The 57671-nt window shown below is 60.7% G+C and carries 50 protein-coding genes and 1 tRNA gene (2 of these 51 cut by a window edge); 33 read left to right on the plus strand and 18 right to left on the minus strand.

The features are described from left to right. The 5 genes from J2Y83_RS00955 to J2Y83_RS00975 form a co-directional block, all read left to right on the plus strand. Positions 1–1072, plus strand: the final stretch of a protein-coding gene (locus tag J2Y83_RS00955; RefSeq protein ID WP_253392707.1) for an HD domain-containing protein. 1502 nt of this gene lie to the left of the window's left edge; 1072 of the gene's 2574 nt are visible here — the last part of the coding sequence; its start codon lies off the left edge, out of view; it ends in the stop codon at positions 1070–1072. A gap of 541 nt (positions 1073–1613) precedes the next feature. Further along, the gene (locus J2Y83_RS00960) at positions 1614–2192 is read left to right on the plus strand and encodes a recombinase family protein (RefSeq protein ID WP_253392709.1); all 579 of its coding nucleotides are present in this window, start codon (positions 1614–1616) and stop codon (positions 2190–2192) included. Positions 2193–2675: 483 nt separating this feature from the next. Continuing rightward, entirely contained in the window at positions 2676–3050 is a 375-nt protein-coding gene (locus J2Y83_RS00965; protein ID WP_253392711.1) for a hypothetical protein, read from the plus strand. A gap of 546 nt (positions 3051–3596) precedes the next feature. Further along, a complete protein-coding gene (locus J2Y83_RS00970; RefSeq protein ID WP_223496707.1) occupies positions 3597–3842 on the plus strand; it encodes a hypothetical protein in 246 nt (81 codons plus the stop codon). Positions 3843–3919: 77 nt separating this feature from the next. Continuing rightward, positions 3920–4843 (plus strand): ParB/RepB/Spo0J family partition protein, encoded by a 924-nt coding sequence (locus J2Y83_RS00975; RefSeq protein WP_253392713.1) that lies wholly within the window; start codon positions 3920–3922, stop codon positions 4841–4843. 347 nt (positions 4844–5190) lie between these two features. On the opposite strand, the gene J2Y83_RS00980 is transcribed toward J2Y83_RS00975, so the two are convergent. From J2Y83_RS00980 to J2Y83_RS01005, 6 genes are all read right to left on the minus strand, one after another. Beyond that, positions 5191–5991: a site-specific integrase gene (locus J2Y83_RS00980; RefSeq protein ID WP_253392715.1), complete on the minus strand. Its 801-nt coding sequence runs from the start codon at positions 5989–5991 to the stop codon at positions 5191–5193. Between the two features lie 47 nt (positions 5992–6038). After that, positions 6039–6872, minus strand: a complete 834-nt coding sequence (locus J2Y83_RS00985; protein WP_253392717.1) for a DUF6538 domain-containing protein — start codon at positions 6870–6872, stop codon at positions 6039–6041. A gap of 104 nt (positions 6873–6976) precedes the next feature. Continuing rightward, a tRNA-Phe gene (locus tag J2Y83_RS00990) sits at positions 6977–7052 on the minus strand. A 103-nt stretch (positions 7053–7155) separates the two neighbouring features. Beyond that, positions 7156–7428 carry an oxidative damage protection protein gene (locus J2Y83_RS00995; RefSeq protein WP_253392720.1) on the minus strand — a complete coding sequence of 91 codons (273 nt, stop codon included), beginning with the start codon at positions 7426–7428 and terminating at the stop codon, positions 7156–7158. Further along, positions 7425–8492 (minus strand): A/G-specific adenine glycosylase, encoded by a 1068-nt coding sequence (gene mutY, locus J2Y83_RS01000; RefSeq protein ID WP_253392722.1) that lies wholly within the window; start codon positions 8490–8492, stop codon positions 7425–7427. Before mutY ends, J2Y83_RS00995 begins: the two co-directional genes overlap by 4 nt. Then, positions 8489–10708, minus strand: coding sequence for an AsmA family protein (locus tag J2Y83_RS01005; RefSeq protein WP_253392723.1), 2220 nt, complete (start codon positions 10706–10708; stop codon positions 8489–8491). Before J2Y83_RS01005 ends, mutY begins: the two co-directional genes overlap by 4 nt. A 323-nt stretch (positions 10709–11031) precedes the next feature. Here J2Y83_RS01005 and J2Y83_RS01010 point away from each other — a divergent pair, with 323 nt between their 5' ends. From J2Y83_RS01010 to J2Y83_RS01040, 7 genes are all read left to right on the plus strand, one after another. Next, positions 11032–12693, plus strand: coding sequence for an OFA family MFS transporter (locus J2Y83_RS01010; protein WP_253392725.1), 1662 nt, complete (start codon positions 11032–11034; stop codon positions 12691–12693). 169 nt (positions 12694–12862) lie between these two features. Further along, complete coding sequence (gene hisB / locus J2Y83_RS01015; RefSeq protein WP_017849940.1) at positions 12863–13456, plus strand: imidazoleglycerol-phosphate dehydratase HisB; 594 nt, start codon at positions 12863–12865, stop codon at positions 13454–13456. Then, positions 13456–14094 carry an imidazole glycerol phosphate synthase subunit HisH gene (gene hisH, locus J2Y83_RS01020; protein ID WP_253392727.1) on the plus strand — a complete coding sequence of 213 codons (639 nt, stop codon included), beginning with the start codon at positions 13456–13458 and terminating at the stop codon, positions 14092–14094. The genes hisB and hisH overlap by 1 nt, the downstream gene beginning before the upstream one ends. Next, on the plus strand, positions 14095–14352 hold the full coding sequence (locus J2Y83_RS01025) for a DUF2164 domain-containing protein (protein ID WP_253392729.1): 258 nt from the start codon (positions 14095–14097) through the stop codon (positions 14350–14352). It abuts the gene before it with no gap. A 39-nt stretch (positions 14353–14391) separates the two neighbouring features. Continuing rightward, positions 14392–15129 carry a 1-(5-phosphoribosyl)-5-[(5-phosphoribosylamino)methylideneamino]imidazole-4-carboxamide isomerase gene (gene hisA / locus J2Y83_RS01030; RefSeq protein WP_057008570.1) on the plus strand — a complete coding sequence of 246 codons (738 nt, stop codon included), beginning with the start codon at positions 14392–14394 and terminating at the stop codon, positions 15127–15129. 9 nt (positions 15130–15138) lie between these two features. Continuing rightward, positions 15139–15909, plus strand: coding sequence for an imidazole glycerol phosphate synthase subunit HisF (hisF, locus tag J2Y83_RS01035; protein ID WP_122730394.1), 771 nt, complete (start codon positions 15139–15141; stop codon positions 15907–15909). A gap of 66 nt (positions 15910–15975) precedes the next feature. After that, a complete protein-coding gene (locus tag J2Y83_RS01040) occupies positions 15976–16731 on the plus strand; it encodes a substrate-binding periplasmic protein (RefSeq protein WP_253392731.1) in 756 nt (251 codons plus the stop codon). 3 nt (positions 16732–16734) lie between these two features. Here J2Y83_RS01040 and J2Y83_RS01045 read toward each other — a convergent pair whose 3' ends face one another. The 5 genes from J2Y83_RS01045 to gpmI form a co-directional block, all read right to left on the minus strand. Next, positions 16735–18318, minus strand: a complete 1584-nt coding sequence (locus tag J2Y83_RS01045; RefSeq protein WP_253392732.1) for a serine protease — start codon at positions 18316–18318, stop codon at positions 16735–16737. A gap of 99 nt (positions 18319–18417) precedes the next feature. Beyond that, complete coding sequence (locus J2Y83_RS01050) at positions 18418–19203, minus strand: divergent polysaccharide deacetylase family protein (RefSeq protein WP_253392735.1); 786 nt, start codon at positions 19201–19203, stop codon at positions 18418–18420. Between the two features lies 1 nt (position 19204). After that, positions 19205–20521: a S41 family peptidase gene (locus J2Y83_RS01055; RefSeq protein ID WP_247397314.1), complete on the minus strand. Its 1317-nt coding sequence runs from the start codon at positions 20519–20521 to the stop codon at positions 19205–19207. Positions 20522–20551: 30 nt separating this feature from the next. Continuing rightward, on the minus strand, positions 20552–21847 hold the full coding sequence (locus J2Y83_RS01060; RefSeq protein ID WP_253392737.1) for a murein hydrolase activator EnvC family protein: 1296 nt from the start codon (positions 21845–21847) through the stop codon (positions 20552–20554). A gap of 257 nt (positions 21848–22104) precedes the next feature. Further along, the gene (gpmI, locus tag J2Y83_RS01065; RefSeq protein WP_253392739.1) at positions 22105–23631 is read right to left on the minus strand and encodes a 2,3-bisphosphoglycerate-independent phosphoglycerate mutase; all 1527 of its coding nucleotides are present in this window, start codon (positions 23629–23631) and stop codon (positions 22105–22107) included. A 151-nt stretch (positions 23632–23782) separates the two neighbouring features. On the opposite strand from gpmI, the gene J2Y83_RS01070 reads away from it, so the two are divergent. From J2Y83_RS01070 to secB, 3 genes are read left to right on the plus strand one after another with little or no spacing between them, the layout of a single operon-like run. Further along, a complete protein-coding gene (locus J2Y83_RS01070; protein ID WP_017849931.1) occupies positions 23783–24196 on the plus strand; it encodes a rhodanese-like domain-containing protein in 414 nt (137 codons plus the stop codon). A 1-nt stretch (position 24197) separates the two neighbouring features. After that, complete coding sequence (gene grxC, locus J2Y83_RS01075; RefSeq protein WP_253392741.1) at positions 24198–24452, plus strand: glutaredoxin 3; 255 nt, start codon at positions 24198–24200, stop codon at positions 24450–24452. 42 nt (positions 24453–24494) lie between these two features. Beyond that, a complete protein-coding gene (secB, locus tag J2Y83_RS01080) occupies positions 24495–24974 on the plus strand; it encodes a protein-export chaperone SecB (RefSeq protein WP_014716520.1) in 480 nt (159 codons plus the stop codon). Positions 24975–25094: 120 nt separating this feature from the next. On the opposite strand, the gene J2Y83_RS01085 is transcribed toward secB, so the two are convergent. Continuing rightward, positions 25095–25550 (minus strand): tRNA (cytidine(34)-2'-O)-methyltransferase, encoded by a 456-nt coding sequence (locus J2Y83_RS01085; protein ID WP_247397321.1) that lies wholly within the window; start codon positions 25548–25550, stop codon positions 25095–25097. On the opposite strand from J2Y83_RS01085, the gene J2Y83_RS01090 reads away from it, so the two are divergent. After that, entirely contained in the window at positions 25549–25989 is a 441-nt protein-coding gene (locus tag J2Y83_RS01090; RefSeq protein ID WP_253392743.1) for a hypothetical protein, read from the plus strand. The two genes, J2Y83_RS01085 and J2Y83_RS01090, sit on opposite strands and share 2 nt — an antisense overlap. 531 nt (positions 25990–26520) lie before the next feature. On the opposite strand, the gene ntrC is transcribed toward J2Y83_RS01090, so the two are convergent. The 4 genes from ntrC to glnA form a co-directional block, all read right to left on the minus strand. Then, positions 26521–27957 carry a nitrogen regulation protein NR(I) gene (gene ntrC / locus J2Y83_RS01095; protein WP_253392745.1) on the minus strand — a complete coding sequence of 479 codons (1437 nt, stop codon included), beginning with the start codon at positions 27955–27957 and terminating at the stop codon, positions 26521–26523. Next, the gene (gene glnL / locus J2Y83_RS01100) at positions 27954–29039 is read right to left on the minus strand and encodes a nitrogen regulation protein NR(II) (RefSeq protein WP_253392747.1); all 1086 of its coding nucleotides are present in this window, start codon (positions 29037–29039) and stop codon (positions 27954–27956) included. Before glnL ends, ntrC begins: the two co-directional genes overlap by 4 nt. Before the next feature lie 312 nt (positions 29040–29351). Next, positions 29352–29888, minus strand: a complete 537-nt coding sequence (locus J2Y83_RS01105) for a chorismate mutase (RefSeq protein ID WP_253392749.1) — start codon at positions 29886–29888, stop codon at positions 29352–29354. A 208-nt stretch (positions 29889–30096) separates the two neighbouring features. Beyond that, positions 30097–31503: a glutamate--ammonia ligase gene (glnA, locus tag J2Y83_RS01110; RefSeq protein WP_253392751.1), complete on the minus strand. Its 1407-nt coding sequence runs from the start codon at positions 31501–31503 to the stop codon at positions 30097–30099. 334 nt (positions 31504–31837) lie between these two features. Here glnA and thiI point away from each other — a divergent pair, with 334 nt between their 5' ends. Both thiI and typA read left to right on the plus strand, forming a co-directional pair. Further along, entirely contained in the window at positions 31838–33292 is a 1455-nt protein-coding gene (gene thiI, locus J2Y83_RS01115) for a tRNA uracil 4-sulfurtransferase ThiI (RefSeq protein WP_253392753.1), read from the plus strand. 139 nt (positions 33293–33431) lie between these two features. After that, positions 33432–35252, plus strand: a complete 1821-nt coding sequence (gene typA, locus J2Y83_RS01120) for a translational GTPase TypA (RefSeq protein WP_253392755.1) — start codon at positions 33432–33434, stop codon at positions 35250–35252. Between the two features lie 195 nt (positions 35253–35447). Here the strand turns inward: typA and J2Y83_RS01125 are convergent, their stop codons facing one another. Beyond that, entirely contained in the window at positions 35448–35882 is a 435-nt protein-coding gene (locus J2Y83_RS01125; protein WP_253392757.1) for a YkgJ family cysteine cluster protein, read from the minus strand. Positions 35883–36118: 236 nt separating this feature from the next. On the opposite strand from J2Y83_RS01125, the gene J2Y83_RS01130 reads away from it, so the two are divergent. From J2Y83_RS01130 to J2Y83_RS01155, 6 genes are all read left to right on the plus strand, one after another. Beyond that, positions 36119–38569, plus strand: coding sequence for a glycogen/starch/alpha-glucan phosphorylase (locus J2Y83_RS01130; RefSeq protein ID WP_253392759.1), 2451 nt, complete (start codon positions 36119–36121; stop codon positions 38567–38569). A gap of 158 nt (positions 38570–38727) precedes the next feature. Then, positions 38728–42267 carry a DUF2339 domain-containing protein gene (locus tag J2Y83_RS01135; RefSeq protein WP_253392762.1) on the plus strand — a complete coding sequence of 1180 codons (3540 nt, stop codon included), beginning with the start codon at positions 38728–38730 and terminating at the stop codon, positions 42265–42267. Continuing rightward, complete coding sequence (locus tag J2Y83_RS01140) at positions 42267–43619, plus strand: DUF3999 domain-containing protein (protein ID WP_253400325.1); 1353 nt, start codon at positions 42267–42269, stop codon at positions 43617–43619. Before J2Y83_RS01135 ends, J2Y83_RS01140 begins: the two co-directional genes overlap by 1 nt. Positions 43620–43728: 109 nt before the next feature. Beyond that, the gene (locus J2Y83_RS01145) at positions 43729–44739 is read left to right on the plus strand and encodes a class 1 fructose-bisphosphatase (protein ID WP_253392764.1); all 1011 of its coding nucleotides are present in this window, start codon (positions 43729–43731) and stop codon (positions 44737–44739) included. A gap of 183 nt (positions 44740–44922) precedes the next feature. Further along, a complete protein-coding gene (locus J2Y83_RS01150) occupies positions 44923–45177 on the plus strand; it encodes an outer membrane protein assembly factor BamE (RefSeq protein ID WP_247400529.1) in 255 nt (84 codons plus the stop codon). Positions 45178–45207: 30 nt separating this feature from the next. Further along, on the plus strand, positions 45208–45777 hold the full coding sequence (locus J2Y83_RS01155) for a lipocalin family protein (RefSeq protein ID WP_253392766.1): 570 nt from the start codon (positions 45208–45210) through the stop codon (positions 45775–45777). A 70-nt stretch (positions 45778–45847) separates the two neighbouring features. Here J2Y83_RS01155 and J2Y83_RS01160 read toward each other — a convergent pair whose 3' ends face one another. Continuing rightward, positions 45848–47212, minus strand: coding sequence for a formimidoylglutamate deiminase (locus tag J2Y83_RS01160; RefSeq protein ID WP_253392768.1), 1365 nt, complete (start codon positions 47210–47212; stop codon positions 45848–45850). A gap of 78 nt (positions 47213–47290) precedes the next feature. Here J2Y83_RS01160 and hutC point away from each other — a divergent pair, with 78 nt between their 5' ends. The 9 genes from hutC to hutH all read left to right on the plus strand — a co-directional run. Further along, positions 47291–48070 (plus strand): histidine utilization repressor, encoded by a 780-nt coding sequence (gene hutC / locus J2Y83_RS01165; protein ID WP_247400535.1) that lies wholly within the window; start codon positions 47291–47293, stop codon positions 48068–48070. Next, a complete protein-coding gene (locus J2Y83_RS01170; RefSeq protein WP_253392770.1) occupies positions 48067–48627 on the plus strand; it encodes a HutD/Ves family protein in 561 nt (186 codons plus the stop codon). The genes hutC and J2Y83_RS01170 overlap by 4 nt, the downstream gene beginning before the upstream one ends. A gap of 406 nt (positions 48628–49033) precedes the next feature. After that, positions 49034–50719 (plus strand): urocanate hydratase, encoded by a 1686-nt coding sequence (gene hutU / locus J2Y83_RS01175; protein WP_253392771.1) that lies wholly within the window; start codon positions 49034–49036, stop codon positions 50717–50719. 149 nt (positions 50720–50868) lie between these two features. Continuing rightward, the gene (locus tag J2Y83_RS01180; RefSeq protein WP_253392774.1) at positions 50869–52341 is read left to right on the plus strand and encodes a purine-cytosine permease family protein; all 1473 of its coding nucleotides are present in this window, start codon (positions 50869–50871) and stop codon (positions 52339–52341) included. Positions 52342–52409: 68 nt separating this feature from the next. After that, entirely contained in the window at positions 52410–53375 is a 966-nt protein-coding gene (locus tag J2Y83_RS01185) for an ABC transporter substrate-binding protein (protein WP_253392776.1), read from the plus strand. A 71-nt stretch (positions 53376–53446) separates the two neighbouring features. Further along, the gene (locus J2Y83_RS01190; protein ID WP_253392778.1) at positions 53447–54298 is read left to right on the plus strand and encodes an ABC transporter permease; all 852 of its coding nucleotides are present in this window, start codon (positions 53447–53449) and stop codon (positions 54296–54298) included. Further along, positions 54295–55119: a quaternary amine ABC transporter ATP-binding protein gene (locus tag J2Y83_RS01195; protein WP_253392783.1), complete on the plus strand. Its 825-nt coding sequence runs from the start codon at positions 54295–54297 to the stop codon at positions 55117–55119. Before J2Y83_RS01190 ends, J2Y83_RS01195 begins: the two co-directional genes overlap by 4 nt. Before the next feature lie 135 nt (positions 55120–55254). Next, positions 55255–56778, plus strand: coding sequence for an HAL/PAL/TAL family ammonia-lyase (locus tag J2Y83_RS01200; RefSeq protein ID WP_253392785.1), 1524 nt, complete (start codon positions 55255–55257; stop codon positions 56776–56778). A gap of 19 nt (positions 56779–56797) precedes the next feature. Next, on the plus strand, positions 56798–57671 hold the 5' portion of the coding sequence (hutH, locus tag J2Y83_RS01205) for a histidine ammonia-lyase (RefSeq protein ID WP_253392790.1). The gene runs 665 nt beyond the window's last position; 874 of the gene's 1539 nt are visible here — the first part of the coding sequence; the start codon lies at positions 56798–56800; the stop codon falls past the right edge of the window.

The following is a 57671-nucleotide window of genomic DNA, read 5'->3' on the forward strand; positions in this document are numbered from 1 at the left end:
TACTGCAAAAAGCGGCACCACCGTAAAGATAAAACTAAAAACAACCATAGTTGAAAAGCTCAATTCAATACAGCGCAGAGTAAGCTCATACGCACCAATGCTAAAGACCCCTATAAAAACAATCACCAAAGACTTAGAACATTTATTGGAGCCCGGATGGCTTTTTAAACTTGATCCAGAAAGCTTTAAAAAAACGATATTGCAAATCACAGCCGATCTTGGCCGACACAACTCCGAAGCTTATTACCCACACCGGAGACATACAAGTTCTCAACTAAACGACATATGGGAAAGTTCCCCACCAGAATATGTAAGTGAGAAAGCTAGATTAGTAGCTGGGGCGGAAGGTATCTGTGTTATTTGCTTAAAAGGGCTTTCACTACAGGTAGCCTACACACCTGGCTTTATAGGAATAGTTGAGCTCGACGACGTAACACCTGACGTTAGTCGCCGCCAAGCCTTAGACATAGATCTATCGGGTATTTTAAAAGCTGCACAAAACACAATCATGGATCAGCTTATTAAAAGCTTAGAAAAATACACATCCAATCGACTAATCCTAAACAACTTATCACTTATCTCTAGTTCCATAAAAACTTACGGAGATCAAATACTCCTTAACTCAAAAATAAACTGGCTAAGCAGAATAATTCTTCCGGGCGATATATCGCTTTGTAGCACGCAAATGCTATTTGAGACATTGAAGGCCAACGACACCGTTTTCATTGCGTTCGATGCCAACCCGTGGGAAGCAATGAAATTATGGACAAGTAAGACTCAGAGCGTTGATGGAGAGGCAGCCTTCACACTATCTAACATTGGGGATGGACCAGGTTATAGGCGAGAAATAGAATACATGAGAGGTACTCTTTCAGAGTGCTGGAAAAATTTCTCAGAAAATACAATTTTTTATTTTCTGATAAAATGCATTTCATTCGCGTGGAACGTTAAACCTTCCGACCTTGCTAAGCAACATGACTGGAGACACGAAGGATCCACCGTATACGGAAGACTTACAAAAAACAAAGCTGAAAAGCCATTATACATTGACGAGCCCAGACAGCCCCACTAAAGCATCATAGAGCCACAGTGAAAACGTATAAGACTCCGCAGCTATTTTTTCAGAACTAAAATCTCAACGCACTTTAATAAACATACAGGATTGCCCTTCCCCCCTTGGGGGGGAGGTATTTACGAGCAAACATTAGCTCGTCGCTAGCTGTAGCCCCCTCATACACATCAGATATTTATAAATCCCTTAGTCGATTAACCGCCAGGCGGTGTTGACTCGCTAGAGTCATGACACCACTGCAAACGGACTAAAGATATGAAAATCACATACAGCTGCGGTGCGTCATCATTTTCATTCAATGAGAGCTGAAAGAATACGTCGAGAAAAGCTTCATCTGTAAAGCAGCATCTATGGCGAGTTAGGTGCAAATGACGATTCATCAGCCCAATCCTAGCTCATTAAGCACACCTTATGAGCTAAGCCGGGAGGCGTTTGCCGATGATGAAGAGTCGGGGTCTCCCCGCTAGCTCAAATGTGTTGATTTTATGCGAGCTATGTCGTAAATTTCTGAGCTAACGTTCTGAGCCAGGTAAATCCGCCCATGTCCGCCACCATTGCATATGCCCGCGTCAGCTCCGATGGTCAGTCCGTCGAGGCTCAGCGCCACTCTATCAACCAGCGCTACAGCATCTCCGATGACGGCTGGTTTACCGACGAAGCTACCAGCGGCACGACGAAGGCTTTGCACCGGAAAGGCTTCTCAGCGCTGTTCAGCTACGCAAGGAAAGGCGACATCGTTGTGGTCTCCGCCATTGACCGGCTGGGGCGGAACACAATCGACGTTTTGGAGACGGTCGAAGCACTGAAGTCTAAGGGAGTCACGGTTATATCCATGCGGGAGGGCTTTGACCTATCCAGCCCTACGGGGAAGTTAATGCTGACCCTCCTGGCCGGCGTCGCGGAACTGGAGCGGGAGAACATCCGTGCCCGACAAATGGCCGGCATTGAGAAGGCCAAGGCAGACGGTCGAAAGCTGGGCGCTCCTAAGCAACACGACGACGCAGCTATTGCCAGGTGGAGAAAGGAAACCAACTCAAGCATCGCAGCTACTGCTGAGCACTGGAAAGTTTCGACAGCCACTGTTAAGCGGGCATGTAAGACATTCCTGAATGTCGCTTGAATAGAGTTAGATGTCTGTTCAGAGCTTTATCGAGCCTGGCCACCTATCACGAACAGCGAGGATAACGCCCCCATAGGGTGAATCATTAGGAGCTCTAGGGATGTTGTCTTGCTGGGCATCTTTGACGCCGTATTCCGGAAGGAACACGAATAGCGTCTTCAGACCAGTGACAAGGCTATGTACTGAGTGGGCCCTAGCAAATAGGCGGCTTAATGTCCGGATCCGGACATTAAAGAGCGTAGATGAGCCCCGCAGCTACAGGGCTACAGGTCATAGAATGAACATTAACACACTTCCGAACCAGACTGTTTCGGAGTCTTCAATGCTGATAAAAATGGCTCTCCAAGAACCTTGAATGGGCGCCCAAATTTCCATGGGAACACGCCCAGTCAAATCCAATGGCGCAACGCTCAAGGACGTCAGGCAAGCTGTCAGCCGACCGTGAAAATCTAGAGTGTTAAGGCCGAAACTGGAGGTCTAGATATGCATCCATTTCAACTAGTAATTGATGAGCTCAAAGCCGCTGGAGTTAAAATCAGCGGAGGTGAGAGTGCTTATAGGCTTCTTCACAAGCTTTGTATCCAAAAGGCTTTTCAAATGAATGGTTCTGCGCTCAGAACGGCAAAGAACGGTGGCCTGCCAAGGAAAAAGGTCATCACCCAGGCCAAATACCTGCTCAATGAATATCTCAAAACGGGCCTTATAGTTCTTCCTGCGCACATGAAGGCCCGTGGTTCTGAACACAAGTACAAGCACGATGGTGACGCGAGCGCTAACCGTAATCTCTGGCGCACCGGTTGGAAGGCGCCTGCCCCGCAGGACAACATGCATCACGGGCTCAATACCGTCAAAGGCTAGGCAAGCTGCCAGGAGCTGCCGGTCCGGCCCGTTTTGGATTATTACGGTCGGCAGCTTTTTCGGACGGTAGTTTCTGCCCTTCCTAGTATTGATGGTGTGCGTCATTTCACTAAACTTTGGCGCAATCCTCCTTCCAGTGATCCATTCCCCGGGCTGAGCGCCGCTGGCACGGCGTCTGCATTTGCTATCGCTGGATATCATCGCTGTGCTGCACCAATCCATTTTTTTCAAGCAGGCGCATAAACAAGGGCGAATGCGCTCACTTCAATCGCAGAATTTCCACCTTCCGACAACACCCGTCTCACTCCTCTGAAATCCTTAGCCCCGCTGGGTTTCAGCAATAAAGACGGCAATTAGTGCCAGTCCTTGAACAAGGCGCCCGTCGCCCCCCCTTCAAACGAGTTCAGGGGAATTGGGGCCCTTCCTTGTGTAACCATACCGGCTTCCCGTCCGGCGACACCTCAATCCCACCTCCTGTAACCCATCAACCCTGCCTGGAAAACCACGGCGGGGCGCTGGCGTTTGCTATCACTGGACCTCAATCCCATGAACACCATACAAAAGCTGGTACGTCTAAATCTTCATCTGCGCTCGGACCACCTAGGCCGACTGACCGCTCTAGCCGGCACTCTAGGCAAGCGGAAGGGCCGCGAAACGCGTCTTGCTGAAGCCATCGAACTGGTTTTGACCGCCGGCCTTGCCTGGAACGACGCCGACCTCCTTGACTTGGCTAAAGGCGACCGGGAAGAACACTGCTGGGTTGCCCTTGGCCCCATAGTGCGGAGTCGCTGAACATGCAGGGACGACTTCAATCTCTCCCCCTTGAGGCAATCCAAACTCACCCGCAGCTACAAAACAGAAACGTCGGAATGCAGAAGTTCAAGGAATACAGCGACGCAAAGCGATACAAACACCACGTGAACGAATTGGCACGTGACATCAAGACAAGCGGGCAGCAAACGCCGTTGACGGTAGTCGCTGCCGAAGAAGATGGCTCCTATCAGCTTGCCCCTGGAGCAGACCAAGCGCACTTTGTCCCCACGCGCTACTGGCTTTTGGACGGCCACCATCGCTTGGAAGCACTGAAGAAGATTGGCAGCGAAGCGGCTCAGGTAGAGGTTTTACCTGGAAAAGGTTTTGCTGACGCAATGGATGCGGCACGTCTAACTAATCAGCAGGTGGTCCAATCCCTGTCACCTTTGGAGCGCACGGAGAACGCCTGGAGCGCATTCAACCTTGAGCGCGACACCTTCCGCCGAATGAGCGTCAAGATGGCGGCGGCGAAGCTGCGTGTTTCAGAGAACACCATCAAGCGGTTCCGTGACGCGGTACGACAAGAAGGTATCCAGTCAGCGAAGATTGATCCCAATGCCCCACGGGATAAAGTTGAGCACCAGCTCCAGGCTTACTGGAGTAGGAAAAGTACTTGGGGGCGCCTCAGCATCATTACTTGGCACGCGTTCAAAAGGTCATGCAGGGAGTCAAATAACCCAGCTAGTTCCGGTGCTTTGAAACACCTGGTCAAGATGGAGATCATCCAGAAACTGTTCGGTGAGGACGGGCGACACGACCCCGGAGTTATCGTTGCGGCGTTGATAGAGCTGGGGCGGGACGCCGAACGGCAAGATGGCGCTGCATACCTGGAGTCGAAGTACAAGCCGAAGGTATATCAGCCAGGGACGACGGACGACGACGAAGCCGAGCGTGACCAAGTTGACCACCACCAGCTTGGACTGGAGGTCGCCCGTATGCTCGCTCAGGAGGTCGAATCCAGAGAACCTGGAGACTTCTAACGGGGGCTCCACAATAGGAGCCCTGAGAGCTCTCGATGGGCTGGAGGCTCCGGCAGCACTGAGTCGGACCAGAAAGCTGTAATTACCTTTCCTGTAGGGCGCTGACCCTAGATGTCTGCGTTCCCTCACACGCATCGGATGCCCATAGCGGCACATATGGAAGTGGGACAACGAGTCCGCCGAGAAGCAGGAAGCTGTTTTGTTTGAGTCGAGACCAACGCTTACAGCTTAGGACGCACGAAACGCTGGCTGTCCTGGACGCTAACGCTGAATGCGCCCATGAACTGACCATGGCAAGCGAGGCAACGGGGATGGGCGGGGCTTATGTGTCCATCCCCCTGTTGCTTTCAGGAGGGTAGAAGGCCAGCCATACGGGCTAAGCTTGGGTACTTCTTCATCTCCTCTGCCATGCGGAATATAGGTGCGTTGCCGTAGGTATCCCCCACGTTCGATGCGGCATGGCCGGTCAGCCAGTCATGCACTTCCTTGGGGATTCCGACTTCGCGGCAAAGTGTCTTGAAGGCATGGCGGAAGCCGTGGGAAGGCATAGCCGTAGTCTGAAGTCGCACTACTTCCTGTAGGTACTTGTCCCAAGTCTTCCCCACGGCGTGACCCAGTCCATCCTTGTGCGGCTTCAACTGCGGGAAAAGGCGGCCATCGGCGGGTAGTCTTTCCTTGTAGTCGAGAAGGCCGAGGGCGAGCAAATCCTCATGCAACGGCACTCTGCGGCGGCTGCTGGCGGTCTTCAAAGACTTGCCCTCACCTGGGCGGATGGCGATACACCAGGTGCCAGACAGTGCGTCCTGCTCCACGTCGGATACCAGAAGCTGGGCGACCTCCTCACGGCGGGCTCCTGTGTAGGCCATCAGCAATGGGAGCCAGTACAAGGCTTGGCCGTAGTCTGCACGCTGGGGAGCCCACGCACCTTGGAATAGGGGGCTTCTGAAGATGGTCACCAGTTCCGCCTGGGTGTAACCCTTCTCCTGTGCTTCCTGGTGGAGGACGCCCTTGTTGATTGCACTGCGGAGGTCGCGCAGTACGCCGGATGCGGCTACCGGGTCGTCGTCGATAGCTTCCAGGCGGTCGCAGGCGAACTTGAATATTGTAGACAGGGCCGCCAGCTTCTTCCGTATGGTCGGGAGCTGCATTGTCGAAGAGCCGCCCTGCCCAACTTCGGAGCGAAGGGTTTCGATAGTCAGACCAAGCTTCCAGCGGCCTTTCGGGAGTTGACCGAGGGCCACACGGAAGTTGTGGAGGTAGCTTTGGATACCTGGGCGGCAGGGACGTCGCCTATCACGAAGATAAGGCGCTGCATACAGTCCTGGTACTCAGCAATGGTCTTCGAGATGTCACCTAGGCCAGCAGTGTCCTGGCGTTTGGACTCGGCCCATATGGTGAAGACTTCTGATAGCCGTAGCCCCTTGCCAGGAGGAGCCTGGAAGACGGTCTCCTGCGAAAGTGGAAGCGACGCGGAGCTCGTGTTGGGAGTTGTGCGCCAATCGCCGTGGTGGCGTTGCAGGGCGGTCTCACAAAGGGTCCGCCACGCTTTACAGAACTCCAGGTAGAGCGCGGCATAGGTCGAGGAGGTAGAAGGGGGGACGGGATGGCCTAGAGGGGCCAGGGTCTCGCGCATCGCTTGGGTCAGTATGACCTGAAGACTCCCGTCCTCCTCGTCCATCACCTCTGCAGGTGCGACTACTTCCCCGCCTAATGTGGCCAGGAACACGGATATGCGCTCGGGGTCGCGTTCCCAAACTTTCAGTTCTGCACTAATCCAGCGGTCAGCCAGTTTGGGGGCGTCGGTGGGGAGTAGGGAGGACTCTCCTTTTAGGGCTGCGCGGGCGAGTGCAAGTGCAGCTTCGCAACGGGCCGCTTCCTCGATGAACGGGATGCGGGCTTCAGCCAGTACCTTGGTGCCCGTGGAGACTTTCCATTCTCGACCGCGACCAACCAGGTGGCGCAGTTCTACAGGTATTGCCTTTCGGTAATAAAAGTTCCCGGTCTTTGGGCATTTGAACGGTTGTGGCATCGCACCCACTTTGTACGCCTCCTTTGTACGACTTCGGGGCGCAGCTTGGAGGTCCAGAAACTAAAAAACCCCTGAGACCTTGCGGAATCAGGGGTTTCGGTATTTGGTGCCCAGAGACGGAATCGAACCGCCGACACGGGGATTTTCAATCCCCTGCTCTACCGACTGAGCTATCTGGGCAACGGGGCGCATTAAACTGGTTTTTCAGGGGGTCGTCAAGCAAGTTTTCAAAAAATATTTAATTATTACCGTCGCTTACGTGCCGACCCCGATTTTTGCTCAATTATTGAGCAGGTGGTACGTAGCCTTCGGCCTTGGCGTAATCCTCGCCGGAAAAGAACTTGTCCATCTCGCCTTGCAGGTATTTGCGGTCTTCGGCGTTCATCATGTTCAGGCGCTTTTCGTTGATCAGCAGGGTTTGGTGTTTCTGCCAGTCGGCCCAGGCTTTGGCGGAGACGTGATCGAAAATGTCCTGGCCCTTGGCACCCGGGAACGGGGTGCGCTCCAGGGCGGGGAGTTCTTCGTGGTACTTGCGGCAGATGATGGTGCGGGTCATGACGAAACTCCTGCGTTCAATACGTCGGCCGCGCGCTTCAGCAGTTTTTTCACCGGGGCGGCAAGGCCCAGGCGCGGCGGGGTGGCGAGGTTATACCAGAGCCAGTCGGCCTCGGCCACGTGATGGGCGGATTCCTCGACCTGGACCAGCCAGGGTTCGATGGCCAGTTGGAAGTGGCTGAAGGTGTGGATCAGCCCCGGCAGTTGCTGTTGTTTACCCAGTTCCAGCGCGTGCTGGTGGGCGAGGTGTTCGAGGTCTTCCAGGTCGTCCAGCTCCGGCAAGCTCCACAGACCGCCCCACAGGCCCGTGGACGGGCGGCGGTAAAGCAGGATCGCGCCGTCGCCATTGGCGAGCATGGGCATCAGCGTGCGCTTCTGGGGGATGGTCTTGCGCGGCTTGGGGATCGGGTAGCGCGTTTCCAGGCCGAGCATGTGGGCTTCGCAGCCTTTTTCCAGTGGGCATAGCAGGCAACTGGGCTTGCTGCGGGTGCAAAGGGTGGCGCCCATGTCCATCATCGCCTGGGTGTAGGCGTTGACGCGATCATGGGGCGTGAAGCGCTCTGCGGTGGCCCAGAGTTGTTTGGCGACCTTGGGTTCGCCTGGGTAGCCTTCCTGCGCGGTAAAGCGTGCCAGCACGCGTTTGACGTTGCCATCAAGGATCGGCGCGCGCAGGCCCATGCTCAGGCTGGCGATCGCGCCGGCGGTGGACAGGCCGATGCCAGGCAGTTCGGTGAGTTTCTCCACGTCGCGGGGAAACTCGCCGGCGTACTCGGCCACGACAATCTTCGCGGTCTTCTGCAGGTTGCGCGCACGGGTGTAGTAACCCAGGCCGGTCCACAGGTGCAGCACCTCGTCTTCCGGCGCGGCGGCCAGGGCTTCGACCGTTGGCAGGGAAGCCATGAAGCGGTCGAAGTAATTGAGCACGGTGCTGACTTGGGTCTGTTGCAGCATGATCTCCGAGACCCACACCCGGTAGGGCGTGATGCCCTGTTGCCAGGGCAGGTCATGGCGACCGTGGCGGTCGTACCAGTTCAGTACCGCCTCGGAAAACTGCTCGTTTCTCATCGTTTGAACAGGCCTTTCAACGCGTCTTTCAACTGCGGATTAACTTTGTCGAGCTTCTCTTCCAGCTTCTCGTTGAGGCGGTTGCCGGCGGCCTTGATGGCGACCTGGCCGAGGCCGTCCTTGTCCAGGCGGCACGCCTTGGCGCCCAGCTCCAGCGGGCCACGGCAGCGCAGCGGGACTTCGATGCCCTGGAAGTTGGCGCCGACCTCGCAGGCGGGGTCCGGCACTTCGCGTTGGTCGCCCTCGACGATGATGCCGACGCGATAATCCATGCCCAGCACGCGCAGGTCGATGTCGCCGTTGCCGTTGACCGTGAGGCCCGGGATGCGCACCTTCAGGTCGGGGTTATTGGCCACGCCGTTGCGGAACGTCAGGTTGCCCTTCAATTCCTGGAACGGTGTGTCCTTGGCCCGTGGCTCGCTGCTCAGGGTCTTGCGGTTGAGCAGGGCGATGCCGGTACACAGTTGCTGTTCAAGGTTGGCATTGAGCAGCACGCCGTTGTTGATCACGAAGCTGGCGTTGCCGTTGAGGCTATCGATCAGCGCCTTTTGGCTGTTGCCGCGGCCGCTGAGGTTGCTGTCGAGGGTGATCTGGCCCTTGATCGGCGGCGTCTGCCCCTGGGCTTGCAGGATGCGTTCGACCGGCACTTGCTTGATATGGCTTTGCAGCGCCAGCACTGGAATATCCTGGCGTACATCGAGGCTGCCGTTGGCCTGGAAGCTGCCGTTGTAGAGGCCGCCGCTCAGGCTGTCGAGCTTGAGCTGGCCGTTGAGGCCGCTGGCCTTGAGCACGGCGTTCTGGATCGGCAGCTTGCTCAGGGTCAGTTGACCGAAGGCCAGGTCGGCCTCCACGTCCAGTGTGCGCAGGCGGGTCAACGGCAGCAGCTTGTCGGTGCTCCAGGCGCCTTTGGTGGGGGCGTCCGGCAGCGGTGTGGTGCCGCCGGCGGCCATGGCGCCGGCTTCGCTGTTCTGCACTTCGGCTTGGCGTGCGGCGGTTGCGCCCTTGGCGGATTCGGACTTGACCGGCAGGTAGTCGTCGGCGTTGAAGGTGTCACCCTTGAGTTGCACACGCAGCGATTGCTTGGCGAAATCGTCCACGGCGACGCGGCCGGTGAAGGTGCTGCTGTCGAGTTTCAGGTTGAGGTCTTCCAGGGCCAGGCGGGTGGGCGTGCCTTGGAGGCGGCTGACCAGTTCGACCTTGCTCAGGCTGCCCTCGGCCATCGGTGGCAGCGGGTTGCCGATGCTGTCGAGGAACTTGGCCAGGTCAAACTGGGCGACGGACAGGGCGCCGCTGATCTGCGGGGTCTTGTCCAGGTCGTTGACCTTCAGTTCGCCGAGGGCGCGCAACTGGTTGGCCGAGAGTTTCAGGTTGGTCCATTCGGCTATGTTGGCCGCCAGGTCCACCAGCAGTTGGCCTTGGGTGGAGAAAGTCACGGTTTTGCCTTGCAGCGGCTCGCCGGTGGCTTCACCACTGATCCTCATGTCTTCGAACTGATAACGCTTGAGCGCACGCTGAATGCGCAGGTTGCCGTTGAGTTCGGTCTTGACGCGCATGAGCGGCTGGTTGCTGCCGAGGAACGCGGTGAGCTTCAGCGGAATACTTGCCCCTTCGTGGATGGCCCCCGCACTCAGTTGGATGCTTTCGGCGCTGAACTGCTTGCCGGTCTGTTCATCGTTGTATTCGATGCGGGCGTTGTTGATGGTCAGGCTGTCGATGTCCAGGCGGATGGGCTGCGGCGGTTTCTCTGCCTTCACCTCGGTCGGCGGTGGCGCCGGTTGCGCTGGGGCTGGGGTCTCGGTGGTCACCTCGGGGGCGTTCTTGCCGATGTCTTCCCAGTTGCCGTGGCCTTGCTTGTCGCGGTTGAGGCGCAGGTTCAGGCCTTCGACACGCACATCGCTCATCTGTACTTCGCGGCGCAGCAGCGGCAGCACGCGTACCGACAGGCCGAGCATCTGCAGATCGGCGAACGGTTGGGTCGGGGTGGTCAGGGTCGCGACGCTGGCTTCGTGCAGTTCCAGGCCCAGCCAGGGGAACAGGCTCCAGCCGATGTCGCCATTGAGCGTCAGCTCGATGTGGGCCTTGTCGCGGGCAATCTGGCGAATCTCGTCTTTGTAGTCGTTGGGATCGAAGAGATGGGTCAGGGCAAAGCCGAGAGCCACAATGATCAGCAACAGCCCGAGAAGTACCAGACCCAGGATTTTGCCGAACGCTTTCATGGGCGAGTCCTTGTATGTCGATTTCAAAATTTAGCCGCAGAGTATAGCGCCCGATGGCCGGCGTCAGTTCACGGATCGTTACATTGTATCTGCCGGCGGGGGCGGTATTTTGGCGTCAAAAAATACAAATAATCAGCGGAAGGTAGTGGCATTTTGGTTTTTCTGTCATCCACTGATGCTAATCTCTGCGCGTTCGTCCGCCTTCTGCGACGTAACGTCGCGCTTTAAATGGAGTTCTATTCAACAAAACGGCCACGCTTTGCGTGCAAGGCCGAAGGAGAGCGCGCCTGACGAACACATACTAATAACTGGGGGAAACATCAATGAGCACTAGCACTGCGGCGGGTATCACTGCCGCGCAGCCTGCGTTCCTGTCCAAGGAGCGCATCATCGCCAAGCCCGGGTTCAACCGTTGGCTGGTTCCACCGGCCGCCCTGGCCATCCACCTGTGTATCGGCATGGCCTACGGCTTTTCGGTGTTCTGGCTGCCGCTGTCCAAGGCGCTGGGGATCACCACGCCGGTCGCCTGCGCGCCGGATATGAGCTTTATCGCCCAGGTCTTCTCGTCCCAGTGCGACTGGCCGATCTCCATGCTCGGCTGGATCTACACCCTGTTCTTCATCTTCCTGGGCTGCTCGGCAGCGATCTGGGGCGGCTGGCTGGAACATGCCGGGCCACGCAAGGCGGGCGTCGTCTCGGCATTGTGCTGGTGTGGCGGCCTGCTGATTTCGGCGCTGGGGATTTATACCCACCAGATCTGGCTGATGTGGATCGGCTCCGGGGTCATTGGCGGTATCGGCCTGGGGCTGGGCTATATTTCGCCCGTGTCGACCCTGATCAAGTGGTTCCCGGATAAGCGCGGCATGGCCACCGGCATGGCGATCATGGGCTTCGGCGGCGGCGCAATGGTGGGTGCGCCTCTGGCGGCAGCGCTGATGGGGCACTTCGCTTCGCCAACCAGCGTTGGCGTGTGGCAGAGCTTTTTGGTGATGGCGGCGATTTACTTCGTGTTCATGATCGGTGGCGCACTGTCCTACCGCGTCCCGCCGACCGGCTGGAAGCCTGAGGGTTGGACTGCGCCGGCGAAAAAAGCCAGCAACGCGATGATCACCCACCGTCACGTTCACGTGAACGTGGCCTGGAAAACTCCGCAATTCCGTCTGGTATGGCTGGTGCTGTGCCTGAACGTGTCTGCCGGTATCGGCATCCTCGGCATGGCTTCGCCGCTGCTGCAGGAAGTGTTCGGCGGCAAGTTGCTGGGTGTGGATGTGCCGTTCGGTCAACTGAATGCCGGGCAACTGGCGTCGATCGCGGCGATTGCGGCGGGCTTTACCGGGTTGTTGAGCCTGTTCAACATTGGTGGCCGGTTCTTCTGGGCGTCGTTCTCCGACTACCTGGGCCGCAAAAACACCTACTTCGTGTTCTTTGCCCTCGGCTTTGCCTTGTATGCGCTGATCCCGAACCTGGGGCACCTGGGCAACGTGGCGCTGTTCGTGGCGGCGTTCTGCATCATCCTGTCGATGTACGGCGGCGGTTTTGCGACCGTTCCGGCCTACCTGGCTGACCTGTTCGGCACGCAGATGGTCGGCGCGATCCACGGTCGCCTGCTGACCGCCTGGGCCGCAGCGGGCGTGCTGGGCCCGGTGCTGGTGAACTACCTGCGTGAGTATCAGTTGAGCATCGGCGTCGAACGCGCCGCTGCCTATGACATCACCTTGTACATCCTCGCCGGCCTGCTGGTGCTGGGTTTCATCTGTAACATGCTGGTGCGCCCGGTGGACGACAAGTACTTCATGACCGACGCCGAACTGGCCGCCGAACAGGCGCTGGGCCATGACAAGGGCGCCGATTCGACCACCGTGCTCGAATGGAAAGCCTCCGCCGGCAGCAAGCCGCTGGCTGTCGCGGCATGGTTGGTCGTGGGTATTCCGTTGGCGTGGGGTGTGTGGGTGACCCTGCAGAAGACGGCGATACTGTTCCACTAAGTTGATTGCAGGCGGGCGCACCATCCTGGAGCGCCCGCTTGTATGCACATGTCTATCCTCGACCCTCCGCGCTTCAACTCGTCAGTCTTATCCCCTTCGATGTTTCTGTTTAGCGCCCGCGCCCCTATAATGGCTGCCTTTTTCGCCCAATGATTTTGCGGAGCTGGTGATGGCCGAACGTAAGGCGTCCGTCGAGCGCGACACTCTGGAAACCCAGATCAAAGCCTCGATCAACCTGGATGGCACCGGAAAGGCCCGATTTGATATCGGTGTACCTTTTCTTGAGCACATGCTGGACCAGATCGCCCGTCATGGGCTGATCGACCTGGATATCGTCAGCAAGGGCGACCTGCATATCGACGACCACCACACGGTGGAGGATGTCGGTATCACGCTCGGCCAGGCGTTTGCCAAGGCCATCGGCGACAAGAAAGGCATCCGTCGCTACGGCCACGCCTATGTCCCGCTGGATGAAGCGCTGTCGCGTGTGGTCATCGACTTCTCCGGCCGTCCAGGCCTGCAGATGCACGTGCCCTACACCCGCGCCACCGTGGGCGGTTTCGACGTCGACCTGTTCCAGGAATTCTTCCAGGGTTTCGTCAACCACGCCCTCGTCAGCCTGCACATCGACAACCTGCGCGGCACCAACACCCACCACCAGATCGAAACCGTGTTCAAGGCCTTCGGTCGCGCGCTGCGCATGGCGGTGGAGCTGGATGAGCGTATGGCCGGGCAAATGCCATCGACCAAGGGCGTCCTGTAATGCAGACGGTCGCGGTTATCGATTACGGCATGGGTAACCTGCACTCGGTGGCCAAGGCCCTCGAACACGTAGGGGCCGGCAAGGTGCTGATCACCAGCGATGCCAATGTGATTCGCGAAGCCGACCGCGTGGTGTTCCCAGGCGTTGGCGCGATTCGCGATTGCATGGCTGAAATTCGTCGTTTGGGCTTTGACAACCTGGTGCGTGAAGTCAGCCAGGACCGGCCGTTCCTCGGTATCTGCGTGGGCATGCAAGCCTTGCTCGACAGCAGTGAAGAGAACGACGGCGTGGACTGCATCGGCCTGTTTCCAGGCCAGGTGAAGTTCTTCGGCAAGGACCTGCATGAAGACGGCGAGCATCTGAAAGTCCCGCACATGGGCTGGAACGAAGTGCGTCGCACCGTCGATCACCCGCTGTGGCATGAAATCCCGGACATGGCGCGCTTTTACTTCGTCCACAGCTATTACATCGCCGCCGGTAACCCGCGCCAGGTGGTGGGTGGCGGGCACTACGGCGTCGACTTTGCCGCTGCGCTGGCCGAAGGTTCGCGTTTTGCGGTGCAGTTCCACCCGGAGAAGAGCCATACCCATGGCCTGCAATTGCTGCAAAACTTCGCTGCGTGGGACGGTCGCTGGTAAATGTCGAGAAAGCCGAAGCTGCCGATCCTGAACCTCACGCCCGAACAGGAGCGTGAGGCTACCGACAAGATCAAGCGCTTCATGGAGGACCGTTTCGAGCTCAAGCTGGGCTCGTTCGAGGTCGCCGAGATCCTTGAGATGTTCACCCTTGAAGTTGCGCCGCACTATTACAACAGGGCGATTTTCGATGCGCAGACGCTCCTTAGAGAAAGGTTCGAAAGTATCGAAAGCGACCTGTGGTCGCTTGAGAAACCCTGATTTCCCAAGCATTGCTGAATATCGAATAAGGTTTGCCAGATGCTGATTATCCCCGCTATCGATCTCAAGGACGGCGCTTGCGTCCGTCTGCGCCAGGGCCGCATGGAAGATTCCACGGTGTTCTCCGACGACCCGGTGAGCATGGCTGCCAAATGGGTGGAAGGTGGTTGCCGTCGTCTGCATCTGGTGGACTTGAACGGCGCCTTCGAAGGCCAGCCGGTCAATGGTGAAGTGGTGACCGCGATCGCCAAGCGCTACCCGAACCTGCCGATCCAGATCGGCGGCGGTATCCGCTCCCTGGAAACCATCGAACACTACGTCAAGGCTGGCGTGAGCTACGTGATCATCGGCACCAAGGCCGTGAAAGACCCAGCCTTCGTCGCCGAGGCCTGTCGTGCGTTCCCGGGCAAGGTGATCGTCGGCCTGGACGCCAAGGACGGTTTCGTCGCCACCGATGGCTGGGCTGAAATCAGCACGGTGCAGGTGATCGACCTGGCCAAGCAGTTCGAAGCCGACGGCGTGTCCGCCATCGTTTATACCGACATCGCCAAAGACGGCATGATGCAGGGCTGCAACGTGCCGTTCACCGCTGCGCTGGCGGCAGCCACTAAGATCCCGGTGATCGCTTCCGGTGGCATCCACAACCTGGGTGACATCAAGTCGCTGCTGGACGCCCGGGCCCCTGGGATCATCGGCGCCATCACCGGCCGCGCGATCTACGAAGGTACCCTGGACGTCGCCGAAGCCCAGGCTTACTGCGATGCCTACAACGGCTGAGGACTGACCATGGCGCTGGCCAAACGCATCATCCCTTGCCTGGACGTCGACAACGGTCGCGTGGTCAAGGGCGTCAAGTTCGAGAACATCCGTGACGCCGGCGACCCGGTGGAAATCGCCCGTCGCTACGATGAGCAAGGTGCCGACGAGATTACCTTTCTCGACATCACCGCCAGCGTCGACGGCCGCGACACCACGCTGCACACCGTCGAGCGCATGGCCAGCCAGGTATTCATCCCGCTGACCGTGGGCGGTGGCGTGCGCTCCGTGCAAGACATCCGCAACCTGCTCAATGCCGGCGCGGACAAGGTCTCGATCAACACCGCCGCAGTGTTCAACCCGGAGTTCGTCGGCGAAGCCGCGCAGCACTTCGGTTCGCAGTGCATCGTGGTGGCCATCGACGCCAAGAAAGTCTCCGGCCCCGGCGAAACCCCGCGCTGGGAGATCTTCACCCACGGCGGGCGCAAGCCGACCGGCCTGGACGCGGTGGAGTGGGCGATGAAGATGGAAGGCCTGGGCGCCGGTGAAATCCTGCTGACCAGCATGGACCAGGACGGCATGAAAAACGGCTTCGACCTCGGCGTGACCCGCGCCATCAGCGATGCGCTGGGCATTCCGGTGATCGCCTCCGGCGGCGTCGGCAACCTGCAGCACCTGGCCGACGGCGTGATCGAAGGCCACGCCAGCGCCGTGCTGGCGGCAAGTATTTTCCACTTTGGCGAATACACCGTCCCCGAGGCCAAGGCGTACATGGCCGCGCGCGGTATCGTGGTGCGCTAAACGTTGCTGGACACCATGGCAAGTGCGCGGCACTCTCTGCGCTTGCCATGGATTCCGGTAACTTTCATGTTCAAAGACCTGCTGCTCGCCCTCGCCAGTACCTCCGTGCTCATGATCGGAGCGTCCCAAGCCGAAGAATCGTCTGACGCCTCCCTGGTGTTGCTGACGGAAAACTTCCCGCCCTACAACATGGCGAAAAACGGCAAGAACTTCGCCAAGGAAGACAACATCGAAGGCATCGCCGTGGACATCGTGCGCGAAACCTTCAAGCGTGCCGGCATTTCCTACAACCTCACCCTGCGCTTTCCTTGGGAGCGGATCTACAAACTGGCCCTGGAAAACCCCGGCTACGGTGTGTTCGTGATGGCTCGCCTGCCAGAGCGTGAAGCGCTGTTCAAATGGGTCGGCCCTATTGGCCCGGATGACTGGGTGATGCTGGCCAAGGCCGACAGCAAGATCCAGCTCGGCGAGCTGGCGCAGGCGCGGCGCTACAAGATCGGCGCCTACAGGGGCGACGCGATTGCCGAGACCCTGGAAAGGCAGGGCCTCAAGCCAGTGCTGGTGTTGCGTGACCAGGACAACGCGCAAAAGCTGCTGGATGGCCAGATCGACCTATGGGCCACCGGCGACCCGGCCGGACGCTACCTGGCGCGGCAGGTCGGTGTGAGCGGGCTCAAGACGGTCCTGCGTTTCAACAGTGCCCAGTTGTACCTGGCGCTGAACAAGGACGTGCCGGATGCGACGGTGGCCAAGTTGCAGGCGGCGTTGGATCAGTTGCGCCAGGACGGCGAGGTCGACGCGATCATGGCGCGCTACCTCTAGCCCTCAGCGCGGCTTGAGCAGGTCCACGCGCAGGGTCGATGGCTGGTCCGCCTGGTCAAAGGCGTAGGTGCAGATCTTGTAGGGCGTATCTTTGAGCGTGATCAGTTGGGCGTACTTTTCCAGCGGCATGCGAGGGGAGTCATTGAGCGGACGCACCAGATCGATGATGTCCTCTTCGTCTTCATCCATAGGCGCAGGCGGTATGGGCAGGTAGTTCACCGGCCGTAGGCAATCGGTGGTGGCGGCAGGACCGTACTTGTAGGTGTAGCGCTGCATGAACGGTGGCGCGAGGTTCCAGATCACCGTATAGGCCCCCAGGCCCAGTTTATCCAGGTTGATCGTCAGGTTGGGCGTGCGTGCCGGGCCTGGCTCGGCCAACTCCACTGCCAGGCTCAAGGCGTTTTTCATCATGCCGTTGGTCACCGGTTGCTCGGCGGAATCCACTCCCACGATACACAGCATGTGTACCCCGGTTTGCGGGCCGATGGGGTCGTTGATGTAGGCCGCGGCCGCCTCGATCGGCGGACTGTAGAGTGCCGGATTCTCGCAATCGATCGCGCGCCGCGTGGTTTTGTAGCGGTAGAACGGGGTGTTGACGGTGAACGTCAGGTTCCAGCGCGGCACGATGTCCTTGCCGCTGCCACCGGACGTCTTGAGAAAGTATTGCTGGATGGGCTCCGGGTTCTGGAAGGTGATCGTGGTGGTCGGGTAGAGCTCGCAGTATTCGCTGTCAGCCTTCAGCACGCCGTCGACAAAACAATGATTAAGGAACGTCACCGGGCTGCCGTAATTGGTCTCGGGGTGCCAGGCGGGCAGGCCGTTGTTGACCTCGCAGGGGGCGTCGCGCTGGCATTTGCGCTCTTCCGGCTGGCCTCGGGTGCTGGTGCTGAGGATGCCGAACAGCTGGTTGGTGCTGCGGTCCAGCAATGGGCCGCCAAAGCCGCCCAGGCCGACGTCCTGGCACTGGTTCTTCAGGGTGACCCGCCACACGAACGGCTGCTCCAGCAGTTCGCGCGAGGCCTGCTGCACGCAGGCGGATAGGTGCAGGGTGTTCCATTCCGGCGCCACCAGGGCGAGGATGTCGACGCCATCGGCGGGCACCTCCTCGGCCAGTTTCAGCGGTGTGATGCCCGCCTTGATCAAGTCCGCCAGGGGGACCTGCAACTCGAGAATGGCCAGGTCGACGCCCTGGCTGCTGCCCCACCTCAGGGTTTTGAGCGGGTAGGTCTTGATGGTTTCGAGGGTGTCGTCGAAGTAGTTGAAGCTGATGCTGCCCTTGATCGGCAAGTCCCGTTGCACCGCACCGTTGAGCCGATGCAGGCAATGGCTGCTGGTAACGACATAGGCCGGCCCGGACTTGCCACGGTCGTCGCGGGTGTCCAACAGGCTGGCGGTGCAGAGTGTCTGGGCGTCATTGCGGACCCGGCCGACGCCGCTCCAATGCTCATGCTGGCGCTGCGCATTGCTGAGCATGCGTGCTGGGCTGGCGTTGGCGAGGCCTTCGCCGAAGTCCGTCGGGGCGCCCCAAAGGGCGAAGGGCAGGGTGGACAGGAGGCTGAAAAAAAGCGCTGAACAGGGTGTTTTCATGGGTCGTCCTTGAGTTGACGCGAGTCCATCCAGAGGCTTCTGGGTGGCTGCCAGGGCAGGCGTCAACTATCGAAGGATCGTCCGGTCACCAAGTGGTATTTATCTACGCGCCGGCTGGTAGGTGCCGTTCTTGCCGTGCCCCGCCATCGCCTGATTGCTGCGCACGCTGATCATCAACTTGATATCGATCCAGTCCACGCCCTGGGCCTTGAGCTTGGGCAGTTCGCGTTCGAGCACCGCCAGGGTCTGTGGATACGGATGGCCGATCATCACCGCTGAGCCCTGTTTATGGGCCAGTTTGATTGCGCTCTGCAATTGCGTGGTGATCGCGGCTTCGGTGCGTTCATCGTCGAGGAACACATCCCGCGAGATACTCGCGAGGCCGATCTTCTGCGCTTCGGCGGCACCGACGGTCTGCGCGCTGGTGCGGCTGTCGACAAAGAACTTGTGACGCCGCTGCAATTCGCCCATCAGCCAGGCCATGGCTTCGGGCTGGGCGGTCATGCGGCTGCCCATGTGGTTGTTGATGCCGGCGGTGTAGGGCACGGCCTTGAACGCGGCGTCCAGGCGTTTGCCGAGTTCTTCGATAGGCAGCTCGGGGTGCCAGGCGAACGGTCCGGTGGCCGGGTCCATGGGCATGTGCAGGATCACGACCTTGCCGGCCTTGTGCGCTTCGCGGGCGAATTCGGCGGCGTGGGGTGTGTCGGGCATGATCGCCGTGGTCACCGGGCCGGGCAGGGCCAGCACGCGGCGATCCCGGGGCAGGTTTTGCCCCAGGTCGTCGATGATCAGGGTCAGGTAGGCTTTGTGCGGTTCGTTGGCCGGGGTCGCGTGGGCGACCCCGGCCAGGCTGCACAGTGCAGCGATGATCAGGGCAACGCGCATATCAACGGCTGCGCGTGATGCTCAAGCCCTTGAGCAGGCTCAACGCCTGGGCCAGTTGATAATCATCGTCCTGCGGCATCGGCTTGGCTTTGGTGCTGCTGCCGGTCGGCTGGTCGGCGCCGCCGTTGCCATTGCCCAGGTGACCTTGCAGGTCGGCTTCCTTGTAGTACTCGCTGTCGGCCTCGTTGGTGATCTTGGCCTTGCGCACTTCGATGTCCGGCACGATGCCCTGGGCCTGGATCGAGCGGCCGTTCGGCGTGTAGTACAGCGCGGTGGTGATTTTCAGGGCGCGCTCGTTGTTCAGCGGCAACACGGTTTGCACCGAGCCTTTGCCGAAGCTGGTGGTGCCCATCAGCACGCCGCGCTTCTGGTCTTGCAGGGCGCCGGCGACGATCTCCGAGGCCGAGGCGCTGCCGCCGTTGATCAGCACGGCCAGCGGCACGTTTTCGCTGAGGTCGTTGCCGGTGGCCGAGAAGCGCAGCTCGGAGTTGGCGATACGGCCCTTGGTGTAGACGATCAAGCCTTTGGTGATGAAGTGGTCGACCACTTCCACCGCCGACTGCAGCACGCCACCGGGGTTGTTGCGCAGGTCGAGCACGATGCCGTTGAGCTTCTTGCCGTTGTCTTTACGCAGCTTGGCCAGAGCCTTGGCCACTTCGTCGCCGGTCTTGACCTGGAACTGGGTGATGCGGATGTAGCCGTAGCCCGACTCCAGCAACTGGCTCTTGACGCTCTTGACCGTGATGGTCGCGCGGGCCAGGGTCACGTCGAACGGCGCACCGCCGTCGCGCACCAGGGTCAGGGTGATTTTCTGGCCGATCTTGCCGCGCATCTTGTCGACGGCTTCGGTCATGGTCTGGCCACGGGTCGGCTGGCCGTTGATCTTGACGATCAGGTCACCGGCCTGGATGCCGGCCTTGGACGCCGGGGTATCGTCGATCGGCGAGACCACTTTGATCTGGCCATCTTCGGCGCCGACTTCAATGCCCAGGCCACCGAACTCACCGCTGGTGCTTTCCTGCAGTTCGGCGAAATCTTCCGGGCCGAGGTAAGCGGAGTGCGGGTCGAGGTTGCTGAGCATGCCCTTGATGGCATTTTCCAGCAGGGTCTTGTCGTCTACGGGTTCGACATAGGCTGCCTTGATCCGGTCCATGACCTCGGCAAAGGTGCGCAGCTCTTCCAGCGGCAACGGCGCCTTGGTGGTCGCGGCCGTGCCGGCGGGTGCAGCCGGTGCGGCCTGGTCGGCGAAAGCCAGAGGCGCGCCGATCACCAGAGCGATCGTCAGGGCCAGCGAAGTGAGGCGGGACAAATGCAGCATGTCGAACGAACTCCTAATGTAGATGCGACCCTATCCTTGGGTGCGGCACCATTGTGCAGGGTCGCTCGGGCGGCCCTGCTGACGAATAGCGAAGTACAGCGCCGGAGTGTCCTGGCCGCCACTGTTACCGACAGTGGAGATGGATTCACCGGCTTTTACCACATCACCTGCCGACTTGAGTAAAGTCTGATTGTGGCCATAAAGACTCAAATAGCCATTACCGTGGTCGAGAATCACCAATAGACCGGCGCCCCGCAGCCAATCGGCAAACACCACGCGACCGCCGTGGACGGCGTGGACCTGGCTGCCGGCGGCTGCGCTGATCATCACCCCATCCCACTTGGCGCGGGTGTCATCGCCACGGGTTTCCCCAAAGCGTGCCAGTAGTCGACCATCAACGGGCCATGGAAGTTTGCCGCGAGCTGAAGCAAAAGGGCCGCCGAAGGATTCGCCCGCGCTGGAAACCAGCGGGCCAGGCGCTGCATGCGCCGGTTTACGTGGGGCCGGAGCGTCGGTAGTGGCTGCCAGTTCGGCCTCACGCTGACGCTTTTTTTCTGCTTCCTGCTGGGCGATCAGCGCTTTTTGTCGCGCTTCCTCGGCCTCGCGTGCCTGGCGAGCCAGGGTTTCTTCGATGGTTTTCAATACTTTGGCCAGGTCGGCCTGGTCCTGCTCGCGGGCTTGCAGCTTGGCGTCACGGGCTTTCACGTCGTCATTGAGCTTGGCCAGGGCCAGTTGGCGTTCCTTGCGCACCTTGTCGAGCTGGTCGCGCTGGGTGTCGAGGGCGCTTTTCTGGTCGAGCAACTGTGACTGCTGGTCGGCGATTTCCTGTTCGACGTTGGCCAGTTGGCGCAGGGTTTCGTTGAAACCTTTCAATTGAGCCAGGCGGGCCTTGCTCAGGTAATCGTAGTAGGTCAGGGTGCGCGCGAATTTTTCCGGGTTCTGCTGGTTGAGCAGCAGCTTGAGGTATTCCTGGCGGCCGCTCTGGTAGGCAGCGCGGGCCTGGATCGCGATCAGGCGTTGCTGTTCAACGCGTGCGCTCTGGAGTTTTTTTTTCTCAGCGTCGAGTCGCTCCAGTTCCGACTCGCTCTTCTTTAATTCTTTTTGTAGCTCCTGGACTTGTTTCTCCAGCTGGCCCATTTCGGTTTCCGTGCCGCGCAGGTCTTTCTGCACCCCGGATTTTTCTTCCTGGAGCTTGCCGAGCAGTTTTTTCAGCTCGGTAATGTCCTGACGCGTAGCGTCCAACTGTTGTTGGGTTTGTGCGCGCTCATCGGCAAATGCCGGTTGGAGCAGGCAGACAAGAGCGAGGGTAATCAAGGCGCGAAGCATAGAGGCGGGCGACACCAGGGAAATGGACGGCCTAGTATGCCCGCCAAGCGCTGCAAAAAAAACGCCCATTTGGGGCTTCTGGGCAAGATAGGTGCCGAGTGGCAGTGGTATGGCGAAAAGACACCTACCCAACACCGAGAGTCCAATGTGGGAGGGGGCTTGCCCCCGATTGCGGTGGATCAGTCATGTAGATGCCGACTGACATGCCGCTATCGGGGGCAAGCCCCCTCCCACATTGATTTTCGGTGATGCTGTAATCAGACCAGGATTGAGGTGCCGGTCATCTCTTTTGGTTTCTCCAGCCCCATCAACATCAACATGGTCGGCGCTACATCGGCCAGCACGCCACCGTTGCGTACTTTCAGGTCGCGCTTGCCGACGTAGATGAACGGCACCGGCTCGGTGGTGTGGGCGGTGTGGGCTTGTCCGGTGGATTCGTCGGACATTTGCTCGCAGTTGCCGTGGTCGGCGGTGATCAGCGCTTCGCCGCCGACTTTTTCCAGGGCGTCGACGATGCGGCCCACGCACAGGTCCAGGCATTCCACGGCCTTGATCGCGGCGGCCAGGTTGCCGCTGTGGCCGACCATGTCGCCGTTGGCGTAGTTGACCACGATCACGTCATAACGCTGGTGATCGATGGCATCGACGATCTTGTCGGTGACTTCCGGCGCGCTCATTTCCGGCTGCAGGTCGTAGGTCGCGACCTTCGGCGATGGGATGAGGATGCGCTCTTCGCCCGGGAACGGTTCTTCGCGGCCACCGGAAAAGAAGAAGGTCACGTGGGCATATTTCTCGGTTTCGGCGATGCGCAGTTGGGTCTTGCCGTTTTTCGCCAGGTAGTCGCCCAGCACGTTTTCCAGGCTGCCCGGGGCAAAAGCCGACGGGGCCGGGATGTTGGCGGCGTATTGGGTGAGCATGACGAACTCGACTTTCGGCTGGCGCGCGCGTTCGAAGTCCTTGAAGCCGGGGTCGACGAACACGTGGCTCAGCTCGCGGGCACGGTCGGCGCGGAAGTTCATGAACACTACGGCATCGCCGTCTTCGACTTTCACCGGCTCGCCGATGGTCGTGGCTTTGACGAACTCATCGCTCTCGCCGCGCGCGTAGGCGGCTTCCAGGCCTTCCTGGGCGGTGGCGGCGTTGAATTCGGCCTGGCCGTCGACGATCAGGTTGTAGGCCTGGGACACGCGGTCCCAGCGGTTGTCGCGGTCCATGGCGAAATAGCGACCGACCAGGCTGGCGATACGGCCCTTGCCCAGGGCGGCGAAGGCGGCGTCCAGCAGTTCGATCGACGACTGCGCGCTTTTCGGCGGCGTGTCGCGGCCGTCGAGGAAGGCGTGCAGGTAGATCTTGTCGGCGCCGCGCTTGAAGGCCAATTCGGCCATGGCCACGAGATGGTCCTGGTGGCTGTGTACGCCGCCGTCGGACAGCAGGCCCATGAAGTGCACGGCCTTGCCGGCGGCGACGGCTTTATCGACTGCCGCGCAGAGGGTCGGGTTCTCGAAGAACTCGCCGTCGCGGATCGCTTTGGTCACGCGGGTGAAGTCCTGATAGACCACTCGTCCGGCGCCGAGATTCATATGGCCGACTTCCGAGTTGCCCATTTGGCCGTCCGGCAGGCCCACGTCCATGCCCGAACCGGAGATCAGGCCGTTGGGCTGGGTGGCGGTCAGGCGGTCCAGCACCGGCTTGTTGGCCGAGTACACGGCGTTGTCGTGGTGGCTTTCACTGTGTCCGAAGCCATCGAGAATTATCAGGACCAAAGGTTTAGGCGTCGTAGTCATAGATCCTCTCGCGGCGGTAATTAATGAAGGGGATTGAAAAGGGAGTGGCAGTTTAAAGCGAAGTTCCGACCACGTCACCGCTTTACGGGGGTTGGCCCCCCCTGACGGCTGTGTATACTTACCGCCATTTTAACGCCCTGGAACCTCCTTGATGGTTGATCACCTGATTGCATTTGCCACTGCCCACTACCTGCTCGCGGGTGCCTTCGTCATCCTGCTGGCGCTGCTGATCGCTCATGAAATGAGCCGCGGTGGCCGCAGCCTGAGCACGTCGGAGCTGACCGCGCTGGTCAACAAGGATGAGGCCGTTGTCGTGGATATCCGTCCGGCCAAGGATTTTGCCGCCGGTCATATCGTCGGTGCCCTGAACATTCCCCAGGACAAGCTGATCGCGCGCCTGGCCGAGCTGGAAAAGCACAAGGCCAAGACCATCATCCTGGTCGACGCCCAAGGCCAGCATTCCGGCACTCACGCCCGCGAAATGCTCAAGACCGGCTTCACCGCCGCCAAGCTGTCTGGTGGTATCAGCAGCTGGCGCGCCGATAACCTGCCGCTGGTGAAGTGATATGAGCCAGGTTGTCGTGTATTCCAGCGATTGGTGCCCTTACTGCATGCGGGCCAAGGCCTTGCTGGAGAAGAAGGGTGTTGCCTTCGAAGAGATCAAGGTCGACGGTAAACCCCAGGTGCGCGCCGAAATGGCCCAGAAGGCGGGGCGCACGTCCGTGCCGCAGATCTGGATCGGCGCCGAGCACATCGGTGGATGCGATGACCTGTTTGCCCTTGAGCGCGCCGGAAAGCTGGACGCGCTGCTTCACGTCTGACTCCTAAACCCTAAAAGACCCCAAGATCAAGAAGGATCTGCGATGACTGACCAACAGAACACCGAAGCAGCAGAAGCTCAAGGCCCACAGTTTTCGCTGCAGCGCATCTATGTGCGCGACCTGTCGTTCGAAGCGCCGAAAAGCCCGGCCATCTTCCGTCAGGAATGGACCCCAAGCGTTGCGCTGGACCTGAACACCCGTCAAAAAGCGCTGGAAGGCGACTTCCACGAAGTCGTGCTGACCCTGTCGGTCACCGTCAAGAATGGCGAAGAAGTGGCCTTCATCGCTGAAGTGCAACAGGCCGGTATCTTCCTGATCCAGGGCCTGGACGAAGCGTCCATGAGCCACACCCTGGGTGCGTTCTGCCCGAACATCCTGTTCCCATATGCCCGCGAGACTCTGGACAGCCTGGTCACCCGTGGCTCGTTCCCGGCGCTGATGCTGGCTCCGGTGAACTTCGATGCCCTGTACGCGCAAGAGCTGCAGCGCATGCAACAGGAAGGCGCACCGACCGTTCAATAAGTCGACGCGGTAAAAAAATGTGGGAGGGGGCTTGCCCCCGATGCCGGAGTGTCAGTCGACATCTATTTGACTGATCCACCGCAATCGGGGGCAAGCCCCCTCCCACATTTGTTTTGTGTGTTACTTGAAGCCGAGTTGGCGCCAGCCTTCGTAGACGGCTATGGCGACGGTGTTGGACAGGTTCAGGCTGCGGCAACCTTCGCGCATCGGCAAACGCAGGCGATGGCCGTCGGGCAGGGCGTCGAGCACCTCGGCTGGCAGGCCACGGCTTTCCGGGCCGAACAGGAAGGCGTCGCCGTCGGCGAAGCTGGCATCATGGAACGGCCGCGAGCCCTTGGTGGTGAACGCGAACAGCCGAGGGTGGCCCAGGCTTTCCAGGCAACTGGCGAGGTCGGCGTGGCGCTTGAGGGTGGCGTACTCGTGGTAGTCCAGCCCGGCGCGGCGCAGGCGCTTGTCGTCCATGTCGAAGCCCAGGGGCTCGATCAAATGCAGGTGGCAGCCACTGTTGGCGCACAGCCTGATAACGTTGCCGGTATTCGGCGGAATTTCTGGTTGAAAAAGGATGACGTGAAACATGCACGGCTCCGAAGGCAAAGATGCGCTGCATTCTACCCTCGAAGAGGACCCCAGGCCGAAGCTATTGCCGAGGGTTTTGGGCTCTTTGGCGATTGTCGGCCTGATGGTCGGCCTGATGATCGGGCGCCTGACCACCCCGGACCCTGTCGAGTTGCTCCAGGTAACGCCTGTAGCCGACGGTGCGGTGGTGTGGTTCAACAGCGAACCCAAGCTGCACGGTGAGCACGTCGACGGCACCGTGGCGCTGTTGTTCGACGCGCAGGGCAAGCCCGTCAGCGGGCAGCTCAAGGTCAATGACAAGGATGTGAACTGGCGCGTGCGCAAGACCGATGGCGGTCTGTTGCTCAGCCTGGTGGCGGCGCGGCCGTTGCGTGGGGAATGGTCGGGAGAGAAGGCTGAAGGCCGCTGGCGGCTGGAGATCCATCTCCAAGAGCAATAAAAGAGGGAGTTCCCGGCCTGCCTGTACCAGGGCTCCCAAAACGGGATGAAGCCATCCGGCTTCGTGTTAAAGAGGGAATCCCCGGCCTGCCTGTACCGAGGTTCCCGAAAGCGGTGTGGAGCGCGACGCGGTTCGCATCAAGCACCCCGGGTGTAAAGAGGGGATTCTCGGCCTGCCTGTACCAAGGTCCCCGAAACTGGGTTGTATCAGGGTTATTGCAGGGGGCGTGCCACACTGGCCAAGTTGCTCGAAAAAAACGCTCCAGACAGCGGAAAGCCCCGGAATACGGGGCTTTGGTGTTTTTGCTTTTCAGATTTTATTCAACGAGGCTGAGGTTTCAGGCGTTGGCTCCGTGCCCGATGCCGGTTCATGGTGCATTGAAGCGGTGCATGGTCGCCAAACCTTATGCAGATCCAAATGTGGGAGGGGGCTTGCCCCCGATGGCGGTGGATCAGTCATGTAGATGTCGACTGACATGCCGCTATCGGGGGCAAGCCCCCTCCCACATTAGCTCTTCAGTGGGGCTGAGATTCAGCCCTCGTCCCCGTCGTCATCATCCCCGCCATCCACCTTCATCCCCAGTTCCTTGATCTTGCGCGTCAGGGTATTGCGGCCCCAACCCAGCAGCACGGCGGCATCGCGGCGGCGGCCGGCGGTGTGCTTGAGGGCGGTTTCGATCATGATCCGCTCGAAGGCCGGCACGGCGCTGTCCAGCAAGTTCGACTGGCCGCGTGCCAGGGCCTGGTCGGCCCATTGGCGCAGCGCCTGTTCCCAGTTGGTCACGGGCGCCGAGTCCTGCGGCAGGCTGAGCAATTCCGGCGGCAGGTCGCCGATATGCACTTCGCGCCCGGACGCCATCACCGTGATCCAGCGGCAGGTGTTCTCCAACTGGCGCACGTTGCCGGGCCATGGCAGGTTTTTCAGGTATTCCTCGGTCTCGCTTTTCAGCAGCTTCGGCTCGACGGCCAGCTCCTGCGCAGCGCGGCTGAGGAAGTGGCGCGCGAGGGTCGGGATGTCTTCGCGACGGTCCGACATGCGCGGGATGTGGATGCGGATCACGTTGAGGCGGTGAAACAAGTCCTCACGGAACTTGCCCGCATGCACCAGGGTTTCCAGGTTCTGGTGAGTTGCGGCGATGATGCGCACGTCGACCTTGACCGGCGTATGCCCGCCCACACGGTAGAACTCGCCGTCCGCCAGTACGCGCAGCAAGCGGGTCTGGGTATCGGCCGGCATGTCGCCGATTTCATCGAGAAACAGTGTGCCGCCGTCCGCTTGTTCAAAGCGCCCGCGTCGCAGGTTGGCCGCGCCGGTGAAGGCACCTTTCTCGTGGCCGAACAGCTCGGATTCCATCAAGTCCTTGGGAATCGCCGCCATGTTCAGTGCGATAAACGGCGACGCCGCCCGTGGGCTGTGGCGGTGCAGGGCGTGGGCCACCAGTTCTTTACCGGTGCCCGACTCGCCATTGATCAGCACGGTGATGTTGGAGTGGCTCAAGCGCCCGATGGCGCGAAACACTTCCTGCATCGCCGGCGCTTCACCGATGATTTCCGGGGTGCGGGTCAGGGCGGGCGGGGCTTCCTGGTTCTGCTGTTCCTGGGCGTGCTGGTTGGCGCGCTTGACCAGCGCCACCGCTTCGTCCACGTCGAACGGCTTGGGCAGGTATTCAAACGCACCGCCCTGATAGGACGCCACAGCGCTGTCCAGGTCCGAGTGCGCGGTCATGATGATCACCGGCAGGCGCGGGTGCTGCTCGCGAATCCGTGCCAGCAGGTCCAGGCCGCTGGCACCGGGCATGCGGATGTCGGAGATGATCACGTCGGGCTGCTGGCGCGCCAGGCGGCTCATCACCCCGTCAGCGCTGTCGAAGCTCTGGGTGGTCATGCCTTCCTGTTGCAGGGCTTTCTCGAGGACCCAGCGGATAGAACGGTCGTCATCGACGATCCAGACAGTTTCACTACGGCTCATGTCGATGGGGCTCCTTGTTCCAGAGGCAGAAAGATCGAGAACGTGGTGTGGCCAGGATGGCTCTCACATTCGATCAGACCCTGGTGCTGGCTGATGATGTTCTGGGTAATGGCCAGGCCCAGCCCGGTACCGTCCGGGCGGCCGCTGACCATGGGAAAGAAAATGGTTTCCTGCAGTTCTGCTGGAATGCCCGGGCCGTTGTCGGTGATTTCGACTTTGGTTACCAGGCGATGGCGCACGTGGCCGATGGTGAACTGGCGCAAGGCGCGGGTGCGCAGGCTGATGCGGCCCAGGCGCAGCTCGTTCTGGCTGCTGATGGCCTGCATGGCGTTGCGCACGATATTGAGTACCGCCTGGATCATCTGCTCGCGGTCGATCAACACGTCGGGAATGCTTGGGTCATAGTCGCGCACCAAGGTGATGCAGCCTTGGCTTTCAGCCTCGACCAGTTGGCAGACACGCTCCAGCACCTCATGCACGTTGGTCATCGCCAGCGCCGGCAGCTTGTTGGAGCCGAGCATGCGGTCCACCAGGTTACGCAGGCGGTCGGCCTCTTCGATGATGACGTTGGTGTAGTCCTTGAGGTGCTCGTCCGGCAGCTCGCGCGCCAGCAACTGCGCTGCGCCGCGAATCCCGCCCAGCGGGTTCTTGATCTCGTGGGCCAGGCCGCGCACCAGCATCTTGCTGGTCTCCTGCTTGGACAGCTGCGCTTCTTCCTTGGTGATACGCAGCAGGCGGTCACGCGGGTGGACTTCGAGCAGCAGCAGGGTGCTGCCGTTGCTCAGGATCGGGGTCACGGCGTAGTCGACGGTCAGGGTCTGGCCGGTCAGGGCGGTGAGCATCGCTTCGCGCTTGGTGAACGGGTGTGCCTGCTCCACCGCCTGGCGCAACGAGCTCAAGGCTTCGGCCGACTCGGTGAACAATTCGCTGATGAACTGCCCATGGCTGCGCTGGCCGCTGATGGCCAGGAGCATCTCTGCCGCCGGGTTCATGTACTCAAGGCGCAGGTCGTCATTGAGCAGGATGGTCGCGGTGGTCAGGTTGTCGAGTAACAAACGGTGCAGTGCATCGCTGATGGTCATCAGGACCTCTTTTGGAGCAAGGCGCGGGCTTGAGGCACACGCTGATACAAGGAAAATGCAAAAACCAAACCAAGGCTCCGAAAAGAAGCGTTTAAGCCCTGAAATAGGGGTTTAAGGCGCGAAACTGTGGCGTTCTGCCAGCTTCATCGGGAAGTTTCGAACCAAAATGGGCTGGGTCGGTGGGAAGGGTGCAAGCTGTCGCACCAATATAGTGCGATTTTGTGACGCTTGCTCAGGACGTGCCGAATTCACACAAATCAAATGTGGGAGGGGGATTGCCTCCTCCCACATTTTTGGATCGGGTTCACCGTTTTAGTTTTTGTAGATACACAGCTCGGCGGTCGCGCGGATCATCGCCAACTGCTGCATCGGCTCATTGCGCGGCTCATGCACCGCCTCGGCCAGCCATTGCGGGCACTGTGGGTCGGTGCGCTGTGGGCTGAAGTCGGCCAACTGCTGCAGCAGGCGTTTTTGCAGTTGGTCCAGTTGCGGGCGAATCTGCTTGACCAGGTCCGGGCGCGGATCGTCGGGGGCCTTGCCCTGGAACTGCCAGTCGGACAGATGGGCGTACTGCACCAATTTGTTCGCTTCGATCTGCGCCGAGAAAAATTGTTCGGCAGTGGCGGGGTCCAGCTTGTAGCTCGGTGCCAGGGCGACGACGCTGGCGATTACCTCTTGCTCGCGTTTCTTGTCTTCTACGGGCTTGTGGCTGTCCCACTTGCTCAGGGCGACCTGGTCGGCGATCGCCAGGCGTTCGGCGATGCTGTTGAGTAAAGGTTCGAGGCTGGGCGGCGCAGCGCTCGCACTGGCGCTGACGAATAACAGAGCGAACACAAGTCGACGGTTCAATGCTGATCTCCTTGTGGGAGGGGGCTTGCCCCCGATAGCAGAGTGTCAGTCAGCACTGGTATCAACTGATCCACGGCTATCGGGAGCACGCTCCCTCCCACCTTTTTGATTGGGTTTGCAGGTGCGGAATTGTGTAATTCCCGGGCAAAAAAAAGACCTCCCGAAGGAGGTCTTTTTCGATCACGCCACGTTAAGCGACGCTACCGGATCAGCAGCTGTAGTACAGCTCGTATTCCAGTGGGTGTACGAAGGTACGCACCTTGATTTCTTCTGCGCTTTTCAGCTCGATGTAGGCATCGATGAAGTCGTCGCTGAACACGCCGCCTTTGGTCAGGAACGCACGGCCCTTGTCCAGCTCTTCCAGGGCTTCTTTCAGGCTGCCGCACACTTGTGGGATCTCTTTGGCCTCTTCAGGCGGCAGGTCGTACAAGTTTTTGTCGGCGGCGTCGCCTGGGTGAATCTTGTTCTGGATGCCGTCCAGGCCAGCCATCAACAGTGCAGCGAAGCCCAGGTACGGGTTGGCTGCTGGATCCGGGAAGCGGGCTTCGATACGGCGAGCGCGTGGGCTGGACACGTAAGGAATACGGATCGAAGCGGAGCGGTTACGTGCCGAGTAGGCCAGCATTACCGGTGCTTCGAAACCTGGGACCAGACGCTTGTAGGAGTTGGTCGACGGGTTGGTGAAGCCGTTCAGGGCCTTACCGTGCTTGATGATACCGCCGATGAAGTACAGGGCAGTGTCGGACAGGCCGGCATAACCTTCGCCAGCGAAGGTGTTCTTGCCATCTTTGGCGATGGACAGGTGAACGTGCATACCCGAACCGTTATCGCCGTACAGTGGCTTAGGCATGAAGGTAGCGGTACGGCCGTAGGCAACGGCAGTGTTGTGTACGCAGTACTTCAGGGTCTGAACTTCGTCAGCCTTGGCTACCAGGGTGTTGAACTTCACACCGATTTCGTTCTGGCCGGCAGTGGCCACTTCGTGGTGGTGTACTTCGATGACCAGACCCATGTCTTCCATGGCGTTGCACATGGAGGTACGGATTTCGTGGTCGTGGTCGAATGGTGGAACCGGGAAGTAACCGCCTTTGATACCTGGACGGTGGCCATGGTTGCCGCCTTCAACGTCCTGGTCGGACATCCACGAACCTTGTTCGGAGTAGATCTTGAACATGGAGCCGGAGATGTCGGACTTGAACTTCACTTCGTCGAAGATGAAGAATTCTGGTTCCGGGCCTACGAATACGGTGTCGCCGATACCGGTCGACTTCAGGTATTCCTCGGCACGCTTGGCGATCGCACGTGGGTCGCGGTCGTAGCCTTGCATGGTCGAAGGCTCGATCACGTCGCAGACGATGATCAGGGTTGGCTCTTCGGTGAACGGGTCCAGCACGGCAGTGCTGTCGTCCGGCATCAGGATCATGTCGGAAGCTTCGATGCCTTTCCAGCCGGCAATGGAGGAACCGTCGAACATTTTGCCTTCTTCGAAGAACGCGTCATCCAGCGCGTCGCGAGCCGGCATGGTCACGTGGTGCTGAGTGCCTTTTGTGTCCGTGAAGCGCAGATCAATCCATTTAACGTCATGATCTTTGATGAGTTGAACCGACTTCGACATGGTGTCCTCCGGGGTGGCTTCGGGCTGGGTAGTGGAGTTAGCCCTTAGAATGTGGGTGATGCCGGCGCGGATAGTCCGCCATGGCAACCTGCCTCACAAGAGAGCAAATTGCATGCCAGTGCGCCAACATGGCTTTTTTGCGTCAAAATGGCCCCTATAAAGGTGCAAACCGCTGAAACGGAATAAATAACGCACTGCAATGTGGCGTCGCTTTGCGTGAATGACCTGTTTTGGTGCGTTGCGTCGGCGATGCATATTAACTGGTTAAACCTTGAGCGATTTCCGCTATAATCCGCGCCCCCCTTTTTCGGCAGGCCCGGCGCGCGCTGTTTCCATGAAATTAATCGTTAAAGTCTTCCCCGAGATCACCATCAAAAGCCGACCGGTACGGATGCGTTTCATCCGTCAGTTGGCCAAGAACATCCGTACCGTGCTCCGCGATCTGGACCCGGCGGTGGTGGTGAGCGGTGTGTGGGACAATCTCGAGCTGGAAACCCGTGTCACCGACGCCAAGGCCTTGAAGGATATGACCGAACGCCTGAGCTGCATGCCGGGTATCGCGCATTTCCTGCAGGTGGACGAGTACCCGCTGGGCGACTTCGACGACATTACCGAAAAGTGCAAACAACACTTCGGCAGTGAGCTGGAAGGCAAGATTTTTTCGGTGCGTTGCAAGCGTGCCGGCAAGCATCCGTTCAGCTCCATGGATGTGGAAAAATACGTCGGCAGCAAGCTGCGTCGCGAGTGCGGCGCCGCCGGAATTTCCCTCAAAGCGCCGCAAATTGAAGTGCGCATGGAAATTCGCGACCAACGGTTGTTTGTGATCCACAGCCAGCACAATAGCATCGGCGGCTACCCGCTGGGCGCCCTGGAACAGACCCTGGTATTGATGTCCGGCGGTTTCGATTCCACGGTGGCGGCCTACCAGATCATGCGCCGCGGCCTGATGAGCCACTTCTGCTTCTTTAACCTGGGCGGGCGTGCACACGAATTGGGCGTGATGGAAGTCGCGCACTATATCTGGAAGAAGTACGGCAGCTCCCAACGCGTGCTGTTTGTCAGCGTGCCGTTCGAGGAAGTGCTGGGCGAAATTCTCGGTAAAGTCGATAACAGTCATATGGGCGTAGTATTGAAGCGTATGATGTTGCGCGCGGCGTCCCGAATTGCCGATCAACTGCAGATCGACGCGCTGGTGACCGGCGAAGCGATTTCCCAGGTGTCCAGCCAAACGCTGCCGAACCTGTCGCTGATCGACTGCGTTACCGAGAAGCTGGTGCTGCGCCCGCTGATCGCCAGCCACAAGCAGGACATCATCGACCTGGCAGAACAGATCGGCACCGCCGACTTTGCCAAGCACATGCCTGAATATTGCGGGGTCATTTCGGTGAACCCCAAGACCCACGCCAAGCGCAACCGCGTGGAGTATGAAGAACAACAGTTTGATATGGCGATTCTGGAGCGTGCGCTCGAGAACGCCAAACTGGTCCCGATCGATCGTGTCATCGACGAGTTGGGCCAGGATGTGCAGATCGAAGAAGTCAGCGAAGCCCTGGCCGGTCAGATCATCATCGACATCCGTCACCCGGATGCCGCTGAAGACGAGCCGCTGGAAATCGCTGGCATCGACGTACAAACGCTGCCGTTTTATGCATTGAACGCGCGTTTCAAGGAACTGGATAACAGCCGTCAGTACCTGCTGTATTGCGACAAAGGCGTGATGAGTCGCCTGCATGCCCACCATTTGCTCAGTGAGGGGCATGCCAATGTGCGCGTTTATCGACCGAGCTAAGAGCCCGGGGCTGTATGCCTGTGGCCTGCGTCACCGGCCCCCCGACTCTGCCGTCAAGCTGTAACGGCAAGGCCTGACTCTACTGTTAATCGCTGCCACGACCTGTCAGCACACCGAATCCTCTGATCGAGATACACAAGTGATCGAAAATCTACGTAACATCGCCATCATTGCTCACGTTGACCATGGTAAAACCACCCTGGTAGACAAACTCTTGCGTCAATCCGGCACCCTGGAGCGCAACGAGCTCAACGACGAGCGCGTGATGGACTCCAACGACCAGGAGAAAGAGCGCGGTATTACCATCCTGGCTAAAAACACCGCTATCAACTGGAACGGCTACCACATCAACATCGTGGACACCCCGGGCCACGCCGACTTCGGCGGCGAAGTAGAACGCGTAATGTCGATGGTTGACTCCGTTCTGCTGCTGGTTGACGCTCAAGACGGCCCTATGCCGCAAACCCGTTTCGTGACCAAGAAGGCTTTCGAAGCCGGCCTGCGTCCGATCGTGTGCATCAACAAGGTTGACCGTCCAGGCGCGCGTCCGGACTGGGTTCTGGACCAGATCTTCGATCTGTTCGACAACCTGGGTGCTACCGAAGAACAACTGGACTTCCAGGTGATCTACGCTTCGGCCCTGAACGGTATTGCCGGTCTGGAACACACCGCCATGGCGGAAGACATGACCCCGCTGTACCAGGCGATCGTTGACCACGTTCCACCACCGAAGGTTGACCGTGACGGTCCGTTCCAGATGCAAATCTCGGCACTGGACTACAACAGCTTCCTGGGTGTTATCGGCGTTGGCCGTATCGCTCGTGGTAGCGTCAAGCCGAACACCCCGGTTGTCGCTATCGGCGCCGACGGCAAGAAACGCAACGGTCGTATCCTGAAGCTGATGGGTCACCACGGCCTGCACCGTATCGACGTTGAAGAAGCGTTCGCCGGCGACATCGTGTGCGTCAGCGGTATGGACTCGCTGTTCATCTCCGACACCCTGTGCCAGCCGGACACTGTCGAGGCGATGAAGCCTCTGACCGTTGACGAGCCAACCGTTTCCATGACCTTCCAGGTAAACGACTCGCCTTTCTGCGGTAAAGAAGGCAAGTTCGTGACTTCCCGTAACATCAAGGAACGTCTGGACAAAGAGCTGCTGTACAACGTGGCACTGCGCGTTGAAGAAGGCGACTCGGCTGACAAGTTCAAGGTTTCCGGCCGTGGTGAGCTGCACCTCTCGGTACTGATCGAAACCATGCGTCGCGAAGGCTTCGAAATGGGCGTTGGTCGTCCTGAAGTGATCATCCGTACTGTTGACGGCGTGAAGCAGGAACCGTTCGAAAACGTCACCATCGACACCCCTGAAGAATCCCAGGGCAAGGTCATGGAAGAGATGGGCCTGCGTAAGGGCGACCTGACCAACATGGTGCCGGATGGCAAAGGCCGTGTGCGTCTGGAATACAACATCCCTGCTCGTGGTCTGATCGGTTTCCGTAACCAGTTCCTGACCCTGACCAACGGTGCTGGCATCCTGACCTCGATCTTCGATCGCTACGACACCATGAAGTCCGGCGACATGTCCGGCCGTCAGAACGGTGTTCTGGTTTCGGTTGAAACCGGCAAGGCGCTGACCTACTCCCTGGAAACCCTCCAGGCGCGTGGCAAGCTGTTCGTTGAACACGGTCAAGAGATCTACAACGGTCAGATCGTGGGTCTGAACAGCCGTGACAACGACATGGGCGTCAACCCAACCAAAGGCAAGAAGCTCGACAACATGCGTGCTTCGGGTAAAGACGAAACCATCGCTCTGGTTCCACCGGTGAAGTTCACCCTGGAACAGGCTCTGGAATTCATCCAGGACGACGAGCTGTGCGAAGTCACGCCTAAGTCGATCCGCCTGCGTAAGAAGATCCTGGACGAAGGCGAGCGTACCCGCGCTGCCAAGAAAGCCAAGAACTGAGTTAACTCAGGCTGAATGAAAAACGCCCCCGGTCGAAAGGCCGGGGGCGTTTTTTTATGTCTGCAGGTTTTGTGCTGAATGTACCGGCCCTATCGGGGGCAAGCCCCCTCCCACAGTTTGATTTGTGAACACATTTCAAAATGTGGGAGGGGGCTTGCCCCCGATGAGGCCCTTAAGAACACTACAAAAACCGGATCAGAACTTATCGAGAGTCTTGAAATGGGTCTCGCGCACCACTTCCTTCGGCTTGTACGCGCAATACCCCGGCCGTGGGCCGATTTTCGGGTGGTTGCGGCAGGTATCCGGGCGCTTGTCATAAATAGTGCAGAAGCGCGTCTTACGATCCAGGTACAGGCAGTCGTTGTTGCTCATGCGCTGCAGGGTGAAGATCTCGGATTTGCTGTTGTAGCGCTCGACGATGCCTTCCTTCTGCAAGCGCTTGGCGATGTTCTTCGCCGGGTCGCCACGCTCGAATTCATCGACGATGCCAATGCGGATCAAGTCTTTGATCTTCACTTCGACCGGCAGCGTGCAGCAACTGGACACGCAGCCCCCGCACATGTGGGCGGAATATTTCTGCCAGGTCTCGAGACGGTCGAGTTCCGCGGCGGCGATCAGTTGAGGCTTCATCAGGGTTCCAAGGTGGGGCGGTATCCGGGCGCGCGATCATACCGGGATTGATGGTTTTTTGAACAATATTTTCGGGTTTTCAGCTGGAAGGCCAATCGAATGATGATCGGGCACGACCCCTGCATTAAATTTATGCAAAGGTGAATGAGTTAAAAAACTGCCGAACCAGAGCGTCGACCGTCTGTCAGACCGACTAGTCTCTAGCAACTCCTTCAATCTCGCCCGAGGTCGCACCGATGTCTCAGGAACCGCTTGCACGAGAAGCAGAGGTAGCCGCGTTTCGCGATGCTGTCTTGACCAAACTCACCTATGCGGTGGGCAAAGACCCAGATCATGCCTTCGACCACGACTGGTTCGAAGCCATTGCCCTGGCCGCCCGCGACCAGATGGTCGAACACTGGATGGACCACACGCGGCGTATCTACCGTAAAGGCCAGAAGCGGGTTTATTACCTCTCCCTCGAATTTCTCATCGGCCGCTTGCTCTACGACAGCCTGAGCAACCTCGGCCTGCTGGAGATCGCCCGCGAAGCGCTGGTGGGCCTAGGGGTCGACCTGGAGCGCATCCGCCTGCTGGAGCCCGATGCGGCGCTCGGCAACGGGGGCCTGGGTCGCCTGGCGGCGTGCTTTATGGAAAGCATGTCGACCTTGGGCATCGCCGGCCATGGTTATGGCATTCGCTATGAGCACGGGCTGTTCCGCCAGGCGATTGTCGATGGCTGGCAACAGGAACAGACCGAACGCTGGCTGGATTTCGGCAACCCGTGGGAGTTCGAGCGGGCCGAAGTGATTTACCCGATCGGCTTTGGCGGCAGCGTCGAAACCCTGCCGGATGCCGCCGGCAAGCTGATTCAGGTGTGGTCGCCCAGCGAAACCGTGCGGGCTGTGGCCTACGACACTCCGGTGGTTGGCTGGCGCGGTGCCAGCGTCAACACCCTGCGGCTGTGGCGCGCGCGCGCCGTGGAAGACCTGCACCTGGAGCGCTTCAACGCCGGTGATCACTTGGGCGCCGTCGCCGAAGTGGCCCGCGCCGAAAGCATCTCCCGAGTGCTTTACCCGGCCGACAGCACCGAAGCGGGGCAGGAACTGCGCCTGCGCCAGGAATACTTCTTCGTCTCGGCCTCGCTGCAAGACTTGCTGCGCCGCCACAAGAACATGCACGGCTCGGTGCTGAGCCTGGGCGAACATGCGGCGATTCAGCTCAACGACACGCACCCGTCCATCGCGGTCGCTGAATTGATGCGGCAACTGGTGGACCTGCACGACATTCCCTGGGACGCGGCGTGGGACGTCACCGTCGAAACCCTGTCGTACACCAACCACACGCTGCTGCCCGAAGCCCTCGAAACCTGGCCGGTCGGCCTGATGGAACGCATGTTGCCCCGGCACATGCAGATCATCTACCTGATCAACGCCCAGCACATCGACTCGCTGCGCGCCAAGGGCGTCCACGATTTCGACGTGCTGCGCGCCGTGTCGCTGATCGAGGAAGACAACGGCCGCCGCGTGCGCATGGGCAACCTGGCGTTCCTCGGCTCCCATAGCGTCAACGGCGTATCCGGCCTGCACACCCAACTGATGCGCAGCACGGTGTTCTCCGAACTGCACAAGCTGTACCCGGAGCGCATCAACAACAAAACCAACGGCATCACCTTCCGCCGCTGGCTGTACCAGGCCAACCCCCAGCTCACTTCGATGCTGGTGGATGCGTTGGGCGCGGATATTCTCGACAACATGGAAACCCGTCTGGTCGAACTGGAAACCTTTGCCGAGAAGCAGGCCTTCCGCAAGGCCTTCGCCGAGCAGCGCCTGCACAGCAAGCGCGCACTGGCCGAGATCATCCACGAGCGCCTGGGCATCGCGGTCAACCCGGCGGCGATGTTCGACGTGCAGGTCAAGCGCATCCACGAATACAAGCGCCAGTTGCTCAACCTGCTGCACACCGTGGCGTTGTACCAGGCGATCCGTGCCGAGCCTGAGATCGACTGGGTGCCACGGGTGAAGATCTTCGCCGGCAAGGCGGCGGCGAGTTATCACCAGGCCAAGCTGATCATCAAGCTGACCAACGACATCGCTCGCACCGTCAACAACGACCCCACCGTGCGCGGCTTGCTCAAGGTGGTGTTCCTGCCCAACTACAACGTCAGCCTGGCGGAAAGCATCATTCCGGCGGCGGACTTGTCGGAGCAGATTTCCACCGCCGGTTTTGAAGCGTCGGGCACCAGCAACATGAAGTTCGGCCTTAACGGCGCGCTGACCATCGGCACCATGGATGGCGCCAACGTGGAGATGCACGAGCGTGTGGGCGGCGATCATATGTTCATCTTCGGCCTCAGCTCCCAGGAGGTGGAAGCCCGCAAGCACGCCGGTGAATTCCACGCCGGGCCGGAAATCGCCGCGTCCCATCGTTTGAACGATGTGCTGCAAGCGATTCGCGGCGGGGTGTTCTCGCCGGATGATCCGGGCCGTTATGTGGGCTTGATCGATGGGCTGATCGACTACGACCGCTTCCTGGTGTGTGCCGACTTCGATTCCTACTGGGATGCCCAGGCCCGGGTCGACGCGCATTGGCATGATTCCAAGGAATGGTGGCGTTCGGCGGTGCTCAATACCGCGCGAATGGGCTGGTTCTCTTCGGACCGCACCATCCGCGAGTACGCCACCGAAATCTGGAAAGCGCTCGACTAAGCCCCCAAAACCAAAATGTGGGAGGGGGCTTGCCCCCGATAGCGGACTGTCAGTTTGCAGATATGTCGACTGGCACACCGCTATCGGGGACAAGCCCCCCTCCCACATTGGTCTCGCGTCGATATACTGAGCCCCGGTTTGCTTAGGGAATATCGACCATGCAATGGATTTTCATGCTGATTGGGCTGGCGCTTGGCTGGACACTCGATGAGTCGTTCAGCGACGCGGGCATCGGCGCGCTGCTGGGGTTGGGCATTGGCCAGGCGATTCGCCTGTCGATGCTGGCTTCGCGCACGGATGAACAAAGCCGTCAGTTGGAGACCGCGCAGAAAGCGCTCTCCGCGCTGGAGCAACGCCTGGCGCAACTGGAAAAACCTGCGCCTGAACCCGCGCCGCTCGCACACAGTGTGTTGGTCGAATCCCCCGTTGCCGAATCTACCCCGCCAGCCGAGGCACCCGAACTTGTCTGGGAGTTGCCCGCTGAACTGGCGTCAACGCCCGTCGCCATCGTTGCCGAACCGAGTCAGGCATTACCGGCGGATGTCTGGAAACCTGCCGAGAAACCGCATGCGCCTGAACCGGTTATCCCCCGAGGCCCTAACCTGATCGAACGCGCCATCGGCGGCGCGCGCAATTGGCTGTTCGGCGGCAATACCGTTCTGCGCGTCGGCGTGGTGCTGTTGTTCCTCGGCTTGGCCTTTTTGCTGCGCTATGCCACCGAAGGCATGGTGGTGCCGATTGAACTGCGTTATGCCGGGGTTGCCGCCGCTGCATTGGGCCTGCTGGGCCTGGGCTGGTGGTTGCGGCTGCGCAACAGTAATTACGGCTTGATGCTGCAAGGCACCGGCATTGCGGTGCTCTACCTGACGGTGTTTGCCGCGATGCGCTTGCACCCGTTGATCGACCCTGGCGCGGCGTTGGGCTTGCTGGTGGCGGTCACGCTGTTTTCGGCGATTCTGGCGATCACCCAGGATGCGTTGGGCCTGGCCTGCGCAGCGGCGCTGGGCGGGTTTGCCGCGCCGATCCTGACCTCCACCGGCGCCGGCAGCCATGTGGCGCTGTTCAGTTACTTTGCCCTGCTCAATGCTGGCATCCTCGCTATCGCCTGGTTCAAGGCCTGGCGCCTGCTCAACCTGATCGGCTTTGTCGGCACCTTCGGCATCGGCTTCGCCTGGGGCCTGCGCTCGTATGCCCCGGAGCTGCTGTGGAGCACCGAGCCGTTCCTGATCGTGTTTTTCCTGATGTACCTGGCGATCGGTTTGCTGTTCACCCGGCGCAAATTGCTGGAGATGAGCGACGCGCCCGAAGACGACAGCCGGGGCGCGCTGCTGCGCTGGTCGGCGGCCAAGGGCGATTATGTCGACGGCAGCCTGCTGTTCGGTCCGCCGCTGGTGGGCTTCGGCTTGCAGTTCGCACTGGTGCAGCACCTGGAATTTGCCGCTGCGTTCAGCGCCCTTGGCCTGGGCATTATTTATATGGGCCTGGCCCGCTTGCTCAGTGGCGGGCGCGCCTTGCTGCTGGCGGAAACCTGCCTGGCCCTGGGCGTGATCTTCGCCAGCCTGGCGATTCCCCTGGGCCTCGATGCGCGCTGGACCGCAGCGGCCTGGGCCGTGGAAGGTGCCGGGATCTTCTGGCTCGGTTTGCGCCAGCAACGGCCATTGGCACGGGCGTTTGGCCTGTTGTTGCAACTGGGCTCGGCGCTGGCGTTCCTCAGCGAACTGCGCGTCGGCACACACACATTGTTGGACGGCGCGCCATTGGGTGCGCTGTTGCTGGGCGCCGCGTTGTTGTTCAGCTTCGCGCAGTTGCGCAAGGCATCCACGGAGCAGGCGGCGGAGTGGGAGCGCAAGGGCCTGCCGGTATTGGCCAGCCTCGGGCTGACCTGTGTGTACCTGCTCGCACCGCTGCTGTTGCTGACCCAAGGCACCGCCATCAGTTGGGCGATTGCTGGCCTGGTGACGCTGTCTGCCGGCTTGCGCATCGGTTCACGGACCTTCCTGTTCACTGCCTTCGCCGTGCAACTGCTGGGCGGCGCGCTGTTCCTGCTGCGCCTGCAAGGCGGTGAAGGGGCGGCGGTATTCAGCGCGGGTTGGGGCGGTTTGCTGACGGCGTCGCTGATCGGGCTGGCGTTGATCGGTGGCATGCTGCTGGCGGCCCGCGACGACATGGTGCGCAGCGATGTGCGGCTGTTGCGCGGGTTGTCGGTGGTGCTGCTGGCCGGCCTGGTGTTGATCAACCTGGCCGTGCTGTTTGTGCTGCCCTGGGACAGCGCCAGCGGGGTGTGGGCGGCGAGTGGTTTGCTGGTCATCTGGTTGAGCCTGTACCTGCAACAGCGCGTCAGTTTCGTCTTCGGTTTGCTCCTGCAACTGCTCGGTGGCGCTTCGTTCCTGTTGGCGGTGCCGGAACTGCTCGGGTCGTTGCCTCATGAAGGTTTGCGTCCGCTGGGGCACAGCGGTTTCTGGACGCCGATGGTGCTGGGCCTGGCCGCCCTGGTCGGCGCCTGGCGCTTGCAACGCGAACCCCATGCGCCGGTGTTTGCCGTGCTGAAGCTGCAACGCCTGTCCGACCTGTTGTTGGTGTGGGGCGCGGCCTGGTGGGCGCTGGCGCTGATCGGCGAAGTGCTGCGGTTCATCCCGCAAGAGCTGCAGGGTGCGTTCCTGCTGGGTATCGCAGCGGTGAGCGTGGCGATCTGGACGCTGTTCGCGGCGCGTCTGCGCTGGGCCTCGCTGGGTATGCTCTGCACCTTGCTGATGCCGGCGGCGGCTGCGGTGTTGCTGGTATCCGCGCATAGCTACTATCACCCGGCGGCGCAGTTCGGCTGGCTGGCCTGGCTGGCGGTGTTCGCGGTGCATTTCATCTCGTTGCGGCGCTTGGCGGCGGTGGCTCCGGCCAAAGTATTGAGCGTTGCCCACGTGTTGGGTAGCTGGATGTTGATCGGCGTCCTGGCGCTGGAGCTGCGCTACGGCCTGTTGTTGCTGTCGAGCGAATACAATGCCTGGCGCTGGCTGGGCTGGGCGATTTTGCCGAGTCTCTACCTGGTGCTGGCGGCTGCGCCACGCCGTTGGCCGTGGCCGGTGTCGGCCTATCCCAACGAGTACCGCGTGTTGGCGGCACTGCCGTTGGCGCTGCTGATGCTCGGCTGGTTCTGGCTGGCGAACAGTTTCAGCGACGGTACGGCCGAGCCTTTGCCGTATGTACCGCTGATCAACCCGCTGGACCTGGGCCTGCTGTTTGCTCTGCTCGGTGTGTATCTGTGGTCGCGCAGTGTGGCGCCGCAGCGCGGGCCGCGTGCTGAGTGGATCGCCCAAGGGGTGGCGGGTGCTTCGCTGTTTGCGTTCTTCACGGCGCTGGTGATGCGTACCGCCCATCATTGGGGCGGCGTGCCGTTCCAGTTGGACGCGTTGCTGGAGTCGATGCTGGTGCAAGCCGGCTTGTCGATCGTCTGGACCCTGATCGCCCTCGGCCTGATGATCGGCGGTCATCTGCGCCATCGTCGCGAAGTGTGGCTGATCGGCGCGGCACTGATTGCCGTGGTGGTGGCCAAGCTGTTTTTTGTCGAGCTGAGCAATCGTGGCGGCTTGGCGCGGATCGTGTCGTTCATTGGCGTAGGCGGGCTGTTGCTGGTGGTGGGTTATTTCGCACCGCTGCCGCCCAAGCGCGCCGAACCTGTGTTGGAAACTGAAGGAGCATCCTCTTGATCGGTAAGTTGAGCGTGGCGGTAGTGGGCGTGTGTGCGACGTTGTCGGTGTGGGCCCAGGAAACACCCGCCGACTTCACCACCCAGGTGCCGCTGAGCGTCAGCGGCAACGGCCCGTGGTATCGCCTCGAATTGCCGTTGGCCGTGCAACTGAGCGCCCGCCAGGCCGACCTCAGCGATCTGCGCGTGTTCAACGCCGCGGGTGAACCCCAGGCCTATGCGCTGTCGCGCCAATCCGCGCAACACACCGAAAACCGTAACGTTGCCGATGTGAAGTGGTTCCCGCTGTACGCTGCCGACACCCGCGAAACCTTGCCGGCGGTGGTGGTGAAGTCCAGCGCCGAAGGCACCTTGCTGGAAGTGCGCCCCTCCACAGCTTCCGCGGCTGGCCAGCAGGTGCTACGCGGCTGGGTGCTCGACGCCAGTGCGATCAAGGCCCCGTTGCAGCAACTGAGCCTCGACTGGAGTCACGAGCAAGAAGGCTTCCAGCGGTTCAGCATTGAAGCCAGCGATGATTTGCAGCACTGGACGCCTTGGGGCGACGGGCAAGTGGCGCGCTTGTCGTTTGCCGACGAGCGCGTCGAGCAGCATGACGTCAGCCTGCCGGGGCAACCGGCGCGTTACCTGCGCCTGTTGTGGCAGGGCCAGGCGGCGCCGCTGTTGACCTCGGCCAAATTGGCCAGCGCCACCCGCAGTAGCCAGCCGACGCCATGGGTGTGGTCGCAGCCGCTTTCCGGCACGCGGCTCCAGGCGGGGGAATACACCTGGCAGTTACCGGCGGGGCTGAATGTCGAGCGCCTGCGCGTCGAATTGACACAGCCCAATACGCTGGCGCCCGTGACCTTGTCGGGGCGGCGTGACAGCAAGCAAGCCTGGCAGCCGCTGAGTAACGGTTTGCTGTACCGCCTGACCCAGAACGGCCAGGACGTGGTGCAGGATCAATTGCAGTTGCCGGGCCAGGCGGTCGCCGAACTCAAGTTGCAGGTGGATGAGCGCGGCGGTGGCCTGGGCGCTGCGGCGCCGACCCTGCAGGTTGCCGTGCGCGCCACGCAGTTGGTGTTCCTGGCGCGAGGTGAGCCGCCGTTCACCCTGGCGCTGGGGAACGCGTCGGCCAAGGCGGCGAACCTGCCGCTGTCGACCCTGATCCCTGACTACAACGCCGAGCGTCTGAATAGCTTGGGGCAGGCCAAGGTGGCCGGGGATGTCGTGCTCACGTCGCCAGCGCTCGTCGCCGCTGTCGACACCGAACCGAACTGGAAAAAACTCGGGCTCTGGGCGGTATTGGTGCTCGGTGTGGCGGTGCTGGGGGCCATGGCCTACAGTTTGCTGCGCAAGCCTGCGGCGGCACGTTAAATAAAGTCCATGAACTCTATTGGGTTTAAATCCTCTGATAGGAGGAAATACACCCCAACTCGCGTTAAACTGCGCGGGTTTTTAGCCCCCCCATACATCGGAGCCTTCCATGTCCCGCGTTACCCTGAGTCGCTATTTGATCGAGCAGACCCGCAGCAACAACACGCCTGCCGATCTGCGCTTCCTTATCGAAGTGGTGGCGCGTGCTTGCAAGGAAATCAGCCACGCCGTGTCCAAAGGCGCGCTGGGTGGTGTCCTGGGCAGCATGGGCACTGAAAACGTCCAAGGCGAAGTGCAGAAGAAACTCGACGTGATCTCCAACGAGATCCTGCTCGAAGCCAACGAATGGGGCGGTCACCTGGCCGGCATGGCGTCCGAAGAAATGGACAATGCCTACCAGATCCCGGGCAAATACCCGAAAGGCGCCTACCTGCTGGTGTTCGACCCACTGGACGGTTCGTCCAACATCGACATCAACGCCCCGGTCGGCACCATCTTCTCGGTACTGCGTTGCCCGAACGAACACCTGAGCCAGAACGAAGCCCTGAACGAAAAGGCCTTCCTGCAGCCGGGCACTCAGCAGGTTGCCGCCGGTTATGCGATCTACGGCCCGCAGACCATGCTGGTCCTGACCCTGGGCGACGGCGTCAAAGGCTTCACCCTGGACCGCGAAATGGGCAGTTTCGTCCTGACTCACGAAGACATCGTGATTCCTGCGGCTACCCAGGAATTTGCGATCAACATGTCCAACCAGCGCCACTGGGAAGAACCGGTCAAGCGCTACGTCAACGAGTTGATGGAAGGCGAAGACGGCCCGTTGAAGAAAAACTTCAACATGCGCTGGGTCGCGGCGATGGTTGCCGATGTACACCGCATCCTGACCCGGGGTGGCGTGTTCATGTACCCCCGTGACAGCCGCGAGCCGTCCAAGCCGGGCAAACTGCGCCTGATGTACGAAGCCAACCCGATGTCGTTTCTGGTTGAACAGGCAGGCGGTGTGTCCACCGACGGCCACCAGCGTATCCTCGACATCCAGCCCGAAGGCCTGCACCAGCGCGTGGCGGTGTTCCTGGGTTCGAAGGAAGAAGTTGAGCGTGTGACCGGCTACCACAAGCAGTAACGGTGGAAGGGAGCAAGCGCTCTCGCCAGGTTCAAGGCGTGAAGTCTTGAACGATAAGAAGCCCCGAAACGTTTCAGCGTTTTCGGGGCTTTTTTGTTTTCGTTTGTCGGGAACCAGACACCTGTTTTTCCTTCTAAGTTCTGGCAGATCCCCAACCTGCTTTGTCCCTCCAGGAGTTATTCCATGTCGTTACGCCGTCTCGCTTTGCTGGCTTTTTGCGTGCTGTTGGCCGCTTGCAGCAAGGTCAATCAGGAAAATTACGCGAAGCTGTCGGCTGGCATGGCCAAGACCGAAGTGGAGTCGTTGCTGGGCAAGCCGACCGATTGTTCCGGCGCGCTGGGCATGTCCAGCTGCACCTGGGGCGATAAAAACAGCTTTATCAGCGTTCAATATGCCGGTGACAAGGTTCTGATGTTTTCCGGGCAAGGCCTGAAGTAAACCGGGGCGAAAGCCTGCGGGAGAAGAAGAATGATGCGTTTTGTTTTGTTTTTTTGCGCCAGCCTGTTTTTGGCGGGCTGCGCCAGCCATTCTGGCGATGATCTGCAACCTAAGACCGCGAGTAACGTCAACCTCAAGCGTTACCAGGGCACCTGGTACGAATTGGCGCGATTGCCGATGTACTTCCAGCGCAACTGCGCGCAGTCCGAGGCCCGCTACACACTGCTGCCAGATGGCGATATGTCGGTGTTCAACCGCTGCCTGACAACAGAATGGAAGTGGGAAGAAGCCAAAGGCACGGCCACGCCGCAAGTGCCGGGTAAGACCGACAAGCTCTGGGTGGAATTCAATAACTGGTTTACCGCGCTGTTGCCGGGCGTCGCCAAGGGCGATTACTGGGTGCTGTACGTCAGCGATGACTACAAGACCGCCCTCGTCGGCAGCCCGAGCCGGCGCTATATGTGGATCTTGTCGCGCACGCCAACGGTCAGCGCCGACACCCGCGAAGACCTGCTGAGCAGGGCGCGGCAGCAGGGTTATGACACCACACGTTTGATCTGGCGCACGTCGGACAAACAGATGGCGAAGACCTCGCAATAACTCTGGATCACCGCTGAAATCTAATGTGGGAGGGGGCTTGCCCCCTCCCACATTTGTTATGGATTGCCTGTTAACCGAGTAACTCCCTCAAAACCTGGGTAAACGCCCGGTTGCTCTCTTCTTCAGCGGCATGCCGCCCGTCGCGCACCACCCACTTGCCGTTGACCAATACATCGCGCACCTGCCGATCGCCGCCGGCGAACAGCCAGCGATTGAGAATCCCGTCCGCCGTCGCCGTCGCCAGGTACGGATCGTTACCGTCCAGCACCAGCCAATCGGCACGTTTGCCTACTTCCAACCGACCAATCGGCTGCCCCAGCGCCTGGGCGCCGCCGTCCAGCGCGGCATCGAACAGCGTGCGGCCGACCATCGGCTGATCGTGACGATACAAGCGATTGCGCCGCTGATCGCGCAGGCGTTGGCCGTATTCCAGCCAGCGCAGTTCTTCCACCACGCTCAGTGACACATGGCTGTCGGAACCAATGCCCATGCGCCCGCCCTGGGCGAGGAAATCCACCGTCGGAAAAATCCCGTCGCCCAGGTTGGCTTCGGTGGTCAGGCACAAACCGGCAATTGCACGGCTGCTGGCCATGCGCGTCACTTCCGCGGGATCGGCATGGGTGGCGTGTACCAGGCACCAGCGTTCATCGACGTCGACATTGTCGTACAGCCATTGCAGCGGGCGTTTGCCGCTCCAGGCCAGGCAGTCGTCGACTTCTTTCTGTTGCTCGGCGATGTGGATATGCACCGGGCAGGCCTTGTCGCTGGCAGCCAGCACGTCTGTGATCTGTTGCGGCGTGACGGCGCGCAGGGAGTGGAAACACAAGCCCAACTGCTGCGCCGGTTGTGCGGCGAGGATCGGTTTCAGGCGCGCCTGCAGGTCCAGGTAATGTTCGCTGCTGTTGATAAACCGTCGCTGGCCTTCATTGGGAGCCTGGCCGCCAAACCCTGCGTGGGTGTAGAGCACCGGCAGTAACGTCAGGCCGATCCCGCTGCTGGCGGCCGCGTGGCTGATCTGCCGCGACAGTTCCGTGCGGTCGGCATAGGGCTGGCCGCTGATGTCATGGTGGACGTAATGAAACTCCGCCACCGAGGTGTAACCGGCCTTGAGCATCTCGATATACAACTGGCGCGCGATGATCTGCAGTTGCTCCGGATTGATCTTGCCGACCATGCGGTACATCAGCTCGCGCCAGGTCCAGAAGCTGTCATTCGGGTTGCCGGCCACTTCGGCCAGGCCCGCCATGGCACGCTGAAAAGCGTGGGAGTGCAGGTTTGGCATGCCTGCCAACACCGGGCCTCTGAGCCGTTCGGCGCCGTCTGCACTGGCATTGGCCGCAACGTGGGTCAGCCGGCCATCCGCGCCGACTTCAAGACGTACATCGTTGGCCCATCCATCAGGCAGCAGCGCGCGTTCGGCAAAGAAAGCGGACATGTTCAAGGCACCCCGGTCGTGTGTTTATTTGTATATACATATACAGACGTTTGCCTGCTCGGTAAACTCCGGCAATCTATGCATCTTTTTCCCCTGCAAGGATTCCCCGTGCCGACTCCGCCCGCCAAGTCTTCACTGGCTGCCCACCTGGACGAAAGTCCGGCGCCCTTGTATGCCCGCGTCAAACAGATGATCAGCCAGCAGATCCTCAGCGGCAACTGGCCGCCCCATTACCGCGTGCCATCGGAGAGTGAACTGGTCAGCCAGCTGGGTTTCAGCCGCATGACCATCAACCGCGCCCTGCGCGAACTCACCGCCGAAGGTTTGCTGGTGCGCATGCAAGGCGTCGGCACGTTTGTCGCCGAGCCCAAGAGCCAGTCGGCGCTGTTTGAAGTCCACAACATTGCCGATGAGATCGCCTCCCGTGGTCATCGGCACACCTGCCAGGTCATCACCCTGGGCGAAGAGGCGGCCGGTTCCGAGCGCGCCGTTGCCCTGGAAATGCGCGAAGGCGGGCGGGTATTCCACTCGCTGATCGTTCACTTTGAAAACGATATTCCCGTGCAAATCGAAGACCGCTTCGTCAACGCCCTGGTCGCGCCGGAATACCTGCAGCAGGATTTCACCCAGCAAACGCCCTACGCCTATTTGAACCAGGTCGCACCGTTGACCGAGGGCGAGCACGTGGTCGAAGCGATCCTCGCCGATGCGGCCGAGTGCAAGTTGCTGCAGATCGAACCGAGCGAGCCGTGCCTGTTGATTCGTCGGCGCACCTGGTCCGGTCGCCAGCCGGTGACCGCCGCGCGCTTGATCCACCCAGGTTCGCGTCATAGCCTGGAAGGACGTTTCAGTAAATGAGTGCCGTGACCGTCTGGCGCGCCGCGAATTACGTGCGCATGCCATGGAAAAACGGTGGCGGCAGCACCGAAGAAATCAGCCGTGATGGCGGCCATGGCCTGGAGGGCTTTGGCTGGCGCCTGTCGATTGCCGATATCGGCGAGTCGGGCGGGTTTTCCGCCTTCGCCGGTTACCAGCGTGTGATCACGGTGATCAACGGCGCGGGCATGGTCCTGACCGTGGACGGCGAGGAACAGCGGGGGTTGTTGCCGCTGCAACCGTTCGCGTTCAAGGGTGACAGCCAGGTGTCGTGCCGCCTGATCAGCGGGCCGATCCGCGATTTCAACTTGATCTATTCGCCCCAGCGTTTCCAGGCGCGGTTGCAGTGGGTGGATGGGGTGCAGCGTTTTTTCAGTACGGCGCAGACGGTGCTGGTGTTCAGCGTGGCGGATGAGGTGACGGTGCTCGGCCAGGTGCTGGGCCATCATGATTGCCTGCAGGTGGACGCTAATACCGGCTTGCTGGATATCTCGGTCACGGGCCGCTGCTGCATCATCGAACTGACCGCACGCGGTTAAAAAATGTGGGAGGGGGCTTGCCCCCGATAGCAGTGGGTCAGCTACAGATAAGCTGACTGGTCCACCGCTATCGGGGGCAAGCCCCCTCCCACATTGTTTCCTCTCTGTTCTTGCGATCTGTTTCCAGCACCCCGCACCACTTTGTTACCGAACGCCCCAGCGTGGCGCAAACCCGCAGCGTTGCTGTCAAACCTCCTCGCTGCAAACCGTCCTCGCAAGAAATTTCATCAAGCCTCGAAGCCTTAATTTCCAAGGCTCCCACGCGTTCGCCAAAAAAATCCCCACGACTCACTCATCAAGTTGGCCGCTCGATTGCATATGCTTGTATGTACAAGTAAAGGTGTGTGCGTAAGAGTCCACTTTGCACGCATCCAGTTCGCGCATCGATCGCTGAGGAGTTCTGGTTGTGACCGATTTTTCTAACGCTAAGCCTACAAAATACCGTGACGTCGAAATCCGCGCCGCCCGCGGTAACACGCTCACCGCCAAAAGCTGGCTGACCGAAGCGCCGCTGCGCATGCTGATGAACAACCTTGACCCGCAAGTGGCCGAAAACCCGAAAGAGCTGGTGGTGTACGGCGGCATCGGTCGTGCGGCGCGCAATTGGGAGTGTTACGACCAGATCGTCGAGAGCCTCACCCATCTGAACGACGACGAAACCCTGCTGGTGCAGTCCGGCAAACCGGTCGGCGTGTTCAAGACCCACCGCAACGCCCCGCGTGTGCTGATCGCCAACTCCAACCTGGTGCCGCACTGGGCCAGTTGGGAACACTTCAACGAACTGGATGCCAAGGGCCTGGCCATGTACGGCCAGATGACCGCCGGCAGTTGGATCTACATCGGCAGCCAGGGCATTGTCCAAGGCACTTACGAAACCTTCGTCGAGGCCGGTCGCCAGCATTACGACAACAACCTCAAAGGCCGTTGGGTCCTGACCGCCGGCCTCGGCGGTATGGGCGGCGCGCAACCGTTGGCCGCGACCCTGGCCGGCGCGTGCTCGCTGAACATTGAATGCCAGCAGGTCAGCATCGATTTCCGCCTGAACAGCCGCTATGTCGACGAACAAGCCAGCGACCTCGACGACGCGCTGGCGCGCATCGCCAAGTACACCCAGGAAGGCAAAGCGATCTCCATCGCCCTGCTGGGCAACGCCGCCGAAATCCTGCCGGAACTGGTCAAGCGCGGCGTGCGCCCGGACATGGTCACCGACCAGACCAGCGCCCACGACCCTCTCAACGGCTACCTGCCGGCCGGCTGGACCTGGGACGAATACCGCGCCCGCGCCAAGACCGAACCGGCTGCCGTGATCAAGGCCGCCAAGCAGTCGATGGCCGTTCACGTCAAAGCGATGCTGGACTTCCAGAAACAAGGCATCCCGACCTTCGACTACGGCAACAACATCCGTCAGATGGCGCAGGAAGAAGGCGTGGAAAACGCATTCGACTTCCCCGGCTTCGTACCGGCTTACATCCGCCCGCTGTTCTGCCGTGGCATCGGCCCGTTCCGCTGGGCCGCGCTGTCGGGCGACCCGCAAGACATCTACAAGACCGACGCCAAAGTCAAAGAGCTGATCCCCGACGACGCGCACCTGCACAACTGGCTGGACATGGCCCGCGAACGCATCAGCTTCCAGGGCCTGCCGGCGCGTATCTGCTGGGTCGGCCTGGGCCAGCGCGCCAAGCTGGGCCTGGCGTTCAACGAAATGGTGCGCAGCGGCGAGCTGTCTGCGCCGGTGGTGATCGGCCGCGACCACCTCGACTCCGGCTCGGTGGCCAGCCCCAACCGTGAAACCGAATCGATGCAGGACGGCTCCGACGCCGTGTCCGACTGGCCGCTGCTCAACGCCTTGCTCAACACTGCCAGCGGTGCGACCTGGGTTTCGCTGCACCACGGCGGCGGCGTGGGCATGGGCTTCTCGCAGCACTCCGGCATGGTGATTGTCTGCGACGGCACCGACGAAGCGGCCGAGCGCATTGCCCGCGTGCTGCACAACGATCCGGCCACCGGGGTGATGCGTCACGCCGATGCGGGGTACCAGATCGCGATCGATTGCGCCAAAGAGCAGGGCTTGAACCTGCCGATGATCAAGTAACGGCTGGCTCGGTTCCTGTGGGAGCTGGCTTGCCTGCGATTGCATCACCGCGGTCTACCCGAAAGACCGCGTCGCCCGCATCGCAGGCAAGCCAGCTCCCACAGAAGAGCAATCAGCACCCAAAACAATCCATCAGAGGTTGAACACCCATGGCTGCAAATGACGCGCGTGCAAGCACCACCCCGTTGATCGAAAGGCGTTCGATCGACTACATCCCGGAAGCGGAAAGACACGGTCGTCTGTTTAGCCAGTTCACCCTATGGATGGGCGCCAACCTGCAAATCACCGCGATTGTCACCGGAGCCTTGGCCGTGGTGCTCGGCGGTGACGTGTTCTGGTCGTTGATCGGTCTGTTGATCGGCCAACTGCTCGGCGGCGGCGTCATGGCGTTGCATGCGGCGCAAGGGCCGAAACTTGGCCTGCCGCAGATGATCTCCAGCCGGGTACAGTTCGGGGTTTATGGCGCGGCCATCCCGATCGTGCTGGTGTGTTTGATGTACCTGGGTTTCACCGCCACCGGCACCGTACTTTCCGGTCAGGCGCTGGGCCAGTTGTTCGGTGTCAGCGACAGCGTCGGTATCCTTATCTTTGCCAGTGTCATCGTGCTGGTCACGGTGCTCGGCTACCGGGTGATCCACTTCATCGGCCGGGTCGCCAGCGTCATAGGTGTGATTGCCTTTGTCTACCTGTTCAGTCGCCTGATGAGCCAGGCCGACATTGGCGCACTCCTGCAAATCCGCCACTTCAGTTGGAGCAGCTTCCTGCTCGCGGTGTCGCTCGCGGCCTCCTGGCAAATCGCCTTCGGCCCCTACGTGGCGGACTATTCACGCTACCTGCCGAGCCAGACGTCTTCGCTGAAAACCTTCCTGGCGGCTGGCGCGGGTTCGGTGATTGGCGCACAGGTGGCGATGGTCCTCGGTGTGTTTGCCGCCGCCCTGTCCAACGGGCAATTCGCCGGTCACGAAGTGGCCTACATCGTGGGCCTGGGCGGTACGGGGGCCACCGCTGCGCTGCTGTACTTCAGCATCGCGTTCGGCAAGGTCACCATCTCCACGCTGAACTCCTACGGCAGTTTCATGTGCATTGCCACCATCATCAGCGGCTTCCGCGGGCGCCTGGAAGTCACGCGCTTGCAGCGCCTGGCTTTCGTGCTGGCCATCGTCGGTACCGCGACCCTGATCGCGTTGCTCGGCCAGCACTCGTTCCTCGGTGCGTTCAAGTCGTTCATCCTGTTCCTGCTGGCGTTCTTTACGCCCTGGAGCGCGATCAACCTGGTGGACTACTACTGCATCACCCGCGAGCGTTATGACGTGACCGCGCTGGCCGATCCGAACGGGCGCTACGGGCGTTGGAACCTGCTCGGTATCAGCGTCTATGTGTTCGGCGTGCTGGTGCAATTGCCGTTCATCTCCACCAAGTTCTACACCGGTCCGCTGGTGGCCGCCCTGGGTGATGTGGATATTTCCTGGATCATCGGTCTGATAATTCCCGCAGCCATGTACTACGTATGTGCGAAAAAATGGCACAGCGCCGTGCCCGATCAACTGATTCTGCCGCTCGAGCAGAACAGTGCGGTACCCCCTGCAACGAGCGGGGCCGGTCGCGCTGCGGCGCAGGCCTGATTGGATGTGGACCGGGCAGGATGCCTCTTGACTGCCGTAAGCCAATTCATGATTAGGAGCGTCACACAATGAAATCGAACAAGACCCTGCTGACCACATTGCTTTCCCTGGGCTTGCTGGCAAGCACCGGCGCCCAGGCGGCCGGTTGGTGCGAGTCCGGTAAACCGGTGAAATTCGCCGGCCTGAACTGGGAAAGCGGCATGTTGCTCACCGACATCCTGCAAACCGTTCTGGAAAAGGGCTACGACTGCAAAACCGACAGCCTGCCGGGCAATTCCATCACCATGGAAAACGCCCTGAGCAGCAACGACATTCAAGTGTTTGCCGAAGAGTGGGTCGGTCGCAGCGAGGTGTGGAACAAGGCCGAGAAGGCCGGCAAGGTCGTCGGCGTCGGCGCGCCGGTGGTGGGGGCGATCGAAGGTTGGTACGTGCCGCGTTACGTGATCGAAGGCGATGCCAAGCGCAAGCTGGAGCCCAAGGCGCCGGACCTGAAGAACATCGCCGATCTGGCCAAGTACGCCGCCGTGTTCAAGGACCAGGAAGAACCGTCCAAAGGCCGTTTCTATAACTGCCCGGCCGGTTGGACCTGCGAGCTGGACAACAGCGCGATGCTCAAGAGCTACGGCCTGGAAAGCACCTACACCAACTTCCGCCCCGGCACCGGCCCGGCGCTGGATGCGGCTGTGCTGTCGAGCTACAAGCGCGGCGAGCCGATCCTGTTCTACTACTGGTCGCCAACGCCGCTGATGGGCCAGGTCGATTTGGTCAAGCTGGAAGAAAAACCCGGCGTGGATAAAAGCGTGAGCATCAAGGTCGGCCTGTCCAAGACCTTCCACGAGCAAGCGCCGGAACTGGTGGCCATGCTGGAAAAGGTCAACCTGCCGATCGACCTGCTGAACCAGAACCTCGGTCGCATGGCCAAAGAGCGTATCGAATCACCGAAATTGGCGCAGCTATTCCTCAAGGAACACCCTGAAGTCTGGCACGCCTGGGTGAGCGACGACGCTGCCAAGAAAATCGACGCGGCCTTGTAGGTCATGCGTACCCGGCTACCCTGAGGGGCAGCCGGGCGCCTGGCCACAACCCACTGGATCGAGAGCACGCTATGTTTCCTGAGAGTTTTACGTTTTCCATTGCCAACTGGGTCAACGGTTGGGTGGATTCGCTGGTGACCCACTACGGCGATGTGTTCCGGCACATCTCCGACACCCTGCTATGGGCCATCGTCAACCTGGAAGGCCTGCTGCGCGCCGCGCCCTGGTGGCTGATGCTGGGCATCGTCGGCGCGGTGGCCTGGCATGCCACGCGCAAGGTGGTGACCACGGCAGTGATCGTCGGCCTGTTGTTCCTGGTCGGCGCGGTCGGCCTGTGGGACAAACTGATGCAGACCCTGGCCCTGATGCTGGTCGCCACGCTGATTTCGGTGCTGATCGGCATTCCGCTGGGCATCTTGTCGGCGCGCAGCAATCGCCTGCGCTCGGTGCTGATGCCGCTGCTCGACATCATGCAAACCATGCCCAGCTTCGTGTACCTGATCCCGGTGTTGATGCTGTTCGGCCTGGGCAAGGTGCCGGCGATTTTCGCCACGGTGATCTACGCCGCGCCGCCGCTGATCCGCCTGACCGACCTGGGCATTCGCCAGGTCGACGGCGAAGTCATGGAAGCCATCAACGCCTTCGGCGCCAACCGCTGGCAACAGCTGTTCGGCGTGCAACTGCCGCTGGCGCTGCCGAGCATCATGGCCGGCATCAACCAGACCACCATGATGGCGTTGTCGATGGTGGTGATCGCCTCGATGATCGGCGCCCGTGGCCTGGGCGAAGATGTCCTTGTCGGCATCCAGACCCTCAACGTCGGCCGCGGCCTTGAAGCCGGGCTGGCCATCGTGATTCTCGCCGTGGTCATCGACCGCATTACCCAGGCCTATGGCCGTCCACGGCATGAGGCGAGCAAATGACGACGGTCAGCAAAATCGAAGTGAAAAACGTCTTCAAGATCTTCGGCAACCGCGCCAAAGACGCGCTGGCGCTGATCGGCCAGGGCAAGACCAAGGATCAGGTGCTGGCCGAGACCGGTTGCGTGGTCGGCGTCAACGACCTGTCCCTGAGCGTCGGCACCGGCGAGATCTTCGTGATCATGGGCCTGTCGGGCTCGGGCAAGTCCACCCTGGTGCGCCACTTCAACCGCCTGATCGACCCCACCAGCGGCGCGATCCTGGTGGACGGCGAAGATATCCTGCAACTGGACATGGATGCCCTGCGCGAATTCCGTCGACACAAGATCAGCATGGTGTTCCAGAGCTTCGGCCTGCTGCCCCACAAGAACGTGCTCGACAACGTCGCCTACGGCCTGAAAGTGCGCGGCGAAACCAAGCAAGTGTGCAGCGAGCGCGCGCTGCACTGGATCGACACCGTGGGCCTCAAAGGCTATGAAAACAAATACCCGCACCAGCTCTCCGGCGGCATGCGCCAACGGGTCGGCCTGGCCCGCGCCCTCGCGGCGGACACCGACATCATCCTGATGGACGAAGCCTTCAGCGCCCTCGACCCGCTGATCCGCGCCGAGATGCAGGACCAGTTGCTCGAACTGCAAAAGACCCTGCACAAGACCATCGTGTTCATTACCCACGACCTCGACGAGGCGGTGCGCATTGGCAACCGCATTGCGATCCTCAAGGACGGCAAGCTGATCCAGGTCGGCACGCCCCGGGAGATCCTGCATTCGCCGGCGGATGAGTATGTGAACCGGTTCGTTCAGCGGCGGGCGGCGGTGGTCTGATCCGGATTATGTGGGGCGGCTGCTGGCCTCATCGGGAGCAAGCTCCCTCCCACAGGGGATGCATTCCAAAGGTGGGAGGGAGCTTGCTCCCGATAGGGCCAGTAAAGCTGCACAAGAACTCAAGAAGGTATGAAGATGTCCCAGGCAGCAAAAATCATCATCACCAACGCCCCCCTGCGCTGGCAGGACGTGGTCGCCGTGGCCCGTCACGGCGCGGTGCTCGAACTCTCGGGCCAGGCCTGGGCACGCATCGACAATGCCCAGGCCATCGTGCAGCGCATCGTCAGCAGCGGCGAGCGCGCCTACGGCGTGAACACCGGCCTGGGCGCGCTGTGCAATGTGTCGCTGGAGGGCGAGCAACTCAGCCAGTTGTCGCGCAACACCCTGTTGAGCCACGCCTGTGGTGTCGGCCCGGTGCTCAGCGACGAACAGACCCGCGCAATCATCTGCGCGGCGATCGTCAACTACAGCCAGGGCAAATCCGGCCTGTATCCGCAGGTGGTGCATGCGCTGCTGGCGCTGCTCAATCACGGCATCACGCCGCAAGTGCCGTCCCAGGGTTCGGTGGGTTATTTGACCCACATGGCCCATGTCGGCGTGGCGTTGCTGGGGATTGGCGACGTGAGCTACCGGGGCCAAATCGTCGCGGCGCAACAGGCCCTGAGCGCAGAAGGGTTACAGCCGGTGGTGCTCGGCGCCAAGGACGGCCTGTGCCTGGTCAACGGCACGCCGTGCATGACCGGCCTGAGCTGCCTGGCCTTGGCCGATGCCCATCGTCTGTTGCAATGGGCCGACGTGATCGGCGCCATGAGTTTCGAGGCCCAGCGCGGCCAGATCGATGCGTTCGACGCCGAAATCCTCGCCCTCAAACCGCACCCCGGCATGCAGCAGGTCGGCATCAACCTGCGGGCGTTGCTCGACGGCAGTGAAGTGATCGCGAGCAGTAAAGGCGTCCGCACCCAGGATGCCTTGAGCCTGCGTTCGATCCCGCAGATCCACGGCGCGGCCCGCGATCAAGTGGAACATGCGACCCGGCAGATCGAGACCGAACTCAACAGCGCCACCGACAACCCGCTGCTGCTCGGCACGCCGGACCGCTACCGCGTGGTGTCCCAGGCCAACCCGCACGGGCAGTCCGTGGCGTTGGCCGCGGATATGCTGGCGATTGCCATGGCCGAGATCGGCGCCGTCGCCGAGCGCCGCCTGGACCGCCTGATCAACCCCCACGTCAGCGGTTTGCCGGCGTTTTTGGTGAGCGACCCGGGGGTCAACTCCGGGATGATGATCGTGCAATACGTTGCCGCTTCCTTATGCGCGCAGAACCGCCAGTTGGCGCAGCCGGCGGTGCTCGACAATTTCGTCACCTCGGGCCTGCAGGAAGACCACCTGAGCATGGGCACCAACGCCGCGCTCAAGCTGCACCAACTGTTGGCCAACGTGACCCAGATCCTCGCCATCGAGTACCTGCTGGCGGCCCAGGCCTTCGAGTTTCTCAAGGACCAGCGTTTCGGCGCGGGCACCGACCGCGCCTGGCGCCTGCTGCGTGAGCAGGTCGCGCCTTACGCGCAAGACCGCTGGCTGGCGCCGGACATCGCGACCGCCGCCGCGCTGCTCAAGCACAGCACTTCGCTGCACCAGACGTTTCCCGAATTGCACTGAACAATAATTTCCAAGGAGCATGAATGTGACTGCGCTAACTCTGATTCCAGGCCAACTGAGCCTTGCCCAACTGCGGGCCATCTACCAGCAGCCGGTAACCCTCAGCCTGGATGACAGCGCCACGGCGCAGATCGAGGCCAGTGTCGCCTGTGTGGAGCAGATTCTCGCCGAGAACCGCACCGCCTATGGCATCAACACCGGTTTCGGCCTGCTGGCCTCGACCCGCATCGCCAGCGAAGACCTGGAAAACCTCCAGCGCTCCCTGGTGCTGTCCCACGCCGCCGGTGTCGGTGAGCCGATCAGCGATGCGCTGGTGCGGCTGGTCATGGTGCTCAAGGTCAACAGCCTGAGCCGTGGGTTTTCCGGGATTCGCCGCCAGGTGATCGACGCGCTGATCGCGCTGATCAACGCCGAGGTGTACCCGCATATTCCGCTCAAAGGCTCGGTCGGTGCCTCCGGTGACTTGGCGCCCTTGGCCCATATGTCCCTGGTGCTGCTCGGCGAAGGCAAGGCGCGCTACAAAGGTGAATGGCTGGAGGCGAGCGCCGCGCTGAAAATCGCCGGCCTCGCGCCGCTGACCTTGGCGGCCAAGGAAGGTCTGGCGCTGCTCAACGGCACCCAGGTGTCCACGGCGTATGCCCTGCGTGGCCTGTTCGAGGGTGAGGATCTGTTCGCCGGCGCTCTCGCGTGTGGCAGCCTCACCGTGGAAGCGGTGCTGGGCTCGCGCTCGCCGTTCGATCCGCGCATTCACGCCGCGCGCGGCCAGCGTGGGCAGATCGATTCGGCGGCGGCGTACCGTGACCTGCTGGGCGAAAGCAGCCAGGTGTCGCAGTCGCACCAGAACTGCGACAAGGTGCAAGACCCTTATTCCCTGCGCTGCCAGCCACAAGTCA

The organism is Pseudomonas marginalis (genome assembly GCF_024169655.1).
In the GTDB taxonomy this organism is placed as follows: domain Bacteria; phylum Pseudomonadota; class Gammaproteobacteria; order Pseudomonadales; family Pseudomonadaceae; genus Aquipseudomonas; species Aquipseudomonas paraveronii.

Excerpts from the sequence above, each read along its gene's own strand:
- J2Y83_RS00960 (WP_253392709.1), top strand. The coding sequence starts at position 1,614 with ATGTCCGCCACCATTGCATATGCCCGCGTCAGCTCCGATGGTCAGTCC.
- J2Y83_RS00965 (WP_253392711.1), top strand. The coding sequence starts at position 2,676 with ATGCATCCATTTCAACTAGTAATTGATGAGCTCAAAGCCGCTGGAGTT.
- J2Y83_RS00970 (WP_223496707.1), top strand. The coding sequence starts at position 3,597 with ATGAACACCATACAAAAGCTGGTACGTCTAAATCTTCATCTGCGCTCG.
- J2Y83_RS00975 (WP_253392713.1), top strand. The coding sequence starts at position 3,920 with ATGCAGAAGTTCAAGGAATACAGCGACGCAAAGCGATACAAACACCAC.
- J2Y83_RS00980 (WP_253392715.1), bottom strand. The coding sequence starts at position 5,991 with ATGCAGCTCCCGACCATACGGAAGAAGCTGGCGGCCCTGTCTACAATA.
- J2Y83_RS00985 (WP_253392717.1), bottom strand. The coding sequence starts at position 6,872 with ATGCCACAACCGTTCAAATGCCCAAAGACCGGGAACTTTTATTACCGA.
- J2Y83_RS00995 (WP_253392720.1), bottom strand. The coding sequence starts at position 7,428 with ATGACCCGCACCATCATCTGCCGCAAGTACCACGAAGAACTCCCCGCC.
- mutY (WP_253392722.1), bottom strand. The coding sequence starts at position 8,492 with ATGAGAAACGAGCAGTTTTCCGAGGCGGTACTGAACTGGTACGACCGC.
- J2Y83_RS01005 (WP_253392723.1), bottom strand. The coding sequence starts at position 10,708 with ATGAAAGCGTTCGGCAAAATCCTGGGTCTGGTACTTCTCGGGCTGTTG.
- J2Y83_RS01010 (WP_253392725.1), top strand. The coding sequence starts at position 11,032 with ATGAGCACTAGCACTGCGGCGGGTATCACTGCCGCGCAGCCTGCGTTC.
- hisB (WP_017849940.1), top strand. The coding sequence starts at position 12,863 with ATGGCCGAACGTAAGGCGTCCGTCGAGCGCGACACTCTGGAAACCCAG.
- hisH (WP_253392727.1), top strand. The coding sequence starts at position 13,456 with ATGCAGACGGTCGCGGTTATCGATTACGGCATGGGTAACCTGCACTCG.
- J2Y83_RS01025 (WP_253392729.1), top strand. The coding sequence starts at position 14,095 with ATGTCGAGAAAGCCGAAGCTGCCGATCCTGAACCTCACGCCCGAACAG.
- hisA (WP_057008570.1), top strand. The coding sequence starts at position 14,392 with ATGCTGATTATCCCCGCTATCGATCTCAAGGACGGCGCTTGCGTCCGT.
- hisF (WP_122730394.1), top strand. The coding sequence starts at position 15,139 with ATGGCGCTGGCCAAACGCATCATCCCTTGCCTGGACGTCGACAACGGT.
- J2Y83_RS01040 (WP_253392731.1), top strand. The coding sequence starts at position 15,976 with ATGTTCAAAGACCTGCTGCTCGCCCTCGCCAGTACCTCCGTGCTCATG.
- J2Y83_RS01045 (WP_253392732.1), bottom strand. The coding sequence starts at position 18,318 with ATGAAAACACCCTGTTCAGCGCTTTTTTTCAGCCTCCTGTCCACCCTG.
- J2Y83_RS01050 (WP_253392735.1), bottom strand. The coding sequence starts at position 19,203 with ATGCGCGTTGCCCTGATCATCGCTGCACTGTGCAGCCTGGCCGGGGTC.
- J2Y83_RS01055 (WP_247397314.1), bottom strand. The coding sequence starts at position 20,521 with ATGCTGCATTTGTCCCGCCTCACTTCGCTGGCCCTGACGATCGCTCTG.
- J2Y83_RS01060 (WP_253392737.1), bottom strand. The coding sequence starts at position 21,847 with ATGCTTCGCGCCTTGATTACCCTCGCTCTTGTCTGCCTGCTCCAACCG.
- gpmI (WP_253392739.1), bottom strand. The coding sequence starts at position 23,631 with ATGACTACGACGCCTAAACCTTTGGTCCTGATAATTCTCGATGGCTTC.
- J2Y83_RS01070 (WP_017849931.1), top strand. The coding sequence starts at position 23,783 with ATGGTTGATCACCTGATTGCATTTGCCACTGCCCACTACCTGCTCGCG.
- grxC (WP_253392741.1), top strand. The coding sequence starts at position 24,198 with ATGAGCCAGGTTGTCGTGTATTCCAGCGATTGGTGCCCTTACTGCATG.
- secB (WP_014716520.1), top strand. The coding sequence starts at position 24,495 with ATGACTGACCAACAGAACACCGAAGCAGCAGAAGCTCAAGGCCCACAG.
- J2Y83_RS01090 (WP_253392743.1), top strand. The coding sequence starts at position 25,549 with ATGCACGGCTCCGAAGGCAAAGATGCGCTGCATTCTACCCTCGAAGAG.
- J2Y83_RS01085 (WP_247397321.1), bottom strand. The coding sequence starts at position 25,550 with ATGTTTCACGTCATCCTTTTTCAACCAGAAATTCCGCCGAATACCGGC.
- ntrC (WP_253392745.1), bottom strand. The coding sequence starts at position 27,957 with ATGAGCCGTAGTGAAACTGTCTGGATCGTCGATGACGACCGTTCTATC.
- glnL (WP_253392747.1), bottom strand. The coding sequence starts at position 29,039 with ATGACCATCAGCGATGCACTGCACCGTTTGTTACTCGACAACCTGACC.
- glnA (WP_253392751.1), bottom strand. The coding sequence starts at position 31,503 with ATGTCGAAGTCGGTTCAACTCATCAAAGATCATGACGTTAAATGGATT.
- thiI (WP_253392753.1), top strand. The coding sequence starts at position 31,838 with ATGAAATTAATCGTTAAAGTCTTCCCCGAGATCACCATCAAAAGCCGA.
- J2Y83_RS01125 (WP_253392757.1), bottom strand. The coding sequence starts at position 35,882 with ATGAAGCCTCAACTGATCGCCGCCGCGGAACTCGACCGTCTCGAGACC.
- J2Y83_RS01130 (WP_253392759.1), top strand. The coding sequence starts at position 36,119 with ATGTCTCAGGAACCGCTTGCACGAGAAGCAGAGGTAGCCGCGTTTCGC.
- J2Y83_RS01135 (WP_253392762.1), top strand. The coding sequence starts at position 38,728 with ATGCAATGGATTTTCATGCTGATTGGGCTGGCGCTTGGCTGGACACTC.
- J2Y83_RS01145 (WP_253392764.1), top strand. The coding sequence starts at position 43,729 with ATGTCCCGCGTTACCCTGAGTCGCTATTTGATCGAGCAGACCCGCAGC.
- J2Y83_RS01150 (WP_247400529.1), top strand. The coding sequence starts at position 44,923 with ATGTCGTTACGCCGTCTCGCTTTGCTGGCTTTTTGCGTGCTGTTGGCC.
- J2Y83_RS01155 (WP_253392766.1), top strand. The coding sequence starts at position 45,208 with ATGATGCGTTTTGTTTTGTTTTTTTGCGCCAGCCTGTTTTTGGCGGGC.
- J2Y83_RS01160 (WP_253392768.1), bottom strand. The coding sequence starts at position 47,212 with ATGTCCGCTTTCTTTGCCGAACGCGCGCTGCTGCCTGATGGATGGGCC.
- hutC (WP_247400535.1), top strand. The coding sequence starts at position 47,291 with ATGCATCTTTTTCCCCTGCAAGGATTCCCCGTGCCGACTCCGCCCGCC.
- J2Y83_RS01170 (WP_253392770.1), top strand. The coding sequence starts at position 48,067 with ATGAGTGCCGTGACCGTCTGGCGCGCCGCGAATTACGTGCGCATGCCA.
- J2Y83_RS01180 (WP_253392774.1), top strand. The coding sequence starts at position 50,869 with ATGGCTGCAAATGACGCGCGTGCAAGCACCACCCCGTTGATCGAAAGG.
- J2Y83_RS01185 (WP_253392776.1), top strand. The coding sequence starts at position 52,410 with ATGAAATCGAACAAGACCCTGCTGACCACATTGCTTTCCCTGGGCTTG.
- J2Y83_RS01190 (WP_253392778.1), top strand. The coding sequence starts at position 53,447 with ATGTTTCCTGAGAGTTTTACGTTTTCCATTGCCAACTGGGTCAACGGT.
- J2Y83_RS01195 (WP_253392783.1), top strand. The coding sequence starts at position 54,295 with ATGACGACGGTCAGCAAAATCGAAGTGAAAAACGTCTTCAAGATCTTC.
- J2Y83_RS01200 (WP_253392785.1), top strand. The coding sequence starts at position 55,255 with ATGTCCCAGGCAGCAAAAATCATCATCACCAACGCCCCCCTGCGCTGG.